The sequence below is a fragment of the Asticcacaulis sp. P2_C5 genome (assembly GCF_056404555.1).
In genome coordinates, this window is sequence record NZ_JBFUDU010000002.1 from 230687 (window position 1) to 287808 (window position 57122).

50 protein-coding genes (2 of these 50 running past the window's edge) are annotated in these 57122 nt (G+C 59.7%); 21 read left to right on the forward strand and 29 right to left on the reverse strand.

Annotation, left to right across the window (positions count from 1 at the left end):
* On the reverse strand, positions 1–140 hold the 5' end (the start) of the coding sequence (locus AC1DXO_RS04700; RefSeq protein ID WP_476977224.1) for a Tim44/TimA family putative adaptor protein. Its footprint begins 574 nt before the window's first position; the window shows 140 of its 714 coding nt (coding positions 1–140); the start codon lies at positions 138–140; its stop codon lies beyond the left edge, outside the window.
* A 188-nt stretch (positions 141–328) separates the two neighbouring features.
* On the opposite strand from AC1DXO_RS04700, the gene secB reads away from it, so the two are divergent.
* On the forward strand, positions 329–814 hold the full coding sequence (gene secB / locus AC1DXO_RS04705; protein ID WP_476976938.1) for a protein-export chaperone SecB: 486 nt from the start codon (positions 329–331) through the stop codon (positions 812–814).
* A 150-nt stretch (positions 815–964) separates the two neighbouring features.
* Here the strand turns inward: secB and dnaQ are convergent, their stop codons facing one another.
* The 4 genes from dnaQ to AC1DXO_RS04725 form a co-directional block, all read right to left on the reverse strand.
* Complete coding sequence (gene dnaQ / locus AC1DXO_RS04710) at positions 965–1654, reverse strand: DNA polymerase III subunit epsilon (protein WP_476976939.1); 690 nt, start codon at positions 1652–1654, stop codon at positions 965–967.
* Between the two features lie 338 nt (positions 1655–1992).
* Positions 1993–2565 (reverse strand): dephospho-CoA kinase, encoded by a 573-nt coding sequence (gene coaE, locus AC1DXO_RS04715; RefSeq protein ID WP_476976940.1) that lies wholly within the window; start codon positions 2563–2565, stop codon positions 1993–1995.
* On the reverse strand, positions 2562–3410 hold the full coding sequence (locus AC1DXO_RS04720) for a shikimate dehydrogenase family protein (RefSeq protein WP_476976941.1): 849 nt from the start codon (positions 3408–3410) through the stop codon (positions 2562–2564). The genes coaE and AC1DXO_RS04720 overlap by 4 nt, the downstream gene beginning before the upstream one ends.
* Positions 3407–4000 carry a Maf family protein gene (locus tag AC1DXO_RS04725; protein ID WP_476976942.1) on the reverse strand — a complete coding sequence of 198 codons (594 nt, stop codon included), beginning with the start codon at positions 3998–4000 and terminating at the stop codon, positions 3407–3409. Before AC1DXO_RS04725 ends, AC1DXO_RS04720 begins: the two co-directional genes overlap by 4 nt.
* Here AC1DXO_RS04725 and AC1DXO_RS04730 point away from each other — a divergent pair.
* Complete coding sequence (locus tag AC1DXO_RS04730) at positions 3999–4250, forward strand: hypothetical protein (protein ID WP_476976943.1); 252 nt, start codon at positions 3999–4001, stop codon at positions 4248–4250. The genes AC1DXO_RS04725 and AC1DXO_RS04730 overlap by 2 nt on opposite strands.
* 259 nt (positions 4251–4509) lie before the next feature.
* Positions 4510–6018, forward strand: coding sequence for a calcium-binding protein (locus tag AC1DXO_RS04735; protein ID WP_476976944.1), 1509 nt, complete (start codon positions 4510–4512; stop codon positions 6016–6018).
* Between the two features lie 47 nt (positions 6019–6065).
* Here the strand turns inward: AC1DXO_RS04735 and AC1DXO_RS04740 are convergent, their stop codons facing one another.
* Positions 6066–6920 carry a pyruvate, water dikinase regulatory protein gene (locus tag AC1DXO_RS04740; RefSeq protein WP_476976945.1) on the reverse strand — a complete coding sequence of 285 codons (855 nt, stop codon included), beginning with the start codon at positions 6918–6920 and terminating at the stop codon, positions 6066–6068.
* A gap of 582 nt (positions 6921–7502) precedes the next feature.
* On the opposite strand from AC1DXO_RS04740, the gene hemE reads away from it, so the two are divergent.
* The 10 genes from hemE to AC1DXO_RS04790 all read left to right on the forward strand — a co-directional run bounded on the left by hemE (position 7503) and on the right by AC1DXO_RS04790 (position 18047).
* Complete coding sequence (hemE, locus tag AC1DXO_RS04745; RefSeq protein WP_476976946.1) at positions 7503–8531, forward strand: uroporphyrinogen decarboxylase; 1029 nt, start codon at positions 7503–7505, stop codon at positions 8529–8531.
* Positions 8531–9619: a ferrochelatase gene (hemH, locus tag AC1DXO_RS04750; protein WP_476976947.1), complete on the forward strand. Its 1089-nt coding sequence runs from the start codon at positions 8531–8533 to the stop codon at positions 9617–9619. The genes hemE and hemH overlap by 1 nt, the downstream gene beginning before the upstream one ends.
* On the forward strand, positions 9616–10086 hold the full coding sequence (locus tag AC1DXO_RS04755; RefSeq protein WP_476976948.1) for a CopD family protein: 471 nt from the start codon (positions 9616–9618) through the stop codon (positions 10084–10086). The genes hemH and AC1DXO_RS04755 overlap by 4 nt, the downstream gene beginning before the upstream one ends.
* Before the next feature lie 358 nt (positions 10087–10444).
* Positions 10445–11830: a transcription termination factor Rho gene (rho, locus tag AC1DXO_RS04760; RefSeq protein WP_476976949.1), complete on the forward strand. Its 1386-nt coding sequence runs from the start codon at positions 10445–10447 to the stop codon at positions 11828–11830.
* Positions 11831–11965: 135 nt separating this feature from the next.
* Positions 11966–12226, forward strand: a complete 261-nt coding sequence (locus AC1DXO_RS04765; RefSeq protein WP_476976950.1) for a DUF6489 family protein — start codon at positions 11966–11968, stop codon at positions 12224–12226.
* A gap of 139 nt (positions 12227–12365) precedes the next feature.
* Complete coding sequence (gene mnmE, locus AC1DXO_RS04770) at positions 12366–13709, forward strand: tRNA uridine-5-carboxymethylaminomethyl(34) synthesis GTPase MnmE (RefSeq protein ID WP_476976951.1); 1344 nt, start codon at positions 12366–12368, stop codon at positions 13707–13709.
* Between the two features lie 106 nt (positions 13710–13815).
* Positions 13816–15690: a tRNA uridine-5-carboxymethylaminomethyl(34) synthesis enzyme MnmG gene (gene mnmG / locus AC1DXO_RS04775; protein WP_476976952.1), complete on the forward strand. Its 1875-nt coding sequence runs from the start codon at positions 13816–13818 to the stop codon at positions 15688–15690.
* Between the two features lie 8 nt (positions 15691–15698).
* Positions 15699–16325 carry a 16S rRNA (guanine(527)-N(7))-methyltransferase RsmG gene (gene rsmG, locus AC1DXO_RS04780; RefSeq protein ID WP_476977225.1) on the forward strand — a complete coding sequence of 209 codons (627 nt, stop codon included), beginning with the start codon at positions 15699–15701 and terminating at the stop codon, positions 16323–16325.
* Positions 16326–16350: 25 nt separating this feature from the next.
* Positions 16351–17139 (forward strand): ParA family protein, encoded by a 789-nt coding sequence (locus AC1DXO_RS04785; RefSeq protein WP_476977226.1) that lies wholly within the window; start codon positions 16351–16353, stop codon positions 17137–17139.
* Between the two features lie 11 nt (positions 17140–17150).
* Positions 17151–18047: a ParB/RepB/Spo0J family partition protein gene (locus AC1DXO_RS04790; RefSeq protein WP_476976953.1), complete on the forward strand. Its 897-nt coding sequence runs from the start codon at positions 17151–17153 to the stop codon at positions 18045–18047.
* A gap of 374 nt (positions 18048–18421) precedes the next feature.
* On the opposite strand, the gene holA is transcribed toward AC1DXO_RS04790, so the two are convergent.
* The 4 genes from holA to AC1DXO_RS04810 form a co-directional block, all read right to left on the reverse strand.
* Complete coding sequence (gene holA, locus AC1DXO_RS04795; RefSeq protein ID WP_476976954.1) at positions 18422–19474, reverse strand: DNA polymerase III subunit delta; 1053 nt, start codon at positions 19472–19474, stop codon at positions 18422–18424.
* A gap of 184 nt (positions 19475–19658) precedes the next feature.
* The gene (locus AC1DXO_RS04800) at positions 19659–20168 is read right to left on the reverse strand and encodes a hypothetical protein (RefSeq protein WP_476976955.1); all 510 of its coding nucleotides are present in this window, start codon (positions 20166–20168) and stop codon (positions 19659–19661) included.
* Positions 20169–20171: 3 nt separating this feature from the next.
* Positions 20172–22742 (reverse strand): leucine--tRNA ligase, encoded by a 2571-nt coding sequence (leuS, locus tag AC1DXO_RS04805; RefSeq protein WP_476976956.1) that lies wholly within the window; start codon positions 22740–22742, stop codon positions 20172–20174.
* A 118-nt stretch (positions 22743–22860) separates the two neighbouring features.
* Entirely contained in the window at positions 22861–23385 is a 525-nt protein-coding gene (locus AC1DXO_RS04810; protein ID WP_476976957.1) for a DUF3576 domain-containing protein, read from the reverse strand.
* Between the two features lie 494 nt (positions 23386–23879).
* Here AC1DXO_RS04810 and AC1DXO_RS04815 point away from each other — a divergent pair, with 494 nt between their 5' ends.
* The gene (locus AC1DXO_RS04815; protein ID WP_476976958.1) at positions 23880–24332 is read left to right on the forward strand and encodes an NtrZ family periplasmic regulatory protein; all 453 of its coding nucleotides are present in this window, start codon (positions 23880–23882) and stop codon (positions 24330–24332) included.
* 67 nt (positions 24333–24399) lie between these two features.
* On the opposite strand, the gene AC1DXO_RS04820 is transcribed toward AC1DXO_RS04815, so the two are convergent.
* Positions 24400–25047 (reverse strand): thiamine phosphate synthase, encoded by a 648-nt coding sequence (locus AC1DXO_RS04820; protein WP_476976959.1) that lies wholly within the window; start codon positions 25045–25047, stop codon positions 24400–24402.
* On the opposite strand from AC1DXO_RS04820, the gene AC1DXO_RS04825 reads away from it, so the two are divergent.
* The gene (locus AC1DXO_RS04825; protein WP_476976960.1) at positions 25041–25730 is read left to right on the forward strand and encodes a YggS family pyridoxal phosphate-dependent enzyme; all 690 of its coding nucleotides are present in this window, start codon (positions 25041–25043) and stop codon (positions 25728–25730) included. The two genes, AC1DXO_RS04820 and AC1DXO_RS04825, sit on opposite strands and share 7 nt — an antisense overlap.
* A 2-nt stretch (positions 25731–25732) precedes the next feature.
* Here AC1DXO_RS04825 and AC1DXO_RS04830 read toward each other — a convergent pair whose 3' ends face one another.
* Complete coding sequence (locus AC1DXO_RS04830; RefSeq protein WP_476976961.1) at positions 25733–26215, reverse strand: L,D-transpeptidase family protein; 483 nt, start codon at positions 26213–26215, stop codon at positions 25733–25735.
* Positions 26216–26309: 94 nt separating this feature from the next.
* On the opposite strand from AC1DXO_RS04830, the gene AC1DXO_RS04835 reads away from it, so the two are divergent.
* The gene (locus AC1DXO_RS04835) at positions 26310–26996 is read left to right on the forward strand and encodes a response regulator transcription factor (protein WP_476976962.1); all 687 of its coding nucleotides are present in this window, start codon (positions 26310–26312) and stop codon (positions 26994–26996) included.
* A gap of 383 nt (positions 26997–27379) precedes the next feature.
* On the opposite strand, the gene AC1DXO_RS04840 is transcribed toward AC1DXO_RS04835, so the two are convergent.
* The 4 genes from AC1DXO_RS04840 to AC1DXO_RS04855 all read right to left on the reverse strand — a co-directional run bounded on the left by AC1DXO_RS04840 (position 27380) and on the right by AC1DXO_RS04855 (position 29889).
* The gene (locus tag AC1DXO_RS04840) at positions 27380–27826 is read right to left on the reverse strand and encodes an SRPBCC family protein (RefSeq protein WP_476976963.1); all 447 of its coding nucleotides are present in this window, start codon (positions 27824–27826) and stop codon (positions 27380–27382) included.
* A complete protein-coding gene (locus tag AC1DXO_RS04845; protein WP_476976964.1) occupies positions 27810–28112 on the reverse strand; it encodes an ArsR/SmtB family transcription factor in 303 nt (100 codons plus the stop codon). Before AC1DXO_RS04845 ends, AC1DXO_RS04840 begins: the two co-directional genes overlap by 17 nt.
* 87 nt (positions 28113–28199) lie before the next feature.
* On the reverse strand, positions 28200–29015 hold the full coding sequence (gene xth / locus AC1DXO_RS04850) for an exodeoxyribonuclease III (RefSeq protein WP_476976965.1): 816 nt from the start codon (positions 29013–29015) through the stop codon (positions 28200–28202).
* A 202-nt stretch (positions 29016–29217) separates the two neighbouring features.
* Positions 29218–29889 carry a LolA family protein gene (locus tag AC1DXO_RS04855; RefSeq protein WP_476976966.1) on the reverse strand — a complete coding sequence of 224 codons (672 nt, stop codon included), beginning with the start codon at positions 29887–29889 and terminating at the stop codon, positions 29218–29220.
* Between the two features lie 411 nt (positions 29890–30300).
* Between AC1DXO_RS04855 and AC1DXO_RS04860 the strand changes: the two genes are divergently transcribed.
* Positions 30301–31680: a cytochrome P450 gene (locus AC1DXO_RS04860; protein WP_476976967.1), complete on the forward strand. Its 1380-nt coding sequence runs from the start codon at positions 30301–30303 to the stop codon at positions 31678–31680.
* A gap of 14 nt (positions 31681–31694) precedes the next feature.
* On the opposite strand, the gene AC1DXO_RS04865 is transcribed toward AC1DXO_RS04860, so the two are convergent.
* Positions 31695–32657 (reverse strand): AraC family transcriptional regulator, encoded by a 963-nt coding sequence (locus tag AC1DXO_RS04865; RefSeq protein WP_476976968.1) that lies wholly within the window; start codon positions 32655–32657, stop codon positions 31695–31697.
* A 603-nt stretch (positions 32658–33260) separates the two neighbouring features.
* Entirely contained in the window at positions 33261–34655 is a 1395-nt protein-coding gene (locus AC1DXO_RS04870; protein ID WP_476976969.1) for a hypothetical protein, read from the reverse strand.
* A 215-nt stretch (positions 34656–34870) separates the two neighbouring features.
* On the opposite strand from AC1DXO_RS04870, the gene AC1DXO_RS04875 reads away from it, so the two are divergent.
* Together AC1DXO_RS04875 and AC1DXO_RS04880 are read left to right on the forward strand one after the other, a co-directional pair.
* Entirely contained in the window at positions 34871–37912 is a 3042-nt protein-coding gene (locus AC1DXO_RS04875; protein ID WP_476976970.1) for a type ISP restriction/modification enzyme, read from the forward strand.
* Positions 37909–38277: a hypothetical protein gene (locus tag AC1DXO_RS04880; RefSeq protein WP_476976971.1), complete on the forward strand. Its 369-nt coding sequence runs from the start codon at positions 37909–37911 to the stop codon at positions 38275–38277. The genes AC1DXO_RS04875 and AC1DXO_RS04880 overlap by 4 nt, the downstream gene beginning before the upstream one ends.
* Positions 38278–38603: 326 nt before the next feature.
* Here the strand turns inward: AC1DXO_RS04880 and AC1DXO_RS04885 are convergent, their stop codons facing one another.
* From AC1DXO_RS04885 to AC1DXO_RS04910, 6 genes are all read right to left on the reverse strand, one after another.
* On the reverse strand, positions 38604–38738 hold the full coding sequence (locus AC1DXO_RS04885) for a hypothetical protein (RefSeq protein ID WP_476976972.1): 135 nt from the start codon (positions 38736–38738) through the stop codon (positions 38604–38606).
* A gap of 269 nt (positions 38739–39007) precedes the next feature.
* Positions 39008–43318, reverse strand: coding sequence for a hypothetical protein (locus tag AC1DXO_RS04890; RefSeq protein WP_476976973.1), 4311 nt, complete (start codon positions 43316–43318; stop codon positions 39008–39010).
* A 26-nt stretch (positions 43319–43344) separates the two neighbouring features.
* Positions 43345–47022 (reverse strand): hypothetical protein, encoded by a 3678-nt coding sequence (locus AC1DXO_RS04895; RefSeq protein WP_476976974.1) that lies wholly within the window; start codon positions 47020–47022, stop codon positions 43345–43347.
* Between the two features lie 555 nt (positions 47023–47577).
* Complete coding sequence (locus tag AC1DXO_RS04900; protein WP_476976975.1) at positions 47578–50037, reverse strand: DNA translocase FtsK; 2460 nt, start codon at positions 50035–50037, stop codon at positions 47578–47580.
* A 171-nt stretch (positions 50038–50208) separates the two neighbouring features.
* Positions 50209–51432, reverse strand: a complete 1224-nt coding sequence (locus tag AC1DXO_RS04905) for an RNA polymerase sigma factor (RefSeq protein ID WP_476976976.1) — start codon at positions 51430–51432, stop codon at positions 50209–50211.
* Positions 51429–51794, reverse strand: coding sequence for a YciI family protein (locus tag AC1DXO_RS04910; protein ID WP_476976977.1), 366 nt, complete (start codon positions 51792–51794; stop codon positions 51429–51431). Before AC1DXO_RS04910 ends, AC1DXO_RS04905 begins: the two co-directional genes overlap by 4 nt.
* A gap of 127 nt (positions 51795–51921) precedes the next feature.
* On the opposite strand from AC1DXO_RS04910, the gene AC1DXO_RS04915 reads away from it, so the two are divergent.
* Entirely contained in the window at positions 51922–53190 is a 1269-nt protein-coding gene (locus tag AC1DXO_RS04915; RefSeq protein ID WP_476976978.1) for a UbiH/UbiF/VisC/COQ6 family ubiquinone biosynthesis hydroxylase, read from the forward strand.
* Between the two features lie 44 nt (positions 53191–53234).
* Here AC1DXO_RS04915 and AC1DXO_RS04920 read toward each other — a convergent pair whose 3' ends face one another.
* From AC1DXO_RS04920 to AC1DXO_RS04930, 3 genes are all read right to left on the reverse strand, one after another.
* Entirely contained in the window at positions 53235–53450 is a 216-nt protein-coding gene (locus AC1DXO_RS04920) for a Trm112 family protein (protein WP_476976979.1), read from the reverse strand.
* A gap of 118 nt (positions 53451–53568) precedes the next feature.
* Positions 53569–54441 carry a thioredoxin gene (gene trxA, locus AC1DXO_RS04925; RefSeq protein ID WP_476976980.1) on the reverse strand — a complete coding sequence of 291 codons (873 nt, stop codon included), beginning with the start codon at positions 54439–54441 and terminating at the stop codon, positions 53569–53571.
* Between the two features lie 60 nt (positions 54442–54501).
* Entirely contained in the window at positions 54502–55017 is a 516-nt protein-coding gene (locus AC1DXO_RS04930; RefSeq protein WP_476976981.1) for a prolyl-tRNA synthetase associated domain-containing protein, read from the reverse strand.
* Between the two features lie 59 nt (positions 55018–55076).
* Between AC1DXO_RS04930 and AC1DXO_RS04935 the strand changes: the two genes are divergently transcribed.
* Complete coding sequence (locus AC1DXO_RS04935) at positions 55077–55841, forward strand: DUF6065 family protein (protein WP_476976982.1); 765 nt, start codon at positions 55077–55079, stop codon at positions 55839–55841.
* 3 nt (positions 55842–55844) lie between these two features.
* Here the strand turns inward: AC1DXO_RS04935 and AC1DXO_RS04940 are convergent, their stop codons facing one another.
* On the reverse strand, positions 55845–56402 hold the full coding sequence (locus AC1DXO_RS04940) for a CC0125/CC1285 family lipoprotein (RefSeq protein ID WP_476976983.1): 558 nt from the start codon (positions 56400–56402) through the stop codon (positions 55845–55847).
* A 252-nt stretch (positions 56403–56654) separates the two neighbouring features.
* A protein-coding gene (locus tag AC1DXO_RS04945) for a LysE family translocator (RefSeq protein ID WP_476976984.1) crosses the window boundary here: on the reverse strand, positions 56655–57122 show its 3' portion. It continues 201 nt past the right edge of the window; 468 of the gene's 669 nt are visible here — the last part of the coding sequence; its start codon lies beyond the right edge, outside the window — the gene reads right to left on this strand; it ends in the stop codon at positions 56655–56657.

Consider the following 57122-nt stretch of genomic DNA (forward strand, 5'->3'; position numbering starts at 1 on the left):
TTGCTCATCAGATCGAATTCCTCACCCTTGGCGGTTACGGGCTTGTCTTCGGCGCGAAAGCCAACCTTACGGCCCAGCACGTTATAGAGCTGGAACAGGATAACGACAGCGACGATGGCAAAAATGACAAGGGCAACCATATTCACGACAGGATCTCTTCTTTCTACCGACAGGATAAGCCCATTGATCCCTTCTATATAGGATAAGTTTGGCCGATGGGAACTCTTCGTTTGATTGCTTAAAATTTTCTTATCTGTTAGCAGCGTGTCCACACGCGCGGCGCCACCTGTGGAGGGCGGGCCGCAACCCCACCGGAGCCTTGAGTTAGATGACCGATACCCCCGCGACGACCGCACCGTCTGATGCCCCCGCCATGCCGAACATGCAGGTTCTGGCGCAATTTATCCGCGATTTCTCGTTCGAGAATCCGCGCGCACCGAACAGCCTGCGGACGGATTCGCGTCCTGAAGTCGATCTGGGCGTCGAAATGAGCGCCAAGGGCCGCACGGACGGTCTGTTCGAGGTCGACCTGAAGCTGACGGTCAAGGCGGCGACGCCGGAAGGCCCGATGTTCGCCATCGAGCTGGTCTATGGCGGCCTGTTCCAACTGGGCAATATCCCCGAAAACATGGTCGAGCCGACCCTGCTGATCGAATGCCCGCGCTATCTGTTCCCGTTCGCCCGCCGTATCATCGCCGATGTATCGTCGGATGGTGGTTTCGTGCCGCCGTTCTTCCTGGAGCCGATCGATTTCGGCACGCTGTATCTGCAGCAAAAGGCGAACATCAATGCGCAGGTCGCCGGCCAAGCCTGACGATTTCACGAAAAAGTCCTTCGGCTTCGCCTCAATGTACTTTTTCGTGGGCCAACATTGAAAAATCCAGGCGCGGGGCGGCCCGACGCCTGGATTTTGCTTTTTAGTGAACCCAGCCCTTGGCTGGGCTGTAGCTGCTTATCCCTTCCGCTACTTCCACAAACTCTTGTCTTTCAGGTATTTGGCGACAAAGGCTTCGTGGGCGGCGGCTTCGGCGGGTGAAATGCGCGAGGCCAGCGGGCGAGGGCGGGCGCCGTAGCTGATCGGATTGGCGACCTGGACGGCTTCGATACGCGCCGAGGCCATTTCGAGATCGAGGCCGCGTTCCTTGCCACCCAGCAATTCGAGATAGACTGAGGCCAACAGACGGGCGTCGATCAGCGCGCCGTGCAGGTCACGTTCAGCCAGGGAGACGTTGAACCGCCGGCACAGGGCGTCGAGCGAATTGGCCATGCCCGGGAATTTCAGGCGGGCGATTTCCAGCGTATCGATCCACTGGTCGACCGGCGGGGTGGGGCGATTCTGCTTTTCCAGCTCCATATTGATGAAGCCGCGGTCGAAGGCGGCGTTATGGGCGATAATCTTGCGATCGCCGATAAACTCCATCATCTCTTCGCAGATATGGGCAAACTTCGGCTTGCCGCGCACCTTTTCGTTGGTGATGCCGTGGACGCGAATGGCATCGGGCTCGATCTCGCGTTCCGGATCGATATAGTGGTGGAAGGTGCGGCCGGTCGGCAGCAGATCCTCGATTTCGATACAGCCGACTTCGATCAGGCGATGACCCTTTTTGTGGTCAATGCCGGTGGTTTCGGTGTCGAGTACGATTTCGGTAGCCATGGGCTAATATTCGGTTGATCCGGACCGGAGATCAAGAGTCGCTCTGAGAATAATCTGTTAACCGGAGCGAGAAGCAGGTTCGCGCAACGCGGTGTATGAGCGTCTTCGATAGTGGAATTTTGGATCACGAAAAGCACTAAAAGCAGAAAAGCACGAATGGTGGACCGCATTGAAAATCGCGCGCAGCGCCTTAATTCGGGTATGCCGCATCATGATTGATTGCCCTTCGGGCGAGGAAAATTCAGCGCGCTTCCTTCGTGCTTTTCTGCTTTTAGTGCTTTTCGTGATCCAAGATTCCACAGCCGGGGACGTGCGGTCACTACGTTGCGCTGATAGGCTTACTCACCCAGTTGCTGGATAATATCGCGGACTCGCGCCCGGCAGGCGTCCAGGCTTTGAGATGTGTCGATCACGAAATCGGCGCGCAAGCGTTTATCCTGGTCCGGCATTTGGCGCGACAGGATGGCAGCGAATTTTTCCTCGGTCATGCCCGGACGCGCCATGACCCTTTGCTTTTGGATATCCGCCGGACAGCTGACGACCAGAACCCGGTCCAGCGTCAGATCCGCGCCAGTCTCATACAGCAAGGGAATATCGGCAACGACCAGGGGCGCGTCGGGATGGGCTGCCAAAAACGCATTGCGGTCATCGACGGTCGCCGGATGGACCAGGGCATTCAGCGTATCGAACTTCCCCTTCGCCGCAGCCAGAAGCTTGACGCGGTCGACCACGCCATCGGTGATGACGTCACCAAAAGCTTCGCTCAACTGGGTTTTAAGCGACCCGGATTGGGCATAGAGGCGATGAACCGCCTCATCGGCATCCCACACCGGCACGCCTTCATCGGCAAACATGGCGGCTATGGTCGATTTGCCCATGCCGATCGAACCGGTGAGGCCCAGCGTAATCACGCCGCCTCGCCTAAAAACTGCAGGGCCAGGGCGCGGATATCGAAGCCGGGCCACGGTTCGGCCCCGTAGAAGGCGACAAAAGATGGCCGCGCCTGTTCGATCAGCATGCCCAATCCGTCGACAATGCTCAGGCCGCGCGCTTCGGCCGCCATAAGCCAGGCGGTTTTCAGCGGCCGGTAGGTCATGTCCATGACGGCAGCCGAAGCATCCAGGGTCTCAAACAGCGGATGCGGGCCACCGGAGGCAGCGTTGATAATGGCGACAGACCCGGTAAAGGCCCGCTCGACCTGGGTCATGTCGAAGGCGGTAACGCCGGTCTTGAAGGCGAAGACCAGCTCTTCGGCGCGGGCCAGGGTGCGGTTGATGACGCGCACCTCCGGACAGCCCTTGTCGAGCAGGGCAGCCACCACCGCACGGGCCGCACCGCCGGCGCCCATGATGGCGACCGGGCCAGCCGTCAAGTCGCAGTTGGGCGCCTGCAGTTCGAAGGCACGGATCAGGCCATGGCCATCGGTTGAGTCCGCGTGGACATAGCCTTCGTCGTCGAAAGTCAGGAGATTGGCCGAGCCGGCGCGCTGCGCAGTGTCGGAGACGGTGTCGGCCAGGGCGAGGGCCTGGGCCTTGAAGGGTGCGGTGACATTGAGGCCCTTGATGCCATTGGATCGGCACGACAGGACGAGACGGTCAAAGCCGTGTTCGTCCTTGGGCCCGAAGGCGGCATAGATACCGTTCAGCTTCAGGTCGCGCAACCAGGCATTGTGCAGGAAGGGACTGAGCGAATGGTGCACCGGCTGGCCGACGACGGCGGCAAGCATGGCGGCGCCGGTGGGAAGTGTGTCGATCATGACGGGATAAACCTCATCTGGCGCAGCTGGGCGAGGAGCTGGAAGAGCGACAGGCCCAGAACGGTGAAATAATCCCCCCGAATGGCTTCAAAGAGATGAACGCCTTCGCCTTCGAGCTGATAACAGCCGACACTGCTCAGGATCTTGTCACCGTTTCGTGCGAGATAGTCGTCGATCCAGGCGTCACTGAGTTTTCGGGCATGCATTTCGGCGGTTTCGACATGCGACCAAATGATATGACCGTTTTCCGCCAGAGCGAGACCACCGTGCAGGTAGTGGGTCTTGCCGCTCATCCGGCGCAACAGGTCGCGGGCCTCGGCCAGGTTATTCGACTTGCTGATCAGATCCTTGTCGAGTTGCAGGACCTGGTCGCCGCCCAGTACCAGGCCGGAATGGCTTGCCGCGACATGGGCAGCCTTGGCCTCGGCCAGTTTCAACGCCACAGCCTTGGGGCTCATGCCGCGTGCCAGGCAATCGTCCTTGATGGCATCTTCATCGAGGTCGGCAGGGATCTTGTCGAACGCGATACCTGCGCCGGTGAGCAGGGCGGCGCGGGAGGCGGAACCGGAGGCGAGAATAAGCTTGGTCATGGCCAGCCTTCTTGGCGGTTTCATGGACTTTGTCCAGAGTTTCAGGAAGAATTTTGCCGCGAAAAGCGCCAAAAACGCGAAACAGGGAGGAAATATTTGGGCCCGAAGGGCAACAATTTGGCCAGCTCCTTACGTGGTTGGAAAGCTCTATGCACAAGATTTCCTTGAAACCTTTTTCGCGCTTTTGGCGCTTTTTGCGGTAAAAAGTCTTATCTGTTTCGAAACGCAGTCTGCTTCCGACTTTGCTTGAATATCCGTGTCGGCGCGTAGCGGCGATCCGTGTCATCCGTGGTTAAACCTTCTCTTTTTTGGAGTCAGTTGCCAAGCTGCATCCAATGAGACGTCGGACATGTGGTTATAAGATTTGGCCACAGATGACACGGATCGCCGCTACGCGTCGACCCGGATGGAGCCTGTTTGGAGTCTTGATTTGCTTTTTGTTGCAGTGCAGCTAATTCTTGATCGTGGTTAACCATTGCCTTCGATGGCCCCTTTGTTGAGGTATGATCATGACCACCTATAATGGCACGCCGGACCCGGATACCTTCAGCGGCACTACGGGCCGGGACACCTTTCTCAATATAGGCGTTGGCGATACCGTCGATGGCAAGGCCGGCGACGATACCATAGCCATCGACCTGTCGGCCGCCACCACCGCCGTGATCTACAATGCCGTTGCCGCCGCAACGGCTTTGGGCACAAACCTGTCGCAGGGGCTCAGCGTGCGCAATGTCGAATTCCTGCGCGCGCTGAAAACCGGGTCGGGCAATGATACCCTGATCGTCAGCGTGGCCCAGGGCCCGTTCAAATGGGACGGCAACGGCGGCACCGACACACTTAGGATCGATTTCAGTGCCGCCACCGAAGCCATGCGGTCGAACGTTACGGCGACCGGCTTCAACTTTCGCGCCGGGCAGTGGGATACCGGCGATTACGCCACGGCGAACCATGTCGAGCTGCTGTATCTTGTCGGCAGTGCGTTCAACGACGCCATTGCCGGCGGTGCGGGGAATGACACGTTGCGCGGCGGAGCCGGTGACGACGTTCTTAATCCGGGCGGCGGCGCCGACTATGTCGATGGCGGCGACGGTTTCGACCGGATCGCCCTCAACTACGCGACCGCGACGCAAAATGTCATCTACGATGCGACCGTGTCGGCCTCAGCCGATGGCGGCAAATTGTTCAACGGCATGATCGTCAAGAATGTCGAAGGCATCGACGGCATCTTCACCGGGTCGGGCGACGACAAGCTGATCGTCGACGCCGGTACGCTTGGTTTCTACTGGAAGGCGGGGGCGGGCTTCGATCAGCTGGTCGCCAGCTACCTGACGGCCAGTCACGGCATCACGGTTAGCAATGTGGCGACCAGTGCCGGACCGCTGATCGTCATCACCGGCGGCGATATGGCCGTTGGCGACAGCGGTCAGGTTCTGGGCCTCGACAGGCTGTACATCACCGGTACCGCCTTTGCCGACACCCTGCAGGGCACGAAAGGGAGCGATCGACTGGACGGCGGCAAGGGCGTTGATACCCTGGCCGGTGGGCTGGGCAACGACACCTATATCGTCGACAGCAGCCACGACATCATCCTGGAAGACGCCGGCGGCGGCAAGGACATTGCCTATGCCAAGTCCAACTACAGTCTGGTCGGGACAGCGGTCGAGTATCTGACCCTGCTGGGCACCAAGGTGATCAATGCCACCGGCAATGAGCTGGACAATGTTATCAAGGGAAATACCGCTGATAACCGCATTACCGGTGGACTGGGAGATGATCGCATGACCGGTGGTGATGGGGCGGACACCTTCATCTTCACGGCCGGTAGCGGCTACGATATCATTGCCGACTTTAAGGCCTCACAAGGGGATATGCTGGATCTCAACGCCTATCACGCCCAGGCCACGGCGGTGATCAGCCAGCACGGCGCCACCACCCGGATCGATCTGGGCGGAGGGAATGTTGTCGAGTTGCATTATGTCACGGCAAATGCGGAGTTCCTGAGTCATATCGTTTGGTAAGACGCAGGGGCACAGCCCCTGCACCCGGAATCGCTGCAGCGTTGACCTCAGATTCCGCCCAGGCGGCCAGTGCGCTTTTCGTTGAGCAGGCTGATAATGTTGGCCGAGGTTTCCTCGATCGAGCGCCGTGTCACGTCGATCACAGGCCAGCCCTTCTTCTCGAACAGCCGGCGGGCGCGGATAATCTCCTCGCGCACAGCCTCCTGGTCGGTATAGGAGCTGGGTCGGTCGTCATTGTTCAGGGTCAGCAAACGGTTCTTGCGTATCTGGATCAGGCGCTCCGGTGAAGCGATCAAGCCGACGATCAGCGGTATATTGAGCGCGTCGAGCTCATCGGACGGATCGCGACCCGGCACCAGCGGGATATTGGCCGCCTTGATGCCGCGATGGGCCAGGTAGATACAGGTGGGAGTCTTGGAGGTACGGCTGACCCCCACCAGGACAACATCGGCCTGGCGCAGCTTGTCCGCCGCGGCGCCATCATCGTGGGCAATGGCGTAGTTGAGCGCCTCGATACGTTCAAAATATTCGTTGTCGAGATTGTGCTGGGCGCCGACGCGTTTGGAGACCGCGGCGCCGAGATGACGGGAAAAGGCCACCACCAGCGGATCCAGCACGCCGATCGACGGAATGTCGAGCTCGCGGCACCGTGCTTCCAGCATGTTACGCAGGTCGGCATCGATAATGGTATGCAGCACGATGCCGGGAAAGCTTTCGATCTCGACCAAGGCCCGCTCCATCTGCTTTTCGGAGCGGATCAGGACGTAGATATGCTCGATCGGCAATATGCCTTCGAAACGGGCTGCCGCCGCCTTCGCCAATGCGTTCAAGGTCTCTCCGGTCGAGTCGGAAACCAGGTGAACGTGGAAATAGGTACCGATCTTCAACGGAGGCAGGGACATGGGACCGTCCTGAGTGAGCTATTCCCAGCTCATACGCGGTTTTGCGGCAGCGTGTCACGGCAAGATTGGCGCTTATATAGCCTTTGAAAGAACACTGTCATAAAAAATATAACTGTGCAGCGTACTGTGGACGGATGGGAACGGATTGTGCGCTGTTTGCGTTCAAGCCCGCGAACCCGTCCGCGGCTGGGGACGGGGGTGCATAAGCCGTGATTTTATCCCAATTCCGCCCCATGTGTTAAGAATGTATTAACGCGAAGCGGCAGCCTGTGCATGTGTTAAGACTTTCTTAACCATTCAGATTCTATTCGCGCAGGATGTTAAGAAAAAATTAACCAAAATAAAGATTTGGTAAATTATCCGCGCCATCCACAGGCTGTGAACGGTCAATTATCAAGCCATGGCGAGATTGTGAAAAACCGGTGAGTCACGGGGAATCTGCGACACTTTTTCCATCTGTCCCCGGCACTATAACTTCTCCAATCTCTTTTCTTTTCTTTAGGTTTAAGTCATGACGGCGCCACACATTGTGCAAAGGCCAAGACTATGCGAAGGCCCCAGCCTGAGCGAAGGAAAGACTCCATGCCGGCAAAAGAGGCACCCATCATCGCGGTTATCAACGGCCAGACGGTGACGCCGCCACCGGTGTGGTTCATGCGTCAGGCGGGGCGGTATCTGCCGGAATATCGCGAACTGCGGGCAACGACCTCGGGCTTTGTCGATTTCTGCCTCAATCCGGAAAAGGCGGCCGAGGCGACCTTGCAGCCGATCCGGCGCTTCGGCTTTGACGCCGCTATCCTGTTTTCCGATATACTGATGATCCCCCTGGCCCTGGGTCAGGACCTGACCTTTGCCGCCGGCGAAGGCCCCGTGCTGGGCGAACTTCCGGATTTGGCAGCCATGCAGGATAAGGCGCATGCGGCGGGTGAGGCGTTGAAGAATGTCGGCGAGACACTCCAACGGGTCAAGGCCGAGCTGGGACCCCAGACCGCGCTGATCGGTTTTTGCGGTGGGCCTTGGACGGTCATGACCTATATGCTCAATGGACGAAAGGCGCATGATCGCAGCCTGATCCGCAGCTTCGTCTATGACGACCCGGCCAAGGTCATGGCGTTGATGGAGATCGTTATCGAGGCGTCAGCGCAGTATCTGCTGATGCAGGCCCAATCGGGGGCGCAGGTGTTGAAAATTTTTGAGAGCTGGGCGGAAGGGTTTCCTGACCCGTATTTCGATCAATTGGTCATTCAGCCGCATATCCGCCTGGTGAAGCGTGTACGAGAGCTGGGTGTGACCTTGCCGATCATTGGCTTTCCGCGCGGCGCCGAGGCCAGGTGCCAGGATTACATGGACGTGGTGCCGGTCGACGCCATGGCTCTGGGGACGGCGACGCCGTTGCGTCTGGGGGCGGCTTTACAGAAACAAAAGCCGATCCAGGGCGCTTTGGACCCGGTCGTGCTGCGATCCGGTGGGGCGGCTCTGGATGCGGCGATCGACGGTATTCTCGAAGCCTGGGGTCATGGCCCCTTGATCTTCAATCTGGGGCACGGCATCTTTCCCGATACGCCGATCGCTCACGTTGAGCAGGCGTTGAAACGGATCCGGAGCCAGTAATGCAGAAGACGACCGCGCGAAGCGTTCTTGGCTCCAAATCGCCCTCAAACAGCGGAGCGGTAGGGCAAAAAAAAAGAGTAGCGGTATTGCTGTTTAACCTGGGTGGGCCCGCCAAGCCTGCCGACGTGAAGGGTTTTCTGTACAACCTGTTTGCCGATCGGCGGATTATCGATCTGCCGTGGGGCGTGCGTCAGGGTGTGGCGTCGCTGATCTCGGGCCGGCGCGCGGCTTCGGCGCGGCAGAACTATGCCAAGATGGGGGGAGGGTCGCCGATCCTGGCCGAAACACGCGACCAGGCGGTGGCTTTGGAAACGCATCTCAACAAGATCGCTGGCATAGAGGCCAAGGTCTTTGTCGGCATGCGGTATTGGCATCCCTTTATCGAGGACGTGGCCAGGGACGTTGAAAAGTGGAAGCCGGACGAGGTGGTGGTCTTGCCGCTGTATCCGCAGTTTTCGAGCACGACGACCTTGTCGGGGTTTGAGGCCTTTAAGGGTGCGTTTCGCGGCAAGGCGCCGGTAAAATATGTCTGTTGCTATTCTGACAATGACCATTTCGTCCATGCTCATGCGCAGATGATTACCGAGTGGTTGAAGACCTCGGTGCCCGATCCGGCCAATTGCCGGGTTTTGTTTTCGGCCCATGGTTTGCCGGAGAAGATCATCAAGAAGGGCGATCCCTACCAGGCGCAGGTCGAGAGCTGTGTCGCGAAGATTGTCGGACAGATCGGGGCGCAGGATCATGTCGTTTGTTATCAGAGCCGGGTCGGACCGTTGAAATGGATCGGGCCATCGACGGAAGAGGCGATTGCCGCGGCCGGAAAGGCGGGGAAGGCGGTTTTGGTGGTGCCGATCGCTTTTGTATCCGAGCATATCGAGACCCTGGTCGAGCTGGATATCGACTATGCGCATTTCGCGGCTAAGAACGGTGTGTCGGTGTATCGCCGGGTGCCGGCCTTGCGGACCAACAAAGGGTTTGTGCAGGCCCTGGGCGCCGAGGTGATAAAGGCCTTGGGAACGAAGGATGTGGTGACGGGCGATCATGACTGTGCCGGCTGTCACAAGTTTTGTCCAAAGAGGGCGGCATGAGCTGGTTTGATGCGGTACCGTGGTACGATCTGGCGCGCGGGCTGCACATCGTGGCGGTGATCGCCTGGATGGCCGGGTTGTTGTATCTGCCGCGGTTGTTTGTCTATCACATCAAGCATGGCGACCAGACGCAGGTCACCGATGTGTTCAAGGTCATGGAGCGCAATCTGCTGCGTTTGATCATGAACCCGGCCATGATGATCGCGTGGGTCTTCGGGGGGTGCCTGCTGTATATCCGGCTGAAGGGGCAGGGCTGGGGGCTGTTGACGCAGCCGTGGCTGATTACGAAATTGACCGGTGTGGTGTTGCTGACAGGGTATCATCATTTCCTGGCAGCGCGCTTCAAGAAGCTGCAACGCGGGGAAGACATCGGGACCGAGAAGTTCTGGCGGATGATCAATGAGGTGCCGATTGTGCTGGCCTTGATCATGGTGTTGTCGGTGACGCTGGAGTGGGGATCGCACTAGAAACGAAGGGGGTTTGGGGCCTGAGGCCCCAAGTCTTCCCTTTTTCTTCCTTTGCCTCCTGCCCTTTAGGGGCGGAGCAAAGGAAGAAATAAGCAAGGTTTGTGGGGTCGCGGACCCCACGCCCCATTAGTATCTTGACGGATCGCCCTCCAGAGTGCACAACACCCCCGATTTGTTCCGTTGCCGTTTCGGCCGAACAAAACTCAACAGGCCCCACGTTCTGTGGAACAGCCTTTTCAAACGATTAAATTTTCCGCCTTTTCCAACACTTACGTCAAAAGGCTAGGGGACTCATCCGGATTCCAAGCGGTATAACCCCGCCGGTCTCCAAGTGTGCGCCCGCTGCAAGAAGAGACACATGAGCCAAGATAACGAGAACGACGTCCCCGAACTCGAAGCCGCAGACCTCGAAAACCCGGCCGAAGAGAACGACACCGATACCGAAGACCAGGACGAAGACGCCCCCGGTCCGTTGAGCGGACAGAAGATGTCGCTCCAGACCCTGAAGGACAAGTCGCCCACCGACCTGGTCACCTTTGCCGAAGGCATGGGGATCGAAAACGCCTCCAACCTGCGTAAACAAGACCTGATGTTCGCCGTCCTCAAGGCCCTGGCCGAAGACGGCGTCGAAATCACCGGTTCCGGCGTGGTCGAAGTGCTGCAGGACGGCTTCGGCTTCTTGCGCTCGCCCGAAGCCAACTACCTGCCCGGGCCCGACGACATCTATGTCTCGCCGCTGCAGATCCGCCGCCATGGCCTGCGCACCGGCGACACCGTCGAAGGCCCCATCCGCAGCCCGCGTGAAGGCGAACGCTATTTCGCCCTGCTCAAGATCCAGACGATCAATTTCGAAGACCCGGAAAACATCCGCCATAAGGTCCACTTCGATAACCTGACGCCGCTCTATCCCGACGAACGCCTGTGGATGGAGATCGACGATCCGACGCTGAAAGACCGCTCCGGCCGTATCATCGATATCGTTGCGCCTCTGGGTAAGGGCCAGCGCTGCCTGATCGTCGCCCCGCCGCGCGTCGGCAAGACCGTCATGCTGCAGAATATCGCCAAGTCGGTCGCCGCCAACCACCCCGACAGCTACCTGATCGTGCTGCTGATCGACGAACGCCCCGAAGAAGTGACCGACATGCAGCGCACCGTGCGCGGTGAAGTCATCTCCTCGACCTTCGACGAACCGGCCACCCGCCACGTCCAGGTCGCCGAAATGGTCATCGAAAAGGCCAAGCGCCTGGTCGAGCACAAACGCGACGTCGTCATCCTGCTCGACTCGATCACCCGTCTCGGCCGCGCCTATAACACCGTCGTGCCGTCCTCCGGCAAGGTCCTGACCGGTGGTGTCGACGCAAACGCCCTGCAACGCCCCAAGCGCTTCTTCGGCGCCGCGCGTAATATCGAAGAAGGCGGCTCGCTGACCATCATCGCCACCGCCCTGATCGATACCGGTTCGCGGATGGACGAAGTCATCTTCGAAGAGTTCAAGGGCACCGGCAACTCGGAAATCGTGCTCGACCGTAAGGTCGCGGACAAGCGCGTCTTCCCCGCCATGGACGTGCTTAAGTCCGGTACCCGCAAGGAAGAACTGCTCACCGACAAGTCGAACCTGCAAAAGACCTACGTCCTGCGCCGCATCCTCAACCCGATGGGCGCCCAGGACGCGATCGAATTCCTGATCGACAAGCTGCGTCAGACCAAGAACAATGCCGAGTTCTTCCAAAGCATGAACACATAAGTAGAGCTCTGACGCCGCCGCGCTTGCCAAATGCTTTGAATTTGGAGGCGTCTAAAACCGCTAAACTCTTGCCAACCCGATATGACAAGCTCATATCGGGTTGTTGCTTTTTTGCTATCTGCTTCGGAGATCCTCATGAAGGTCACGGTCAATGTCGAATGTTCGCCCCAGGAAGCGCGGACTTTTCTGGGGCTTCCCGACGTTGAACCGCTGAACGACTACATGATCGGCGCCATGAAGACGCGGATGGAACAGAATATCCACTCCATGCAGCCGGAAGAGATGCTCAAAAATTGGTCGAGCCTGGGCGTCACGGCACAGGATCAGTTTTTCAAGCTGATGCAATCGGCAGCGCAAGCCTCGATGAAATCCTTCGGCGGCAAGCCCGACAAGTAAGGTTGGCGCCGAATAGTGACCTATCTCTTTGGCAGATAGTCTTGACTTTTCTTTGCCCACCCCGTTTACGGGGAGGGTGGCGCGAAGCGCCGGGCGGGGCTCTTCTTCTGAGCGAATGCCTAAGTCTCCGGAATAAGCCGTGTTTCACGTGAATCAAACCATCTTTGCCCTGGCCAGCGCACAGGGCCGGGCAGGGGTGTCGATTATTCGCCTCTCCGGCCTGCAGGCCTTGGCAGCTTTGCGCCAACTGACGACGAAGGCAATTGAGCCGCGCCGGGCGGTGTTTACCCCCCTGACCTATCAAGGCGAACTGATCGACGAGGCGGTGGTGCTGTGGTTCAAGGCGCCGCACAGCTTTACCGGTGAGGACTGTGTCGAGCTACATGTCCATGGCGCTCGGGCGGTCCTGGATCGACTTTATCAAATCCTGCGAGAACTGGGTCTGCGGCTGGCCGAGGCAGGGGAGTTTTCTCGCCGGGCATTGGAAAACGGCAAGCTGGATCTGACCCAGGCTGAGGCGATTGCCGACCTGGTCGATGCCGAATCCGAGGCGCAAAGACGCCAGGCCCTGACCCAGATGGGCGGGGGGTTGAAGACACAATACGAAAGCTGGCATTCCGACCTGGTCGAGATACTGGCCCGGATCGAAGTCTATATCGATTTTCCCGACGAGGATCTGCCTGACGAATTGACCGACTCGATTCTGGAGCGGATTGCCGCGGTGGAGAACAGGCTGGCTGAAGCCCTGGCCCAATCCCAGCGCGGCCGCCAAATTCGGGAAGGCTACCGGATCGTCGTCCTGGGCGAACCCAATGCCGGCAAGTCGAGCCTGTTCAACGCGCTGCTGCAGGCGGAAGCGGCGATCGTGACGCCAATCGCCGGCACGACACGCGATGTCATTGAGGCACAGTTCCGCATCGGGCCCTATTCGGTGTTGTTGTACGACACGGCTGGACTACGCGAAACCGACGAAATCGTCGAGGCAGAGGGTATCCGCCGCGCCAGGGCCAAGGCTGAACAGGCTGATCTGCGGGTCTGGGTGATCGATGCCTCGGACAAGACGGCGCAGATACCAAACGGGATTCATCCGGGTGACCTCGTCGTCTTCAACAAATATGATCAGACGACGGACAATCTATACGAGTCTTTCGTTAATCGCCATGATTCACGTGAAACATCGGCCTTCAAGATCAGTGTGTCCAACGGACTGGGCATGGGCCAGCTCGTCAAAGCCCTGGAGGGGAGGGTGACTGAACAGCTATCTGTCCAGACCTTTCCGGCGGCAACGCGGCAACGCCACATCGATCGCCTGAAAGAGGCGCTTGCCCAGTTGATAGCGGGGCGTGAAGGCCGGTTACGTGTACCAGAGTTGACGGCAGAACATATCCGGTCTGCGATCAATGCGTTCGAATCCCTGTTCGGACGCTACGATGTCGAAGGCGTGCTGGATGTTGTGTTCTCGACCTTCTGCATCGGCAAATAAAACGCCACTGTTTCACGTGAAACACTTCATTAGCAATTCGACATTTAGCGATTCGACTGGGGCAGCCTTATCTGCTATAGCCCCGGCTAACTTTCCGGACATCAAAATGCCTACAGAATTCCAATCCCTTTGGGACGTCATTGTCGTTGGCGGCGGTCATGCCGGCTGTGAAGCCGCGACCGCGTCAGCCCGTATGGGCGCCAAGACCCTGCTGCTCACCCACCGTAAAGACACTCTAGGCGAAATGTCGTGCAACCCCGCCATTGGCGGTTTGGGCAAGGGCCATCTCGTGCGCGAGATCGACGCCCTGGATGGCATTATGGGCCGGATGGCCGATCAGGGTGGGATGCAGTTCAAGGTCCTTAATCGCTCGAAGGGCCCGGCGGTCCGTGGCCCACGCGCCCAGATTGACCGCAAGCTCTATCGCGAGGCTGTACAGCGTGAACTGTTTGCCACGGAAAGCCTGACAATTATCGACGCGGCAGTTGAAGACCTGGTGTTGGATAACGGCCAGATCGGTGGTGTTATCGACGCCAATGGCGTCACCTATCTGGCCAAGGCTGTGGTCCTGACCACCGGTACCTTCCTGCGCGGCGTCATCCATATCGGCGAAAAACGTACACCTGCCGGGCGTTGGGGTGAGGGGCCGGCCAATGGCCTGGGTCAGCGCCTGTATGATCTGAAGCTCAATATGGGTCGGCTGAAGACCGGCACGCCGGCACGCCTCGATGGCAAGACGATCCATTGGGACCGCCTGGAACAACAGTTGGGCGACGATCCGATCCAGCCGTTTTCCTATCTCACCGAGCGCATCGACCGCGAGCAGATCGCCTGCGGCATCACCTATACCAACGAAAAGACCCACGCCATTATTGCAGAACGGTTGAATGAATCGGCCGTTTACGGCGGACACCTGTCCGGCCGCGGGCCGCGCTATTGCCCATCGATCGAGGATAAGGTCGTTAAATTCGCCGACAAGACGTCGCACCAGATCTTCCTGGAGCCGGAAGGTTATGATGACGACACGGTCTATCCGAATGGCGTCTCGACCTCTGTCTCGGAAGCAACCCAGGAAGCCTTTCTAAAGACGATCGTCGGGCTGGAAGACGTCGTCATCAAGCGTTTCGGCTATGCGATCGAATACGACTATGTCGATCCACGTGAATTGCTACCGACCCTCGAATTGAAACCACTGCCGGGACTTTTTCTGGCGGGACAGATCAATGGCACCACGGGCTACGAAGAAGCCGGTGCACAGGGTCTCATGGCCGGCGTTAATGCCGCGGCCAAGGCCGGTGGCTACAGCCCGGTGATCCTTGGGCGTGACGAAGCCTATATTGGGGTCATGATCGACGATCTGGTGACGAGGGGTGTCACCGAGCCCTATCGCATGTTTACCAGCCGGGCGGAATTCCGCCTGTCGCTGCGTGCCGACAATGCCGATCAGCGCCTGACCGACAAAGGTTTAGCGTTCGGCGTGGTGGGCGGTGTGCGCAAGACTCAATGGACGGCAAAGCGTGATGCGCTGGACACCATCCGGACCCGTGCGGCGGAACTGAACGCCACGCCCAAGGAAGCCCTGGCGCGCGATATTCAGGTCAATGGAGACGGTCAGCGACGCAATGTCATGCAGTTGATGGCCTATGATAGCTGTTCACGTGAAAAGCTCGAGGTGCTGTGGCCGGAAATCGCTGCGTGGCCTGAGGCCCTGTACGAGCAAATCGAGATCGACGCGCTCTATGCCGGTTATATGGGGCGGCAAAAGGCGGAGATCGACAACTTCCGCAAAGACGAGAATCTGGCTCTGCCGGACGATCTCGACTATCTGGCGATCGGTGGTCTGTCGAACGAAGCGCGCGAGAAGCTCAACCGTGTGCGGCCGCAAACCCTGGGACAGGCGGGACGGATTGAAGGCATGACGCAGGGGGCGCTAACGACCTTGCTGTTCTATGTTCGTAATCAAGCCAAGCGGTCCGCATGAGCAATATTATGACGGCGAGTGAAATGGCGGCCAAGCTGCTGTTTCACGTGAAACACGAGGCTATCGAAGACCTGGAGCGTTTTCGCACGTTTCTGACCGCTCAGAACGAGGTGATGAACCTGGTCGGTCCGGCGACTGTCCCGCACTATTGGTCGCGCCATGTCCTGGATAGCGCGCAATTGCTGAACCATCGCCCGGACGCCCGGACATGGGCCGACCTCGGGGCAGGGGCGGGCTTTCCGGGTGTGGTCCTGGCTATTCTGCTGAAACACAGTGACGAACCTAAGCCTTGTGTCTATTTGATCGACAGCCTGGCCAAGCGCTGTCGCTTCTTGCAAACCGTGGTGGACGATCTGGCTCTGCCGGCCAAGGTGATTAATGATCGCGCCGAGAATGTCGACCTCACCGTCGATGTGGTCACGGCGCGGGCCTGCGCCCCGATGAGCAAGCTTTTGGGTTTTGCTGAACGCTTTATCGTCAAAGGCGCCGACGCCTGGTTTTTAAAGGGGGAAAACGTCTCTGCGGAACTGATGGACGCTGGCAAGATATGGCGTTTTGAGGTAGAAGAGACTGAGTCCCTTTCTGATCCGCGCGGTCGCGTGATCCATATCCAGAGGCTGCGCCGTGCCCGATAATTCCCCGATTGCGTCTGAAAAGAAGATGCGCGTCCTGGCGATCGCCAACCAAAAAGGTGGCGTGGGCAAGACGACCACGGCCATCAATCTCGGCACCGCCCTGGCGGCGATCGGCAAGAAGGTCCTGCTGATCGATCTCGATCCGCAGGGCAATGCCTCGACGGGTCTGGGCGTGCCCAAGGCTGATCGTGAGAGCTCGCTGTATGACGTCATTGTCGACCAGCGCCCGATCGGTGATACGGCGATTAAAACCTCCGTACCCGGTCTGTCACTCTTGCCGTCCGATCCTGATCTGTCCGGCGTTGAAATCGAACTGGGCCAGGCCGAGCGCCGGTCCTATCGCCTGCGCGACGCCCTGGAAGGTCTGGGTGAAAAACCGGTCTATGACTATGTCCTGATCGACTGTCCGCCGTCGCTGAACCTGCTGACGGTTAATGCGATGAGCGCGGCTGACTCCGTTATGGTGCCGTTGCAGTGCGAATTCTTTGCCCTGGAGGGTCTCAGCCAGCTGATGCGCACCATCGATCTGGTGCGCGGGTCGCTAAACCCGCGCCTCAGCCTGCAGGGTATCGTCCTGACCATGTTCGACAAGCGTAACGCCCTGTCGGGTCACGTGGAAAAGGACGTGCGGCAGCACTTCGGACATCTGGTGTATGACACGGTCATACCGCGCAATGTCCGGGTGTCGGAAGCGCCGTCCTTCGGCAAGCCGGCCCTGATCTACGACGTTCGCTGCTCGGGCAGTCAAGCCTATATTCAACTGGCCAAGGAGCTGGTGGCGCGCGAACGGGCGCGCAAGCCGCAAGCGGCTTAAAAGGAAGCTAAATGTCTGAAAAACAACGAGGTTTAGGTCGCGGACTGTCGGCCTTGCTGGGCGAACAGTCGGTCGCCAGGCCAGCGAATGCGGCCGTCGACGTCGCGGAAAAACCCGCTGAAGGCCAGCGCGGGCTGGAGCAACCGATCGAACTGCTGGTGCGCAATCCGGATCAGCCGCGCCGTGTCTTCAACGAAGGCGATGTCGACGAACTGGCCAATTCTATCCGTGAAAAGGGCGTTTTGCAGCCGATTCTGGTCCGGTCTGCCCCCGGTCAGCCCGGGCACTACCAGATCATCGCTGGGGAGCGCCGTTGGCGGGCTGCCCAGAAGGCCGGTCTCCATACCGTGCCGGTCATCATCCGTGAACTGGATGACCTGGAAGTGCTGGAAGTCGGCATTATCGAAAATGTTCAGCGTGCGGATCTGAATCCGATCGAAGAGTCGCGCGCCTACAAGGTTTTGATGGAGCGCTTCGGCCGCACCCAGGATGCCCTGGCCCAGGTGGTCGGTAAATCCCGCAGTCATATCGCCAATACCCTGCGTTTGCTGGCCCTGCCCGAGACGGTTCAGGATCTGGTTCTGCAGGGCCATCTCAGTGCCGGTCATGCCCGTGCGCTGATTACCGCGGAAGACCCCAAGGCTCTGGCGGCTGAAATCGTCAGCAAGGGTCTGTCCGTGCGTCAGACCGAAGTCCTGGTGCGCGACGAGGGTAAGACCGGCAGTTCGTCGGCGCCGAAAACGAAACCGGTGGCCAATGCCGACATCCAGGCGCTCGAACAGAATTTGCAGGAGGCTCTGGGGCTTCAGGTCAAGCTGAACGACGCCGGTGGTAAGGGTGAATTGAAACTGAGCTACAAAACCCTCGAACAGCTGGATGAGCTGTGTCGTAAGCTGATGAAATCATAGATTATTTTCTGAGAACGGCGTCCCTGGCGAATTTGAGCCGGAACGTCGGCCTCTGGCGGGTTAAATCGTCCGTATAGCGACGTGATTTCGCTAGAAGGCTCATCACCCTCCTCCCTGTCAAGCGAAGCGACGATGGGGAGGTGGCGGCGAAGCCGACGGAGGGGACTTTTTGTCGACCTAACGCTTCAATTGAAACATGCCTATCAGATGTGTTTATACGTCCACCGTCGTACCTGAGTCACCCAAGCTGACCCCTCCGTCGGCTTCGCCGCCACCTCCCCATGCTTCGCACAGGGAGGAGGGTGATATCCGAGAAATGTGTGAACATAAGTGCCCGTAATTAGGTCGGGGCTTTTTCCGACAGGGCGCCGCCGCTACAAACCCGCCCGATTGGCCTTGCCGGCGATTTGCAGGAACAGGCGCTCGGCGATCAGTAGGTCCGGCATGCCCGTCGACTTGCACTGCTTGTCGGCCTCGATCAGGTCGCCGGCCAGATTGTCGAGCACCTCGAAATTCCACGCCTTGGCCTGGCGCAACATATCGTCCTCGTCCTTCCAGAAGACGCCGGAGGCCTTGGCGGCCGTCTTACTATCCATCCCCTTGGCGATCATGCTCTTCAGCAGCTTGACCTTGCCGTAGTGGCCGCTGAGGGCGCGCATGGCGTCGGGTCCTGTCTCGCCCTCGGCAAAGGCGCGGCGCAAACCGCCCTGGGCCGCCTTCATACGGCCGCCGAACGCGTCCTGGGCGGCCTTGAACAGGGAGGCATCGGGTTCGACGCCGAGAAAGTCCTGCAGTTCCTTGTCATCGAGCGTCTTGTGGGATCCTGGGCCAATAAACAGGATGAGGCGTTCGATCTCCTGCTGGGCGACGCCGCGTTCCTTGGGCATGCGCTGAGCGAAGACGTCCATGGCGGCGGTCGACAGCGAGACGCCGTTCTGGGCGAAGGCTTCGCGCGCCATGCGGATGGTGTCGCCGGTTTCGTCATCATAGCAGGCGATGCTGACAAGGGCCTTGTCGGCGTCGGCGAGGCGGCGTAGCGCCGACTCCGAACCCAGACTACCCGCTTCGATGACAAGGAAGGCTTCACGGTTGTAGTCGCCGGCGGCGTGACTCTTGACGACAGCGGTGACGGCCTTGTCGAGGGCAGCCTTTTCGGTGAAGAATTTAAGGCGAACCAGGCGGCGGCCACCCATCATGGACAGGGATTGCAGCTCGCCTTCGAGACGTGCCGGATCGCTTTCGACGTCGGTATCGGTCAGCAGCGAGACATTGAACGGGTCGGTAATGTCGGGAACGACCTGTTTGGCCAGCAGGGTGGCGCGTTCGATGACCTGACTGCGGTCCTTGCCATAGATCAGCGCGCCCAGCACGTGCGCGGGCTGTGACCTGTAAAAGGCATCGATCTCGGGCTTTTTGACCAGCTTCATTGTCTTGGTTCGTAACTCCCAACTGGGTGTAAAATGGTTCGCGCAACGTGATGACGGCACGTCACTGCGTTGCACGACTTGCTCCATGTAACCGTCAGTACCACTTGGTCAAAGGTTTTCGCCCCACTTGGGAGTTATCTTGGTTCCGGATTAAGGGGCTGTGCCCCTTACCGCCGGAGGCCTTTTATTTGCCGTGGAAAAAGATAGCGAGGTCGGTCTGGATCTTTTGCGAGATTGCCGTCGCAATGCGTTCCTGCGCGTCCTGTTGCGAGACCACGCCGGTGAAGGGCGATTGCGAGGTATCGTAGGTCACCGTCTCCGAAAACTTGCCCTCGGTCATCTTCTTACCGGTGGCCAGGTTGGTCAGTTTGTAGTGCACGCCGGAGGTGATTTCGGACCGGGTCGAGGTATCGTCGATCTTGTAGCCGATGCTGTAGTGGCGTTCGGTCATGGTGACTTCGAGCTTGTACAGTTTGGGCGAGGCCTCGTCCGTGCCGAAACCGTTGCGCAGGTCCTGTTCCAGGAAATAGCCCGTGCGGGTTTGCGGTATCTCGAGACCGATCTGGGCCATGTTGACCGTGACGTTCTCGGCATAGAGCGGCACGAAGCCGGCGCAACCCTGCAGGGTCAAGGGGGCGACTGTGAGCATGCCCAGAAGCGCAAGCCTGATCAGGGAACGGTTTGGGGTGCGCATGACTTATCCCACCACGAAGTTGAGGATGCGGTTCGGCACGATAATGATCTTGCGGATCGCAGCGCCGTCAAGATGCCGTTTAACGCCTTCATCCGCAAGCGCCGTTTCGCGAATTTCGTCTTCGGAAGCGCCGACGGGGATCAAAATCTCGCCACGACGCTTGCCATTGACCTGGACGGGCATGACATAGGCGTCGTCCTGGGCCAGGGCGGGGTCGAATTTTGGCCAGTCGGCATCGGCGATCAGGCCAGGCTTGCCCAGCCGCGCCCAGCATTCTTCGGCCAGGTGCGGGGTGACGGGGGCGATCAGGCCAGCCAGCAGGGTCAGGGCCTCGATCCGCGCCTTAGAGCCTGTTTTGACGACGTCGGCGGTGCGGATGATGGTCACCAGTTCGTACAGCTTGGCGATGGCGGCGTTGAAGCGGAAGCCCTCGAAGCCCTCGGTAACCAACTTGACAGTCTTGTGCGCGGCCTTGAGCAGGGCGGCGGCAGCAGCTTCGTCCGTGCACGGACTCTCGTCCGGAGACAGACCGTCAAACAGATCCCAGATGCGGTGCGTCAAACGCCAGGAACCCTCGACGCCGGAGGTTGACCATTGCACATCGCGTTCGGGTGGCGAATCGGACAGAACAAAAAGGCGTGCCGAATCAACGCCGTAGGTGTCGAATATGTCGCCGGGGGCGACCGTGTTCTTCTTCGACTTGGACATTTTCTCGATGTCGCCGATGTCCAGGGCTTCGCCGGTCGAGACACGGACGGCTTTTCGGGTTCCGCCTTCGGTCGTGACCTCGACATCGGCCGGTTCGACCCAGGCGCCGTTGCTGTCGGAATAGGTTTCGTGGGTCAGCATGCCCTGGGTGAACAGGCCGGCGAAGGGCTCCTTGACGTCGAGATAACCGCAATGGTTCAGCGCCCGGGTGATGAAACGGGCATACAGCAGGTGCAGGACAGCGTGCTCGATGCCGCCGATATACTGGTCGACCGGCAGCCAGTGATCCGCGGCGGCCTTATTGACCGGAGTCGGTGATGTCGGGTCGGTGAAGCGGGCGAAGTACCACGACGAATCGACGAAGGTATCCAGCGTGTCGGTTTCGCGACGCGCGGCTGCACCGCAGTGCGGGCAGTTGACGTGTTTCCAGGTCGGGTGGCGTTCCAGCGGGTTGCCGGGAACGTCGAAGGTGACGTCTTCGGGCAGGACGACCGGCAGCTGGTCGTCGGGCACCGGCACGACGCCGCAGGCTTCGCAGTGGATGACCGGGATCGGGCAGCCCCAGTAGCGCTGGCGCGAGACACCCCAGTCGCGCAGCCGAAAGACCGTGGCGCCGGTTCCCAGGCCCATGTCTTCGATTTTCGCGATGGCGGCGTCCTTGGCGGCTTCGATCTCCAGGCCGTCGAGGAAGTCCGAATGAAACAAGGTGCCCGGGCCGACATAGGGTTCATTGCCGACGTACCAGGTATTCGGGTCTTCACCGGTCGGCAGGACGACTTCGGTAACCGGCAGATGGTATTTGCGAGCGAAATCGAGGTCGCGCTGGTCGTGGGCGGGGCAGCCGAAAATGGCGCCGGTGCCATAGTCCATCAGGACGAAGTTGGCGACCCAGACCGGCAGGGTGGCGCCCGGCTTGAACGGATGGTCGACCTTCAGGCCGGTGTCGAAACCCAGCTTTTCGGCGGTATCGATATCGGCCTGGGAGACTCCGCCGCGGTTCAGCGACTTGATAAAGGCGGCCAGTTTTTCATTGTCGGCCGCGGCGGCCTGGGCCAGCGGATGGTCGGCGGCAATGGCGATGAAGGCCGCGCCGAACAGGGTGTCCGGGCGCGTGGTATAGATTTCGACGCCGTCTTCAAAGCCCGGGACCGGCTTGCCGTGCATGGGGAAGCGCATCTGCAGGCCGCGCGACTTGCCGATCCAGTTGGCCTGCATCAGGCGCACCTTGTCGGGCCAGCGGTCCAGGGTGGACAGGCCGTCCAGCAGGTCTTCGGCAAAGCGCGTGATGCGCATGAACCACTGGGTCAGTTTCTTCTTTTCAACCACGGCGCCGGAGCGCCAGCCACGTCCGTCGATGACCTGCTCGTTGGCCAGGACCGTCATGTCGACCGGATCCCAGTTGACCTGGCTTTCGCGGCGATAGACCAGGTCGTGCTTCAGCAGGTCGAGGAACCAGCGCTGCTGCTGACCGTAATATTCCGGGGCACAGGTGGCGAATTCGCGCGTCCAGTCGATGCTGAGGCCCAGGCGCTTCAGCTCGCTGCGCATATTGGCGATATTGTCGTAGGTCCAGCCCTTGGGGTGGACCTTGCGTTCCATGGCGGCGTTTTCAGCCGGCATGCCGAAGGCGTCCCAGCCCATGGGATGGAGAACATTGAAGCCGCGGGCGCGCTTGAACCGCGCCACCAGGTCGCCCATGGCGTAGTTGCGGACGTGACCCATATGGATGCGTCCGGACGGGTAGGGGAACATCTCCAGCACGTAGTATTTCGGCCGGACGGGATCGTCGCGCGTCAGAAAGGTCTGGGCGTCGTCCCAACGCTGGCGCTGGCGGGGTTCGGTCTCTTTCGGATTGTAGCGGGCCATGAACTATATGTCTGGAAAAGGGAAGGTGGGTTATAGGGTGCGTTGTGGGCGACGGCAAACGCAAATGGCCGCCGAAGCTGTCTTCGGCGGCCATTAAAGCATGAAGATACAGCTCGTCTTATTTCTTGACGTCCGAAAGGCGTAGTTCGCGTGCACGCGACAGGATGGCGTTTTCGATGTCGAGCTGGGTCTGTTGCGAGACCTCGGCGTCGATCCACTGGCCGCCCTGTTGCACCTGCTTGTAGACCGACACGTTCAGGGCGTCGGCGCGCAGGCGGGCATCGAGGATGTAGATGGTCGTCTTGAAACGCTCATCCGGCTTTTGCGGATTGGCGTACCAATCGGAAATGATCACGCCGCCCCACGGATCGGCCGAGTTCAGGGGCATGAAGGAAATGGTGTCGAGCGAGGCGCGCCACAGATAGGCGTTGACGCCGATGCCGGCCTGCTGGTCGTAAGCCGCTTGCTTGGCCTGCTTGTTGCCGCCGCCGAACAGGTGGGAGATCGAAATCTTGTCGTTTGCAGGGTCCGGCGTCGTATAGGCCGTAGAGTCGGCTTTCTTGCCCATGCTGGAGCAGCCGCTTAAGCACAGGGCAGCGCCCAATGCAGCCAAGGCCAGGGCTGTCGTCCGCTTGATCGTCATCTAATGATCACTCCGCATCTGTTGTGAACCCGTGGTCCCAAGGCCCGGATTCCCCGTTTTATTGTTGCCGCTGTCTGGCTCCGCCGCTTCTATAGCATGGCGCAACGGGGGTATGACAAGAGGGCCCCTTCTAACTTTATCAACAGAACGGCAAATTCAAGGCGTGTCATGGGGTGTGAGTCGTTTTTTGCCGCGACTTGGCGTCAGGTGTGAAATATAAGCGATCAATAAGAAAAATAGCTGTAACCACGTTATGTGGAAGCCGAATCCGTGACCGATTCAACACATCAATTGCGGGAATGTAATCCGGGGTGCTATTTTCGGATTTATGAAATTGACCGGGGTAGCGATTGGCCTTAATCCGGAATTGACATATCTATGCCTAAATAGGTGTGTAGAACACAGATTGCGTCCGGGGCTGGATGTAAGGGGGACCTCAAAAGGGTAACCTTTTCAGACGGGTTCGGGGCACAGGCCCTTTGAAGATCAAAACGATGAAACCCTTTGTGTCGATGCTTATGCCCGTGATGGTCCTGGCGATTGCCGGTTCCGCCACCATGGCGCACGCCGTCACAACCGGTCAGTCCAAGGTCGCAAAGCCGCAGGTTCAAAGCGAAGTCCCTGGATTTGCCACCCTGCCGTCGCAAACCAATGGCAGCTATATCAGTGAGCAGACCCCAGGTTTTCCAAAAAACCAGTCCAAGGTCTATCAATTCAATCTGAAGGGCAAGTGGGGCGTCAAGTTCGACGTCAACCAGCCCGATACGGCGCCGTCCGGTCTTAACGACGTCGATGCCGGCGCTTTCTACAAGGTGACCCCGCAACTGCGCGTTGGTGGCACCCTGGGCTTCGGTGAAAAATCCGACCCGCTGAAGCCTGAGCCCAAGCAGGGCAAGAACGACAAGACGCAACCGCGCGTCCGCCTCGAAACGACCTTCAAGTTTTAATCAGCCAAAATTTCTGTCTGAATACGCCTGCGTGAAGAGATTCGCGCTGAGTTGAACGAATTTTTGTCTAATCAGCCAGGTGAAACGCGTCGACGGCACCGATCCCTGACAATCCACAATCGTGCAGATCGGCGACGTTGTCGCAGGTGATACCGCCCAATCCGTAAATCGGCAGACCCGTGATAGCGGTAAAGTCGCGAACACCCTTGGCGCCCAAAGAGGGCACGCCCTGGGCCGACGGGCTGCGGCTGGGGAAGACCGGAGAAACGAACAGTGCCTGTACGGGCAGATCGTCAGGCAGGGCGCGCAGGGTTGCCATATCATGACACGCGGCGCTGAGTTTCAGCTGCGGATGCCGGGCATGCAGGTCGGCTGCGCGCGACAGGCCGGTCTGGGGCAGATGCAGGCCATCGGCACCGGAGTCCAAAGCCAGGTCTTCATCGGCACCGATCAGCAGGATCAGCCCGTGATCGTCAGCAATACGGCGCAGCAGACGGGCGCGGGTAAGAGCATGGGAGTCACCGAAATGGCGGTAGATGATGCCGCAGCCGGCCGGTAACTGGGCGGCAATATCTTCGGGATGGGGTGTGCGCGCCGGATCGGTAATGAAAAAAAGCGGCGGCAGACGTGTCGCGGAGGGCTTTGTCACCGCCGCGTCATGGGTTATGTCGATGGCCTTGTCGAGCAGATACTGAAAGCGAGTCCTGTATGTCATCGGTCGATACCCATACCGCGCCGTTCGACTCGGCGTCCGCTTATCTTAGGCTCATGGCCAGGATGCACAAGGCCTTGAAAGCCGCCGGTCGTTCGGCTGAGAGCGCCTACCTGACGGCCGTGTCGAAGAACCAGCCATGGGAGGTCATCGCGCCGGTGCTGGAGGCCGGACAGCGCCGGTTCGGCGAGAACAGGGTCCAGGAGGCCAAGACACGCTGGGAGCCCGTGCGTGGGGATTACGACGCCCTGGAGTTGCGGCTGATCGGACCGTTACAAAGCAATAAGGCCGCCGAGGCCGTGGCCTTCTTCGACGTCATCGAAAGCGTCGATCGCGACAAGATCGCGCGCGCCCTTGCCGACGAGATCCAGAACCAGGGCCGGCATCCAAAACTGTATGTCCAGGTCAATATCGGAGAGGAAGAGCAGAAGGCCGGCGTCCTGCCGCATGAGGCCGACGCGTTTCTAAAGGCCTGCACGACAGACTATGGATTAGGCGTTGCCGGACTGATGTGTATTCCGCCGATCGAGGGGCCGCGCGGTCCCTATTTCGCCCTGTTGCGCAAAATCGCCGAGCGTAACGGCATTACCCATCTCAGCATGGGGATGAGCGACGATTACGAAACGGCGCTGGCCTTCGGATCCAACGAAATCCGCATCGGATCAGCCATATTCGGTCATCGCTGAGATTAGGCATTGATGGCGATGACATCCCCCGGTTCGGCCTTCTTCAGCAAGTCGAGCATGTCGGCCAGTGCCACAGCGACGCAACCTTCGGTGCCGGAATAGTCGTCGCGCGCCAGGTGCAGAAATATGGCTGACCCCATTCCGGGCACAGGGGGGTCATCATTATGACCCAATACCACGATCAGATCGTAGACATGATCATCGCGCCACAGCTTTTCATGGCTCGCCGCAAAGGGAAGTTTGACATGACGATTATAGTCGGGCGAGGCCGGATCGTCGCACCAGCCATCATCCGGCGACAGGGCGACGCGCGGCAGGCGGCTATCGGGTACCGCAACCCTGTCGGGCCGGTAAAAGACATAGCGGATCGGCCAGCTGCCCGCCGGAGATTTGCCGTCACCTTCCCTTTTCTGGGCCGCAAGCGTAACGCCCCCTTTCCCCAGGGCGCAACGCACACTATGTTCATCAAGGGAAAGTGAAGGCATTGCGGCCGTATTGTCCGCAGCTTGGGCGGTAAAAACCTTGACCATTGGGTGACAATTTCGTCTAAGCTAACAAGAAAACACAAGATACAGGATCATGGTGCAACAAAAAACCCTCCTAATAGTCGATGATGATGATGAACTGCGCGAAGCCCTGGCCGAGCAGCTGGAACTTCATGAGGAATTCAAGGTTATTCAGGCCGCCAACGGCTCAGAAGGCCTGCGTCTCGGCAAGAGCGTCAATGCCGATCTGATCCTGCTGGATGTCGATCTGCCGGATATGGACGGCCGCGAAGCCTGCCGCCTGCTGCGCAAGGGCGGATTGACCACACCGGTCATCATGCTGACGGGTCAGACCTCGGATTCGGATACGATCCTGGGCCTCGACGCCGGCGCCAATGACTATGTCACCAAGCCGTTTCGTTTTGCCGTCCTGCTGGCGCGAATCCGTGCTCAGGTGCGCTCGCACGAGACCTCGGAAGACGCCACCTTCCGCATCGGGCCGTATGAGTTCAAGCCGGCTTTGAAGGTCCTGGTCGATCAGACGCAGAAAAAGACGCGGCTGACCGAGAAGGAAACCAATATTCTCAAATATCTCTATCGCGCCGGCGGAAAGCCGATCTCACGCGAAGAGCTGCTGACCGAGGTCTGGGGCTATAATGCCGGGGTGACCACCCATACGCTGGAAACCCATGTCTACCGGCTGCGGCAGAAGATCGAACCCGATCCCGCCAATGCACGGCTATTGATGACCGATGCCGGTGGCTACAGGTTGCAGTTTTAAGATCAAACCGGAGTCGCAAGGCTCCGGTTTTTTCTTGGCAGATCCGCGACTCAGTGAAGGGTTATGCAGTAGCTGCTGCCAATCGTGTAAGTTCGCTCAACTTAGTGGATGCGCGTCTTTGGATGTGGAATCTTGGATCACGAAAAGCACCAAAAGCAGAAAAGCACGAATATTTAGGGTGTTACGATCTCCCGCGCGAAGCGCCTTCTTTCTGCGCCCACGGCTAGGAGCTGGATTGAATGCCCTTCGGGCTAAGCAGGGCTTCTTAGTCCCTTTCGTGCTTTTCTGCTTTTCGTGATCCAAGATTCCACTGTAGACGACGTGCATACACGCTTAAGCACGATAGAAATGCACCCGCATTCTCGTCACAGCAGGTGGAAAACCTAGGTCGCCTTGGCCAGACGTACCAGGCCAGGCAGGACCATCGAGCCCCAGCCATTGGCCAGGCCATCGCGGATGGCGCGGACCATGTCCGCCGGAAACTGATCCCAGCCGTCATGAATGAGGTCCAGCTGCGTGCGAGTCGCATCCAAAGCTGTCAGGCGCAGTGACACGTGGGTCTTGGGCGTTCCGGGCATATACCAGCTGAAGGCAAAATGATCCGGCGCATCGAGCGCCTCGACATCGCAGAAGGTGGCGCCGTTGAGATCATTGGCGGCGCGCTTGGCCGGATCGGGCTGCATGTGGAAGGTATGGCCGACCCGCGCCGAATAGTTCAGGCAGCCGAGCCACTGGGCGACCGTTTCCGGTTCGGTCATCACACGCCACAAGTGGGCCATGGGCACATCGACCGTCAGGCTATGCCGGATCGGTTCAAGCTTCTCTGTCATGCCAGCTTCCTTCCGCGAGGGTTTTGAGATCAAGAAGACGCGTCTGCCAGAACTGGCGCAGCCAGGCTTCGACCAGACGCAGACGTTCGGTTTCGAGCACGTAGATGTTTTCCGTGCCCTGCTTTTGCAGGCTGACCAGGCCGGCTTCGCGCAGCACCTTCAGATGTTTGGAAATGGCAGGCCGGCTGATGCGGAACATGTCCGACAGATCGTGCACCGCCGCCGGCCGGCGTACCAGAAGTGTGAGGATATTCCGGCGGTTCGCATCGCCCAGGGCGGCGAACACGGCGTCATCATCTTCCCGAAGTTTTATTTTCGTAACCATTGAGTTACGGTTATAGTGTAACCACGCGGTTACGGTCAAGCCGCCTCGTCAGATTTCGAACACCACCTGGGCCGGCACGTGGTCGCTGGGCTGGGTCCAGCCGCGGACATCGTCATGAATCCTGGCGGTAATGTCGCCGTGCAACCGCGCCATCAGGGCCGGGTTGAACAGGATATGATCCAGGCGCAGGCCGCGATTGGAGGCGCGATAATCGGCGGCCCGGTAACTCCACCAGGTGAAGATCTTCTCCGGATCGGGATAGGCGACGCGGAACGGATCGTGGAAGTCTCCCGAGGCGATGAAGGTCTCGAAGGTTTCGATCTCGATGGGGGTATGGCTGACCACCTTGAGCATCTGGCGGTGGCTCCACACATCGAATTCGCCCGGAGCAATGTTCAGGTCACCGCAGATCAGCAACGGATGGTCGTGATTGCGCTGTTTCAGGTGCCCGCTCATGCGCTCGTAAAATTCGAGCTTGTGATCGAACTTGTCGTTTGCCGTCCGTTCGGGCAGGTCGCCGCCGGCCGGAATGTAGAAGTTCCAGATATCGACTGGATGATCGGCGGCGCCTTTTATCTGAATCGCCTGGGCGCGGGCCTCGCCACGCCGGCAGAAGGGCGGATTATCCATGACCTCGAACGGCACTTTCGACGCCAGGGCGACGCCGTGCCAGCCTTTTTGACCGGCCACGTGAATGTGCGGAAAACCCAGCTCGTGAAAGGCCTCATAGGGGAATTCGTGCGTCTGGCACTTGATCTCCTGCAGGCAAATGACGTCAACGCCTGTCTGGGCGAGAAATTGACGGATTTGCGGCATGCGCAGGCGAACGGAATTGACATTCCAGGTGACGAGCGAAAGTCGCATATGTAGATTGATTTCCTGACAGCTAAGTGTCGGTAAAATAACAAAAAACCCGATCCGTGGTAGCGGACCGGGCAAGATTTTGGCACATAACACGAAGAGAAAAAAGGGAAAAACGCACGCTCGGAAACAGACCGCCGTCCAATTCCATGTGTGAAAAATAGCACGCTTGAAAAAATTCGCAAGCGAAATCTTCAGAACGGAATTATTTTTTTACCTGCGGCTTGTTGAGCACAAACAGGTCCGGCTTCAGACTGACACCGGCGGCAAAACTGGTCAGGTGAACGCGCGTGCCGCGGTTCTGGGCGTCGGTCACCGTCCATTCACGCAGGGTTACGGCGCCATTGGCCGCCTGATCGAACACGAGGACGACAGAGCCCTCGACCTGCTTGCGCCGGTCGCGTGCTTTCAGCGTAAAGCCCGTGGCATTGGACGACACCTGGGTGATGACCACGCCCTGGTCGAAGCGAATCTGCTTCGACAGAAACAAGGACAGCGGGGTCTCGCTCAGCGGATATTGGTCGAAGGATTTCAGGCGCGGATCCCACATCTTGACCTTGTTGCCGTCGGAGACGATCAGCACCGAATAGGGCGCATCGTATTCGAAACGGATCTTGCCAGGGCGCTGCAGGAACCAGTTGCCCTTGGTGATGCGGCCGCGGAAATCCGTTTGTTCAAAACGGCCCTGGCCGGTGCCCAGCGCCTGGAGATAGGCCGTCGCCTTCTGAATCCGCGCCTTGTCCGCGGGATTAAAGTTGGGCGGCGAGATCAGGCTGTCGAACTGGTTTTTACCACCCTGGGCCATAGCCGGCGCGGCGCTGAGCAGCGCTGCAGTCAGCGATCCGGAAAGGAGAAAACGGCGGGTCAGGTCTGTCATGGTGTTACCTTAATTTATCTTGTGTCTTAGACCGTAAAGGGGCGTCGCGGCAATTCAAGGGCGCGAAAAAGTCACGACACCGCCGCTTTGTGGCCATGGAATGAAGCCGGGGTGAACAGACGGTTCAGAGTGACGCGTCGCGCGAAATTTCGTTAAAATGGGTGAAAAACACGCTTTCAGACGCGAAAAATCGTCAATAGTTGATGGAAATTCCTTAATCAAAATGATTAACGAAAGGTAAATTCGCAATAATTGATTTTGAGCGCAAACAACTGAATATCAAGTGATTCGCCGTTTTGATCAAGTTTGTGGTCTTTTTTGAATTTGAAGGCCAGATTCACGTGAATAAGCGCCCAGGGTGCAGCCTTTTGCCGCCTTGCTTGCCCCCATTACCCCGCCCATAGTGGCACCATGGAAGCTGTCACGCCCCCGATCGTTCCGCCGGCCCATAAGGTCCATGCCAGACCGCTGCCGAAATGGCGGTGGTTGCCGCAGTTTTTCATCAATCCGCTGAGTGTCTATTCTGAGGAGGCATTCGAGCGTACCTTCGGGCGGGCGAAGGCGTTCGGTATCGATACGGTAGCCGTGGCCGATCCGACGGCCATCCATCACGTCATGAAGACGAATATGGACAATTACGTCCGGCCGGTCATTCAGGCGCGATTGTTTCGCCCGGTGATGGGCGAAGGTGTCTTTCTGTCGGAGGGCGACGGCTGGCGGCGGCAAAGGCGGATGCTGGCGCCGGTCTTCAGTCCGGCGGCGATCGGCGATCTGTTGCCGCACTTTCAGTCGGCGGCCAGGGATATGATCGGGCGTCTGGAAGGGGCGACACGGACGCGGTTGACCGAGGTGTTTCACCGGACGGCCCTGGATGCCGTGCTGAAGGCGTTGTTTTCTCTGCCGGCAGACGAAGGCCGGGCGGGGATAACGCGGCTGGCGCGCAATTACCTGGAAGGGGCGGGGCGGCCGACGGTGCTGGATGCGATTGCCGCGACAGAGGATCAATATGGCTGGGCCTTCGGCGCGCGGCGGACTTTCCAGCGCAAGTGGCGGGCTTTGGTCGACGAGGTGATCTCAGCACGACGCGTGTCGGGCGCGGATGAGGGGCGCAAACGGGGCGACCTGCTGGACCTGTTGCTTGCAGCGCGTGATGCACAGACCGGCGCGCCGATCGATGACGGGGAGATCCGCGACCAGTGCGCGACCCTGCTGGCGGCCGGGTTCGAGACGACGTCACGGCTGCTGTTCTGGGCTTCGTACCTGTTGGGGTTGGATCAGGCCGAGCAGGCGCGGGTGCGCGCGGAGGTGCGGGCGTTTCCGGTCGAGAAGGTAACGGAGATGGCGGACCTGAGCCACTGGCCGCGGCTGCGCAATGTGCTTCTGGAAGCGCTCAGGCTCTATCCGCCGGTGGCCTATGTGGTGCGCAAGGCCATGGCCGATGATGTGATCATGGGTCAGGCGATCACCGCTGGCACAGAGGTGTGGATGAGCCCGTTCGTTATCCATCGCCATCGCAAATACTGGGACATGCCGACGGCCTTCATGCCGGATCGCTTTGCGGGGATTCCTTCGCCATGGACCAGTATGGACAGCTATCTGCCGTTCGGGGTCGGGCCGCGCATCTGTATCGGTGGCGGGTTTGCCGTGGTCGAGGCTCAGATGGTGCTGGCCAGCCTGCTGGGGCGGTACCGGTTGGTGCCGGAAGACGACCGGCCTGTGCTGCCGGTGTTCCGATTGGCAACGGTGCCAGATCGCGATCCGTGGTTCAGGCTGGAGGCGATCGAGACCTGACGGGTTGTGGATTGTCAGGGGCGCAGATCCGAGGGCGCAGCGCCGCTGTGGCGCCGGAAGGCCCTGAAGAAGTGGGAGTAGTCGGCGTAGCCGCAGGCCAGGGCCAGATCCGGCAGGCGCGTGTTCGCATAGGCCGGATCCGCCAGCATGACCGCGGCGCGGGTACAGCGCAGGCGGTTCAGCAGAACCGAAAAGCTGGTGCCCGATACAGTCAGGACGTGCTGCACCATGCGCGATGACAGGCCCATCTGCCGTGCCACACTGGCGATGTCCAGCTGCGGGTCGGCGGATTGGCGACGCATCAACCGGCGGATGGCCGTAAAGCGCGCCGACAGCGAAGCGTCTTCGGACGACGTCCGGCCTGCGTCGCCGGCGCCCAGCCATTGCCCCAGCAGATCGACAACGTGACGGCGCATCATCTCGCCCTGTTCCGGTGACAAGACCTCCCCGTCATCGGCCAGCAACTGGCAATAGGTGCGCATCATGCGGAAGACCGGCGATGTGTAGTCGTGACGGTGCCCGGCCAGGTCATGGGCCTCGCGACGCCAATGATCAATAGCTTCACGCGGCAGGATCAGTCCCAGGGCGGCGCCGGATTTCGAAGCGTCGAAAGCTTGCGGATTTTCCTGGGTCAGCAGGACGGCTTCGCCCGGCGCCAGGTCGGTGCTGCGGCCAAGATGCAGCGTATTGACCTTAACGGTACCGGCATTGAAGAAAATCATCACGCGGTCGTCGAGATCGCGAGCGATGTGGGCGGGTTCACGGCGAACGATCAGGCTGCTGGAGGCGCAGCGGCAGATCATGGAAGGGCCGGATAACCGCACATCGGTGACGCCGTAAAAGCCGTCGTCCGTCTCCGGTATGATGGGATGCCCATTGTAGCCACCGGCCATCAGGCTTTCGGACCAGGCGCGCGCCCGATGTTGCGCGGTCAGACGCGGGTCCAGGTCGTGCGAGGAGAAAACGAGTCTGGCCACGGAATTACGCTCCGGCGAGCGTCATCTGTATCAGTTTACCTCGCGGAAACGCAAGGCGATTGCGCGCCTGGCAATCGACGCACGGCGTCTGTGCGCCCAAAATGGTCCGATCCATGCGTGACGGTGACATGCCCCAGCTTGCCCAGTCATTATCATTTGCCATTCTATTCGCGAAAACGGTTCAGGCTCGCCGCCCCGCGCCGCCTGTTGGCCCCCTTCTCCTCTCAGTCGAGGAGAAGGGACAAGCCCCCGATATGGTATGATCAGTCGTGACTCCCAAGTGGGTGTAAAATGATCCGCGCAACGCGGTGACGGCACGTCTTCCACAGTGGAATTTTTCGGCACGAAAAGCACGAACGAAGTCGAAAAACACCAAAATTCAGGGCTTTACTATCTTCCGCGCGAAGCGCTTTGTGTTCACACAATTTTCCGCATGCCTAATCATTGCCCTTCGGGCGAAGAGCATTTCGGTTCGCTTTGCATTCGTGCTTTTCTGATTTTCGTGCTTTTCGTGCCGAAAAATTCCACTGTGGAAGACGTGCCGTCACCGCGTTGCGCGACATCACTTGGCCAAAGGATTCTCGCCCCACCTGGGAGTTTCGATCAGTTTGTGATTTCGCCGAGGTCATAGAGACCACCCGGGCCACCCTTCAGCGGCAGTTGCATGGTTCGGCCGCCTTGGTCGATGACCTGCAGGATGAGGTGCGACGCCGCGCTTGGTGATTGCGGCAGGCACAGCTGGCTTGCGGCCGTGTCGCCGGGAAGCAGGGACGGCAGAGTGGCGTTATATACGGCCTTATCGAGTCGCAACTGCACGGTCCATGGCTCGTAGAGCGGCGTAACGCCATCATTGCGCCAGGCGATCTCGACCTGTAACGGGCAGGATGTGTCGCTCTTGCGGTAGTGGATCGAGACCGGGACATAGTGATAGCCGGTACGGCCGGCGGCGCGAACCAGAGCGGCCTGTTCGTCGGGGTTCAGTTCCGTCCACGCCTGGACATTGAAGCCATTATTGCCGATGGCGGCGATGTGGTAGTCCTCGACCTGACGTGTGATGCCGTCGTAACCAGCTTCGAAGACCAGTTTCCAGCCGTAGGATTCGACGATGAGGGGCGCCGTCTTCCAGCGTTCGCGGATCAGCGACTTTTCGGCGTCAGCTAGATCGTCAGGAATGAAGCCTGACTCGAACCATTTGGCGCCCCAGCTGTCGCGACGCATACCGATGGGGATGGATGTATTCAGCCGCAACAGATGGGTCAGTACGGGTTTGTCGTCGGTCATGGCCAACAGGCGCGTGTGCGGCAGGGCGTCGACGATCGCCATGGACAGGGCGGTTCGCGTTTCCAGCGTGCCTGGCTCCGCGCCCTTGAGATTGACGGTGGGATCGCCGTACGGGATCTGCGACCAGGTGTAGACGGAGCTGCCGGCCATGTGGCCTTCGCCCCAGTTGCCGTAGGCGCGTATATCGACCCAGGCAATGCGCGGATCGCCGTCGTAGCGTTTACCGATCTCAGCCCACAGGGCGCGCCAGCGGGCGATATAGACCGGGTCGTTCCAGTCGGGCACGAAGACGCGGTCGATGGGCTGCCAGCTACGCGGATCGGCCTTGACCCAGAAGCCTTTGGACGAGCGGTCGATCAGGTCGCGCGGGATATCCACGCCGGTGCGGCTACAGCAGGTATCGAGCGGCATCAGCCCGAAGGCGATCCGTTCGCCGGGTTTCAGTTTGGTTAGCTGTTGTTCGATGGTGGAAAAATCGTAAACGCCTTCCTGGGGTTCGAGGACGGCCCAGGGCAGGCGGAAATAATGTTCGCTGGCCGGACGAGATACGGGCACGATGGCTTTGCCGTGCCATTCGATCAGTCCCTGTAGTGGGTTGGCGTCGATGACGGTGTCGTCGGTGGCTGGCGTTAGGTTGTGCCAGTCGTTATCGCTGGCCTGGACGGGGATCGCCGTTACAAATGCGGCCGCGAGCAAAGCCGTTATTTTTCCGTACATGCGCCCCTGCCTTGTTTGACTTTGTGACAGGCTACACGTTATGGCATGGTTGCGGAAGGACTGTCGCATAACGCCCAAATCATCAAGGCGTTCGGTAAAGATTGCGCGGCAATGAAGTTCCGCCGTTCTCCGCCTTGCCGCTAAAATTCCCGGGCTTATTGACCCTATCCGCAACTCGTGCCTGTATCGGGCACGTTTTTGGGTAGGGACACATAGTGAGCCAATTGCTGATTCATCAGTATCTTAACGAGCTGGACACGCTGAAGAAAATTTCTGGCAGCCTCACGGAAGGCGTCGTGTCCGAAGCGTTCAAGGACTTGCTTAAGGCGTGGTCAAAGCAGAGCAACCTGGTATTTGTCAGCCAGTACGGTTTCCAGTCGACGCAGAAAAACCTGATCCGCCCTGACGGTACCATCCTGCATGATCTGCGCGTGCCCTTGGGCTATTGGGAGGCCAAGGACACGGCCGACGATCTGGATGATGAAATCCGCAAGAAGCTGGCCAAGGGCTATCCGCAGGACAATATCATCTTCGAGAACTCGCATACTGCCGTGTTGATCCAGAACCGGCAGGAGGTGATGCGCGCATCGATGACGGATGTCGAGCATCTGGGGCGATTGGTCAGACTGTTCTTTGGCTATGAGCGGCAGGAAATTGCCGATTTCCGTAAGGCTGTTCGACAGTTCACGCAGGACCTGCCTGCAGTGCTGGAGGCCTTGCGGGCGCGGATTGCCACGGCCTATGCCAGCAACCAGCCTTTCAAAGACGCGGCGGCTGCATTTCTAATCCAGGCCAAATCGACCATCAATCCGTCGGTAACCGAGGCGGATATTTTCGAAATGCTGATCCAGCATATCCTGACTGAGGAAATCTTCACCCATGTTTTCAATGAAGGCGACTTTCACCGCGAGAACAATATTGCGCACGCACTTTATGAACTGGAAGCCAAGTTCTTTACCGGTGGCGTGAAGCGGGACACGCTAAAGGCTCTGGAACCTTACTACGCCGCCATCAGAGCCAATGCCGCCCAAATCACCAACCACGGCGAGAAGCAAACCTTCCTGAAGGTGATCTACGAGAATTTCTACAAGGTCTATAATCCGAAAGCCGCTGACCGTCTGGGTGTGGTCTATACGCCGAACGAGATCGTTCGTTTTATGATTGAAGGTGCCGACTGGCTGACCCAGAAGCATTTCGGCAAGCACCTGATCGATCGCGATGTGCAGATCCTCGATCCGGCGACGGGAACGGGTACCTTTATCTGCGAGCTGATCGAGCATTTCCGCGGCCAGCCCGAGAAGCTGGCCTACAAGTACAAGGAAGAACTGCACGCCAACGAAGTAGCCATTCTGCCTTACTATGTTGCCAACCTCAATATCGAAGCGACCTATGCCGCGATCACCGGTCAGTTCGCCGAATTTCCCAGCCTGTGCTTTGTCGACACGCTGGATAATGTGGCCGGGTTAGGTATCCGTAGCGGGCACCAGCACGATCTGTTCGGCGCCATGTCGGATGAAAACGTGGCGCGGATTAAACGCCAGAACGGCCGCAAGATCAGTGTCGTTATCGGCAATCCACCCTATAATGCCAATCAGCAGAATGAGAACGATAACAACAAAAACCGGACATATGAGCGGATCGACGCGCGTATTAAGGAAACCTATATCAAACAGTCGACGGCGCAGAAGACCAAGCTGTACGACATGTATGCACGTTTTTTTCGCTGGGCATCGGATCGGTTGCACGATGACGCAGTTCTGGCCTTTATCACCAACCGTTCGTTTATCGACAGCCGGACGTTCGACGGGTTTCGCAAGGTGGTGGCCGAGGAATTCAACGAAATCTACGTTGTAGATCTGGGAGGAGATGTGCGCGCCAATCCAAAGCTATCTGGTACCAAGCATAACGTTTTCGGTATCCAGACCGGCGTGGCCATTTCGTTTTTTGTGAAACGCCACAAACAAAAGGGTTGTAAGATTTTCTACACATGTCGGCCAGAGTTCGATACTGCGGAAGAAAAGCTTAGCTTTTTGTCGAACGCAAAACTATCAGGCACAAAATTTGAAAAAATAGAACCGGACAAGAAAAATAACTGGGTAAACCTAACAAATAACGATTGGGATGATTTAATTCCTATAGCTGACAAAAGAACTAAAGCGGCAAAAACTAAGGTACATGAGAGGGCAATATTCAAAGATTATGTTAGTGGTATTAAAACTAACCGTGACGAATGGGTGTATGATTTCGGTTCAGCCATATTGGCTGAAAAAGCGACCTATTTTACAGACCGCTTTTTAAGCCAAAAAGCCAACGAAGAATTTGATCTGTCTATAAAATGGAGTCGCGACTTAAAGGCAAAGCTTTCACGCAAACAAACATTAGATTTACAAAATGTAACTGTATGTTCTTTGTGGAGGCCATTTGTTAAAAAGCATTTTCTTTGGATAAAAACGTATAGCGACATATTCTATACTGATCATGAGGCCGCCTTCGGCAAGCGCGGAGAAAAGAAAACAGCTTATATATCGATATCCGGAACCTCATCCTCTAAGCCTTTTCAGGTTCTTTCGGGAAACGGTCCTCAAGATTATGAAGCCGTAGAAAAGTCAAATTTACTTGTCCGATATCGCTACACTTATGAAGGCGATCAAATTGAGAATATCACAGACTGGGGGCTGAAGCAGTTCCAAACACGTTTTGGCAAAGATGCGAAGGTCAGCAAAGACGATATTTTCGCCTATTGCTATGCTGTGCTGCACGACCCAATTTATCGCGAATCCTATGCGCAAAACCTGAAACGGGAGTTCCCGCGTGTTCCGCTTTATAACGATTTTGCGCGCTGGCGCGATTGGGGGAAAGCGCTGCTCGACTTGCATATCGGCTATGAGGCGGTAGAGCCATATGCTCTCGAGCAGGTGGATACCCCTGATGCCAAGGCGCGTGAGGCCGGGCTGACGCCAATGTCCAAGTTGAAATCCGACCATGATACAGGGGTCATCACGCTCGACAGCGAAACCAAGCTGACCGGTGTTCCGCCGCAGGCGTGGAACTACCGGCTGGGCAATCGCAGTGCCATTGATTGGGTCTTGGACCAGTACAAGGAGAAGACACCGAAGGACAAAACGATCCGAGAGAAGTTCAACACGTACCGGTTTGCCGACTACAAGGAACAGGTCATAGACTTGTTGCGACGCGTAACGACGGTCAGCGTGCGGACGGCGGCGATTACGGATGCCATGCGAGACCTGAAGCGATGAGTGCGCGTCGTGAAGCCGAAAGGGCTTTGTCGGCGGCCCTGGCCGGAATGGCGGACCAGACAGGTGAACCGCTTCAGCAAATTTATGATCTGGAATCGGCCTTGCCGCTCGATCCTGGCAATGCCGCGCTGATCGACCGAATTGCGCGATTAAAAGCCCGAGTCGAGAGCGGGCCTGTCTACGTAGCGGTGGAACGGGTGGTTGTGCTTGGCAGGGCGACACGAAGTTATGAGGGGCAAATATATGTTGAGTTGCCCGACGGCACCTTGAAGCCGATCAATGGACAAGACTTGGTCGAACTTCATGATCGGTTCCCGGATTTCATCAAGCGATGGAAGCCTGGCACTGATGAAGCCATGGGATAGATTGTCAGACAGACTACAAGACCACGAGGCACATATGTCGAGGAACGAGATTCGAAACAGGGTGATGCGACTGCTTGAGGTCCCGCCTGAGCCTTTGTGCGATAACTGCATCGAACAGGTGCTGGGTTATCCTGAAAAAACGGTCAATCCCATCAACAATCGCCTTATGGCTGAGGGCTGGCTGGATCGCGGGCGAGGCTATTGCAATGTGTGCAAAAAGACGACCAATCTGGTAAATCTTTGGCGATCTGGTTCCTGAACGGCCTGTAAAACTCCGAGTCTGGCGCTGGTCGACCGCGTCTAACTGGCGAAAATGAGAAGTCAGTTCAGCGGTATTCACCGGTCTTCTCAGCATGAGCTAAATCGGCGACCAATCTGGCGCGCAGCTCTGCTTCCTCGGCTTCGGGATGAAGTTCCAAGTAGAGATCGATGGCATCGTCGAAGCCAAAGTCGCCGACCATTCGGCCGCCAATTATATACAGCTTAAGAATTGACCAGGTTTGTCGAAAGTCAGATGTCATTCGAAGGCGCGATTATTTGGCGTGATTGGTTCAGAGTATTAAGTAAGCAAGAAACCCCACCCCCACATCTCACGCCTCATTGGCTTTCGCCAACTCGCGCTCGTGCGGGCCCCCTCCCCGTCGCTCCGCGCCGGGGATGTATAAGTAAGGTCAGGCAAGCCCAAGGCAAAGTCGCTGCGCTGTCGAGTTACGGTTCTAGGGGCTTGCCCCTAGAATTCGATGCCTTCGGCGTAGACGATGCGTTCGCCGAAGGGTGGATCTTCCTCGTGATTGAGCGGCGGCGCGATGGGATAGCGCTCGGTTTCGGTGATCAGGACACGGCGCCGCGTCGAGGACGGAATATGCGGTGCGATGATGACGCCGTGGCTCAGCAGGGTCGGTACCGGCCAGATAGGCTGGGGCCCGGTCGTGGTGAACTGCTGGTCGGGCAGCGCGACCTGGCCGAATTGACCCGCCTTGCCGCCGGTCGATTTCGGCTCGGGTAGTTTGATTTTGGCGGCTGCCAACTGACCGGCGATCTGATTGGCCTTCGCGGTCGAGGCCGGATCGGTGGAGGGGTCGTAGTTATAGGTCACATCGACGGCCACGAGCTTCTCACCGTCGCCGATATAGTAGTCACGCCAGCCCATGACCTCATCGAGACCCTTGTCGAGGACCTGACACTGGAACGTGATCTCGCCGACCTTGGAATGCACGATACCCTCGACGAGCGGCTCCTTGGGTTGGTCGCCATAAACGAAGGCATGGAACAGCTTGCCATCGGTACCGATCGGTACGACCACGGCGATACGGTCGGCGCTCAGTTGCATGAAATCGCAGGTGACCGAAGACGACAGGTGGGCGCCGGGGATCGAGGTCGGCTGGTAACGTGACACGGCCAGGCGGACAAAGGGGAAGTAGCTGCCCTTCGGCATGGCGATGGCGATATCGGCGTACCAGAGCTGGCGGTCCGTGTCGAAACCCACCTGGTGCGGAGCGACGGTATAGAGGCCGTCCTGGCCCGGTACGGTGAGTCCGTTCAAAGTTTCCGGTGCGAAGACGCCGGGCGCCAGGTCGCTGCCTTCGACTGTCGGGAAATCGGTGCCCGGAGCGGGAATCGGACCCTTGGTGCGCGCCAGGGTGAAGGCCGCGGCAGGCGGGCTGTTGGTCGGAATATCGGCCGACAGGCGGATCGGGTCGCGACCCCATTGGGTAACGAAGGGCTTGTTGCGCGCGTCGTCGCTGCTGGCCTCGGCCGAACCGGCATTGGGCAGCAGGACGGCCAGCATTTCGTTGTAGCCCGTCGCCATCCAGGGACGGTTGAGATAGATGCGGATGCCGCCGGTGCGCTTGGAGGCCGTCTTGCCCTCGGGCCGCAGCCAGCCGAAGGTCGGTATGGCGTAAAGAATGTCAGGCGCAGGGGGCGGGGCCGTGTTGTAGATCCAGCGTACGGCGTGCTTGGCGTCCGTGACCTTTGTCTTGTCCTCGCTGTTACGGATCTCGGGCTCGAAGAACTCCTTGAAGCGCGATACGGCGTCCATGGCGTAGGTGACGCGGCGATATCGCGTGTCGGTGAACCTGTGGATGATGCCCTGCAGCGTGTAATGACCGCCCAGACTTTCGGTCCGGGCAATGGTCTGCTGATGAACGTGCATGGCGTGGTCGCGAACGATCGGGAAGTTTTTGGCGGCGATTTCGATGGGGTTGTCTTCGGGTTCGCTCCAGCTGGCATTGATGTCGAGGCGAGTCGTCGATTTGCTGTCGAGCGGTGTCGCCAGGACAGGTGCTATAGCGTCGAGCTGGCCGAGCGTTCCCCTGGCCGGCGCGAAGGTTTCGAAAGCCGGCGCAATGAGCGGCTTTTGGGTGGCGTGGACGAATTCGATCTCGCGCCACGGGGTGAACATCCAGTGCTTCCCGGCGCGAATCCACTCGCGCACATGGCCCGGGTCCTGCTTCTTGTCCTGGGCCGTCTTCACGATCAGCGCCCACATAGCCATGCGGTCGATGGCGAATTCCGGGATCATGCAGCTGAGCCGGACCCTCTGGCGGCAGGCCAGTGGCATGGGTATCTGGATGACGCGGTTGGCAGCGTCCCATTTCAAGGCGGCGTAGGTAGCGCTGCCCTCGATCAGGACAGGCTCGGAATCGGGCCATTTCGGTGTATCGGTCTGTACGAAGTTCGGACCGTAGAAGGGCACCTTCAGGTCCTGCCATGTCTTGGCGCCCAGCACCTGCAAACGGACCATGATGCCCAGGGCATAGGGGTCAGGCAGGTAGGGCAGGCTGAACTTCTTTTCGGCGACGCTGTAACTGGTCGCCTTGTCGGACGGGACTTCGAGCGAGGGCAGGGCGACGGCCGGAAAAGCGACGTCACGCTGAGCCAGCATGGCGTAGGCGTCCTTGCTCATCTTGCCGGCCGTGTCGAGCACGCCGTGGGTTTCGGCGAAACGCTGGGTGACGCGGCCGGGCGCCAGGTTGCGGGCGATCTTTTGCGGATTGGGCGGATCGGCCGGCTTGATCGGATCGACATTGAAGGTGCGCACGGCCAGTCGGCCCATCGATTCGCCCTGTTTCGGCGCACCGATGACGACAGCGGGCGTGGTGGTCAGGTCGTGGCCGGCCTCCACCCCGTCGTTGCCGAGCAGGGTGAGGACGGGGGTCTCGACCGGTTCGTGACGCAGGTAGGTAATGCCCTTCGACACGCTGTTGGGATTGTTCTTGGCGGTAGCTGTATAGGGTACCGAATTGCCGCACAGGTCGACCGTGCGCAGGCGCGTCACATAGCGATGGCCGAAGCGCAGTTTCGGCAGGCTGCCCTTGGCGACACGGAACTCGGTTTGCAGCGGCAGACCGGGTGGTACTTCGGCAGAGGAGGGGCCGACCATGGCGCGGTGGCGGTCGGCCTCGGTCGGGCCGTCAGGCACGGCCGCATGGGCACGCAGGGACAGGCTGGGCTCCGGGGCGCACAGGCTCCAGCCACGCCAGGCGAACAGGCCTTCGTGCAGCTTGTAAACCTCGGGATTGGTGTTGTCGGGTGTGGAGGTGAGGGCCAGGCTGAGCACGCCTTCCTCGACTGGCGAGGGACCCGTTATGGTGCCGCCCTGTTCCGTCCAGCCATAGGGGCTGAAGTCGCCGGGCATGCCGCCGGGCTTCAGCAGGGTATAGATGACGTTGCGCTGGCACAGGGAATGCCACGGGCCCTGGGCGCCGCTGGGTGCGAGCTCGGCGATATCGACGCGGAAGCCACGAAGCAGGTCCTCGGTGTACAGGTCGGGAATAATGCCCGTACCGTTGGGCTTGGTCGGGTCGTTCAGCTGACCGGAGCGGTCGACGCTTTTCTGGACGTCATTCTTGCGGTCGGTTTTGGCCAGCATGATGCCGGCGGAGCGCAGGGCGGGTGCGCCAACCTCGGGCTGTGTTTGGTCGTAGAGATTGTCATCGTTTACCGCGAGCACGGAAATGTTGGGCAGGGAGCCCGCGACCTGCATTGTCTTGTGCGCCGCGCCGTCGACATCGAGCTGGATCAGGTCGAGGCCGCCGGACTGGAGGTTATAGAAGCGACCGTCATAGGTGGCGGGCGTCATGGCCTTGGGATCGAACACCTTGGCCACCGGGTCCAGGGTGCAGAGCGTGGTCGGGAAGGTGTCGATGGGCAGGGGGGCGGCCTGGCCCTTGCGCGTCACGGACAGCTGGATCTTGACCTGGCCGGCCACCAGCATCGGAGCCGTTACCAGGGTGCTGAGCGGTATGGTCAGGTCGACGACGAGGCCGCAGAGACGCGACAGCATCTCGTAATTGCTGACGGCGGCGGCGATACGGTGAAAGTCCGTCCGCTCGACCAGGCGGTCGGGACTGGGCATTTTTCGCGACTTGTAGCCGTCCCAGGTGGCGTATTCGCGCGGGTCGTCCGGGCCTTTCTTGTTGTAGGTCTTGCGTTCCGGCTCCATCAGGGGCGCGTGGTAGAACGAGAAGACGTCGTACATGCCGGGCGTACTGTTACTGCTGCTGACCGGTGGCTTGCCGGCAGCCGGAGGGTTCTTGAGAAAGTCCAGCATCTCCTTGGTGGAGCGCCTGCCCGGCATGCCGCGTGGCACGCCGGCATCGATAAGATCCTGCGGGGCCGGCATGGCGCCTTCCTTGGCGCTAAACCCGAGCTTGCCATAGACCTCTTCGAAATGGGCTGCCATCTGGGCGACGGGATAGCTAAGGAACAGCTTGTTGCGCAGATCGGTGAAGCTGAATGATTTTAGCGGGGTTTCGCCGGGAAAAAGCGAGGCCCAGGCGCTGCGGTTGGTGCGCGAAACACGGGTGATGTCGCCGTTCTTGACGGTCTTGGTGATGCCCCCCTGGGTCAGGGTGAGCTGAAAGGCCGCGGCATCGAGCACACTGGTCCAATGCAGCCAGTTACTGCTGGCCGACAAGGTGGCCTTGCCGTCGGCGGTGAGGCGCGGCGAGATGAATACACCTATCTTGAGCTGACCGTCTTCGACCCCATTGGGGCACAGCGTCCAGATGACTTTTTCGGTGATGGTGACGGGCATGTCTCAGGTTCTCCGGGTCAGGTGGATCAGGCGGCGAAGGCGTCGCAATAGTCGGCCCACACGCTTTCGGTTGGAACGAAATCGATGAAGGCCGGGTCGGCGTCGGAGCCGGAGAATTCACGTTCGACCGAGACATCCTGCGAGATGGAGAAGAACAGGATGTCGATCTCGACCGTCAGGGTCGCGGTGCCGAACAGCCGTGTATGGCCTTCGGTCTTTTCGTAGGTCAGGCCCAGATGGAAGACCAGGCTGACCGTGATCAGGCCCAGCACGCTGAGATGGCCGCCCATCTCGATATAGCCCTCGAAGGTCACGGACTTTGACGGCGATTCGACCCAGCGGAAATAGAAGCCGGCCTTGACATAGACGCCGCCCGAAGCGACGCCGAGGTCGATGGAAATCTGGGCGCCGAATTCGAGGCAAGCCTCCAGTTCCTTGACGCCGCCGGTATAGAGGGTGATGGCAAAGAAACCGCCGCCGCCGAACAGCGAAATCGTCAGGTTGAACGGGTTGTGGCGTTCGGCGAAGTTGAAGCGCGCGCTGGGGCCGTCGCCGGTAAACGGCAGGTCGAAACCGGCGCCCAGGCTAAGGTTCTGCAAGGTCATGGCGCCGACGCCGATATTGGGCAGGGCCAGGCTGTAGCTGGCCGTTATCCCGCCTGGCGTCACATCCAGTCCCGGCGGATCGGCAAACCCGCCCATGGGAATGATGTCGCGGAAGCTGTTGAGGAATTCCAGCGGTCCGCCGAACATGACGCCGTTCGTCCCGTCGAGCACCGGGTTGATGTCGGGCTTGGTGCCCGGCTTTATCGTCATGTTCAGTGACGTAAAGTTGAGGATGATAAAGCCGAACAGGTTGATCTTGAATTTCTTAAGCTCGGCCTCGACGCTCGACTGTGGCGTCTGGCCGGCCTTGGCCACCATGACGGTCGAGACGATGCTCAGTTCCGAACCCGATGGGGACGGGACGAACAGGGACTGGGCAGGGGCCTTCGGAAACGGCGTCGTGATGGTCTGTTTAAGGGTATAGGTCGAGGTGACCGACTCGCCGTTGGTGACGGTGGTCAATTGCGGCACGCCCGCCGCACTGCTGGCGATGCCGGTGACCTGATTGAGAATTTCGCCGAGCGGCACGAAACCCAGCAGCTTGGCGCCAGACAGGGCCGTGGCGGGGTTGAAGGTCCCGGCTTCGATAGTTGCCGTATTGGTGACGGCGCCCAGCTTGCGCGACAGGCCGTCGGGCGCCAGGTTGGGCGACAGAAGGCCGCCGTATTTGTCGGTCGGATTCGACGCGTTCTGGGCAACGCCCTGAGGCGCGAACTTGAACACCATCTGGGCCGGGTTGCTGGCGTCGTCGAAGCCGCCTTGCAGGAAGCGCTGATGGTATTTGACGACCGGCGTCTTGTTCGTGCCGAGCAGGTTTTTGACCGACGGGATTTCGATCGTTGCGTCTTCGACGCCGGGATAGAAGAGCGCGCTGCCGTCGGCGCCGGGGCCGGTGGCAACCGAGCTCAAGAACTTGATTTCGCTGGCGTGGTAGTCGCTTTCGCCCTCGGCCAGGGGCGCACCGCCGGCATCGGTATTGGGGCTGAAACGAATCAGGGCATTTTTGAGCGACGGATGGCGACGGCTGGCCTGGGCTGACTTGTTATAGTATTTGACCACATTTGCGAGGTCGGCGGTTTCGTTGCGCGAGCCGGCGACGAAGATCAGCGGCATGTCAAAGACGGTCTTGCGGCCCGCGGAATCGGTCGCCACCATGTGAAACTTGACTTCGGCCGTGCCGACAATCGGCTCGGGCCAGAAGGTCTGGTACCAGGTGTTGCTGCCGCCCGGATAGTAGCTGGCCATGTCAGGGTCGCTGATGGCGACCGGTGCCTTCAGGTCGGGGGTCTGCTGGGTGGTGATCTCGACGCTGACAAAAGGGAAATCGCGGCCCTTATACATCTGGTTGTCGGCGGGATAGTCGCGGACATGCTGGCGGACGACGATATAGTATTTCTGCATCAGCCCGGCGACGCGGCCGCCGCCGGCCTGTTGTGAAAACTTGCGTTCCGAGACCTTGATCAGGGCGGCGGCATGGCCGAGCGGGAACAGGAAGCCTTCATAGATGACACGGACATATTGGTCGCGGCCGATCGAGGTGATGTGTTTCCATTGCGAGATATCGGACTTGGTCGGACCCTTGAGATGGTCGGGCCAGATGCCTTCCGCTTCGAGCGAGGCGCCCAGCGCGGTCAGCCGCAGATGTTTGGCCATGGCCGGCCGCGATGTGAAGGGTCCGCCGAGAAATCCCTTGGGGGCCGACATCAGGCCGACCATGTCGGCGCGGTCCTTGTGGTTCAGCGCCCAGTCTTCGCCCTTGGGGTCCATCGACTCGTCATCGGCCCAGATGGCGCGCAGGGGTTCGGGATTGTTGCTGATGATCCACTCGCCGACGCGGGTACCCAGGCGCGTATGCCACAGTTCGGCGAACGGCGTGTCGTGGAACACCGTGCCGGTGGCGTGGCTGAAGCCGGCGGTCGCGAGCGGCGTCATGTGCAGGTGAAACGGCACTTCCAGGTCGGTAACATCGTCCGCGGGGGCGTGCGGGAAGGTCTCGAGTATCTTTATGTCGCCGAGGCCTGCCTCCAGTCCTGGAACATACTGCAGCACCAGGCCGCCATCGCTTCTCCGCGCTATTTTTTGAACGGCCTTGGCGCTGACATACAGATTCGCTGTGGCCTTCAGATCCGGCCGCGCCCATTTTTGAACGGGTTTGTACTTTGGGCTGGACTCAGGATCGAGACCAAGGGTCGCGTTAACCTCGTAGTTGATCATGGCGTCGATCGTCGCGTCGGTCAGTGCGTCGCCGCGCGCGGCGGCAGCGACAATGGCCTCGGCGACCAGGTCGGCGGCGCGTGTCAGCAGCGCTTCGGCGCCCGCGCCCAGGCCATGCAGGCCAGTGGATTGGGCCGTTGCGATCTTGGCCATGCGGTTTGCGATGCGGTCGAAGGCATGGGCCTCAGGCATGACGACCGGCGCCGGTGTGGCGCGTGCATCGAGGTTGAGCTTCCAGGTCGAGCAGGCATCGAGCACCTCCTTGACGTGGAAATCCATCGCGGAAAAACCGGATGGGGCGATACAGGCAATGCGCGACGGCCCGGACATATAGCTGTCGGCGACGGAGGTCTTGTTGATCTTGTAACCGTCACCGGCATCCTTGCCCGAGGCTTCGCCGTTGCGGTCGACCTTGGGCATGTCCTGGCCCAGGGTGTCGGGATAGGTTCGTTCGGCGATCGCCTGGGGTTGCAGACCGAAGACCATCAGGGCCGGGCCTGAACCAACCTTCTTGATCTTGCGTGCGGTCGCGGGCCCTGTCACCACCAGATTGTGCAGTGTGACGTGCAGGACCAGCAGGTCGTCGGGGCGCAATAGGGTGAACTCGGTCAGGTCTTCCTGGACGGCGGAATAGATGACCCGGCGCCGGTCGGGGTTGGTGGCGCGCTTCGTCAGCTCCGGTTTTTGCGTCGTCAGCACGGGCTTGGCGCGGGTCTGCGCGGCTGGCGCCTGGGCCAGGGCGGGCGTGGCGCCACCGGCGGCGAGAAGCCAGCCGACCATGAGGCGGCGCGTCAGGCGCACTTCCTCGGTCAGGGTCCTGACCGGTCCGGACGTTTTTGTCTTTGGCTTTGCCGGGGTTCCGTTGCCGCGCTTCTTCTCGGACATAGTGCCCCCTCATCGATCTTCGGATCAAATCGTGAAGGCAGCGGCCCTGAGGGGCTTTTGCGACCTCACGTGCGAATAGTTCGGAACGATCGCACGGGGACAGCCATTTTGGCCGGGCCGTACGTGTCAACACACTCGTTACAGGTCGAACGCACGGCTACTGAGGGGACGGTATCAAATAAAATGGGGTCTGGCCAGACGAATGAATCGTCGTCCCAAGGACTCGCTTGGTGCTCGTCTGTCGGAGATTTTCTGCTGTGCTGAATCCTAGGTGAGGCCCCCCTCCGTCAGCGCTAAGCCTCTTTAACGACCTGAAGGTCGTAGAGGCTTGCGCTGCCACCTCCCCCGCGTGGCGGTGGAGTATAAGATAGCTAAAACAATGGCTTATACCTCCCCGCGAAGTGGGGAGGGGGACCGCCCGAGGTCAAGCTAAACGAAGTGAAGCGCTGCCCGAAGGGTGGTGGTGGGGGCCTTACCGGCACTGCCAATCTACGCAAACAGCTGAATGTTATCGTCTTTTTGGAATGTGCGAATTGCCCAGTGGACTACTTGCCCCTAATGCCCCGGCGGCGGACCGACCAGAATGTCGCGCTTGCCAACGTGGTTGGCCGGACCGACAACGCCTTCGCGTTCCATCTTTTCCATCAGGGATGCAGCGCGGTTATAGCCGATCTGCAGCTTGCGCTGGATATACGAGGTCGAGGCCTTGCGATCGAAGGTGACGAAATAGACCGCCTTGTCATACAGGTCATCGCCGGACCCGGCACCGCCTTCACCCCCGCCCGTGTCGCCGCCGCTGTCTTCCTCGCCGCCATAGGTGACGTCGTCGAGATAGTTGGGCTGGCCCTGTTCGCGCAGGAACTGGGCCACGGCCTCGACTTCCTGGTCGGAGACGAAAGGACCGTGCAGGCGGGTGATACGGCCGCCGCCGGCCATGTAAAGCATGTCGCCCTGACCCAGCAGCTGTTCGGCGCCCTGTTCGCCGAGGATTGTGCGCGAGTCGATCTTCGACGTGACCTGGAAGGAAATACGGGTCGGGAAGTTGGCCTTGATGGTGCCGGTGATAACGTCGACCGATGGACGTTGGGTAGCCATGATCAGGTGGATGCCGGCGGCGCGGGCCATCTGCGCCAGACGCTGGACGGCGCCTTCGATGTCCTTGCCGGCGACCATCATCAGGTCGGCGACCTCGTCGACCACGACGACCAGGTACGGCATGGGCTCGGGCACCATTTCGTCGAATTCGTAGACGGGCTGGCCGGTCTCATCGAAACCGGTCTGGACCTTGCGGACGAAGTTCTTGCCTTCAGCCGCCGTGGCACGGGCGCGTTCATTGAAGCTGGCGATGTTGCGCACGCCGATCTTCGACATGCGGCGGTAGCGGTCCTCCATCTCCTTGACCGTCCATTTCAGCGCCACCACAGCCTTTTTGGGATCGGTGACGACCGGGGCCAGCAGGTGCGGGATACCGTCATAGACGCTGAGTTCCAGCATCTTGGGGTCGATCATGATGAACTTGCACTGTTCCGGATCGAGCCGGTACAGGATGGACAGGATCATGGCGTTGACGCCGACCGACTTGCCCGAACCGGTGGTGCCGGCGATCAAAAGGTGGGGCATCTTGGCCAGGTCGGTGATGTAGGGCTCGCCGCCGATGGTTTCGCCCAGCGCCATGGGCAGGGCGTGGCCGGCGCGCTCGAACTCGGCCGAGGCCAGCAGATCGCGCAGATAGACGGTTTCACGGACGTGGTTCGGCAGTTCGATGCCGATGGCGTTACGCCCCTGGACGACGCTGACGCGGCAGGAACGGGCCGACATGTTGCGGGCGATGTCGTCAGCCAGGGCGACGACGCGCGCGCCCTTCACGCCGGCGGCGGGCGCCAGTTCGTACAGGGTGACGACCGGACCCGGGCGGATCTGATCGATGACGCCGCGGACACCGAATTCGGCCAGGACGCTTTCCAGCATACGGGCGTTCTGGCGCAGGGATTCCTCGTCGACCGTGTGACTGCGTGGCTTGGGCTTGGCCAGGATCGACAGCTCGGGCAGGCGGAAATTGCCGGGGCGGAGGAAATCGAAAACCGGCTGCTTTTCGGCGGCTTCGCGGGCCGAGGGTTTAAGCGGCGCGACGTGGGGCTCCTCGATCATCGGGCGGATGACCGGTTCGGTCCGCTCAACCGGCCGCTCTGCCGGGGCCAGGTTGACGCGTGGCGTCGGGACGGGGTCGAGGTCATCGACCTCGTCGAAATCTTCTTCATCGACAAAGGTCGGAACAGGCTTGGCCTTGGGCAGGCGCGCCGGTTTCGGCTTGGTTGTGACGGTGGCGTCGCGTGTATTGTTGGCGCCCAGGCGGGCGACCAGACGCTCCAGACCCATGGCGTCGACCGCGCGTTGGGTGACGTCGCTGAGGCCGCGGCTGATATGGAGATAGTGGTTGAGCTTGAGGCTGAGCGCCTGGTTGAAGCCGTAGAAGGCCAGGCCGCCGAAGACCAGGCTGGCGAAGACGGCGCCGGCCGGCAAATGCATGAAATCGAACACCGATTTCAACAGGTTGTTGATCCCCGATCCCCAGAAACCGCCGATGCTTTGTTGCAGCACCGGGTCACCCGAGGTCATCAGCGGAGCTATGGCGGCGCTCAGGCCCAGCACGAACAGCGTCGCCCACAGGGCATGCAGGCGCAGTTTTCGCCGCGTCTGGTCCGGGTCATGCTGGAAGATGCGCTGCAGGCCGAACCAGATCATCAGGGCCGCTGCCGGCCAGGCGGCCAGGCCCAGCGACTGGACGCCGATATCGGACATGGTCGCGCCGAAACCGCCCAGCGCATTATGGACACGGCCATGGGTAACCGTGTTCAGACTGGGGTCGTCGGCACGGTAGGTCGCCAGCGCGACGAAGCCCGCTACGCCCGTCAGGGTCACAAAGGCGCCGCGCAGGCGGGCCATGACCGAAGATCGCCAAACAGCGCTCATGTGACTTTCAAATGCGTTCCAAACGGTAAGGGTCAGGCTGGACATGGTAGTCGTACTTCAGAAGGGCGGTTCTGCGCAGATCGCGGGTTCGACTCCCAGATGTCATGAAAAGGGTTAAGAGCGGTTTACTATGTTGGAAGAAAGTCGCAGGGCAGGGTCACGGACCCTGCACCCGATACTCGACGTGCCCGTTGTACTGCATAGGGGATTACCGACTCAAGACTTTGACAGGCGCTCCATCAGGAAGCGGCGCTCAGCCGGATGGTGGGAAAGCGACAAAGCGCGTCTGTAGGACGCCTCAAAGTCACCAGAACCCATCCGTCTTTGCAAATCAGCCTTGGCGGCGAAGGCCAGGGCATAGGTGTCGAGGTCGCCGCGCGCCATGACGGTTTCCAGCTCCGCCAGGCCGGCCGCCGGACCATCGCGCTGACCGATAGCGACAGCGCGGTTCAGCGCAATGACCGGTGAAGGGGTAATACGCAGCAGCACATCATACAGGCCGGTGATTTGCCCCCAGTCGGTATCGCTAAAACTGGCGGCGGCGGTGTGGAGTTCGACGATCGCCGCCTGCAGGATATAGGGACCGACGCGGCGCGCGGTCAGGGCGCGTTCGATCAAGCCCTGTGCCTCGGCGATCTGCGGCCGGTTCCATTGCGCGCGGTCCTGGTCTTCGAGCAGGACAATGTCGCCAGACGGGTCGAGGCGCGTCGATTGGCGGGCGTCGTGCAACAGCATCAGAGCCACCAGGCCCAAGGCTTCGGAATCGTCGAGCAGTTCGACAACCAGCCGGCCGAGGCGGATGGCTTCGGCGCACAGGTCGTGGCGGATAAAGTCGGGCCCGTCCACCGCGGCATAGCCGGCATTGAAGATCAGATAGATAACCTGAAGCACGCTGTCGAGGCGCTGCGGCAGTTCGGAGGCTTCCGGCACTTCATAGGGAATAGCGCTGTCACGGATTTTCGCCTTGGCGCGAACGATGCGCTGGGCGATCGTCGGGGCGGGCGTCAGATAGGCAGCCGCGATGGCTTCCGTCGTCAGGCCGGCGATCTCCCGCAAGGTCAGCGCGACGCGGCTATCAGGCGCCAGGTTGGGGTGACAACACATGAAGATGAGCCGCAACTGGTCGTCCATGTCGTCGGTGATGGCGATCTCGTCGTAAGCCGGCTTAAGCGCCGCCAGCTCAGGCAGGGCTTCATCGAGGAGCGATTGACGACGCCAACGGTCGATGACACGAAACCGGCCGGTCGAGACCAGCCAGGCATAGGGATTGGCGGGCAGTCCTGTTGCGGGCCAGGAGGCGGCCGCGGCGGCAAAGGCTTCGTGGACACCCTCTTCGGCGGCATCGAAACCGCCGAGCAGACGGATCAGGGTCGCGCGCACACGGCGGCTTTCGGTGCGATATAGCTCGTCCAGCGCCGTGTGCGTCGCGTCATCTGTCACAGTTTGGGCCGCGGTTTGGAATAGTCGATGGCCGGGCGGATCTCAACATGGCCCAGGCGTGCGTGCGGCATCTCGCCGACGATGCGGATGGCTTCGTTAAGATCACGCGCCTCGATAACGACGAGGCCGCCGAGCATTTCCTTGGTTTCCATGAAGGGCCCGTCGGTGGAAGACACCTTGCCGTCACGCGTCGTCACGGTGACGGCTTCGTACGGCATGTTAAGCGGATAAGCGGCGACGAAATGGCCGCTGGCCTTCAGCTGCTCGGTATGGGGGCCGATATCGGCCATGACGCCATGGGCCTCGGGTGTGTCGGCGAAGGCAACCTTGGGATCGAAATAGATCAGGCAATGGTACTGCATGGGGAAAAGTCCTCTTTTGGCGATGTTACCGTGACTGGTCGTCCGGGCTGCATCGATTTCGACATCGGGCGAAAAATAATTTGGCCGGGCGTGAAGACACCGCGTCAGGGAGCCGCATTGCAGTTTAATGCTGGGCGGCTATGATGGCGGCATGAAGATCTATGACGTTATCATTGTCGGCGCCGGCATGGCCGGTTTGACCCTGGCCCTCGCTCTCGAAAAGGGCGGCCTGCAGGTCGCACTTGTCGAAAAGCAGCCGTTCGACCAACAACATGATGTGTCGTTCGATGGACGGGCGTCAGCCATAGCCTATGCCTGTTTCCGCCAGTGGAAGGCCCTTGGCGTCGGCGACGAGTTGGAAAAATCGGCGTGCCGGATGGACGAAATCTTCGTCACCGACGGCCATCTGCCAGGAGCTGCATCGCCACGGCCCCTGCCTTTCTTCCTACATTTCGCCGCCGAGGAAATATCCGACCGGACGGGTAATGAGCCCCTGGGCTATATGGTCGAAAACCGGATCACGCGCAAAGTGCTGCATCAGGCCGTGACCGAACGCGGAATCGATCTGATCGTGCCGGCTGCGGTAACTGAATGGCGCGATGGTGCCAGTTTTGCCGAGGTCGACCTCGATACGGGTGAGACCCTGCGGGCGCCGGTGGTGGTGTCGGCCGAGGGACGGCGGTCATTCTTGCGCGACAAGGCCGGGATCGGTCATGTCGGCTGGGACTATGCCCAGAGCGCAGTGGTGGCCACCGTGCAAATGGAAAAGCCGCATAATCACGTCGCCTATGAGCACTTCCTGCCGTCGGGACCATTTGCCATCCTGCCCCTGACCGACAACCGGGCCTGCATCGTGTGGTCGGAGAGCCATGCCAAGGCGAAAGCCCTGATGGCGGCCAGCGACGGCTTTTTCTACGACCATCTGCTGGCGCGATTCGGCGAATTTCTCGGCGAGGTCACCCTGGTCGGTGAGCGGTTTATCTATCCGCTCGGCCTTGGGCTGGCCGAAGACATGTACAAGGGGCGGTTGGCGCTGTTGGGCGATGCGGCCCATGGCATCCATCCGATCGCCGGGCAGGGTTTGAACCTGGGGCTGAAGGACGTAGCGGCCCTGGCTGAAGTGCTGATCGAAGCTGTGCGTCTGGGTGAGGATATTGGGACGGAGATTGTGCTGGAACGCTATGCCAAATGGCGGCGGTTCGACAATGTTTCGACCTCGGTGGTGATGGACGGGTTTGTCCATCTGTTCTCAAACGGCAACCCGGTTTTGCGGGCCGTGCGTGACGTCGGAATGGGATTGTTCAACCGCGTCGGCCTGTTGCGGCGGTTTGTCATGGAAGACGCAGGTGCTGCGACAGGCAGCTTGCCGAAACTGCTGCGTGGGGAGCTGGTTTAATTCGCAAAAAAGTCCTTCGCTGACGCTCAGTGTACTTTTTCGCGTCAGGCCTTTTGCGGTTCGAACTTGCGCGCCTGGTCGACCAGCATGATGGGGACGCCCGAGCGTATCGGGAAGGCCAAGCCGACCGTCGGGGAGACCAGTTCCTGGGCCGACCGGTCATAGGTCAGCGGACGGCGCGTCACCGGGCAGACCAGGGCTTCGAGCAGGCGCGGGTCGACTTCGAGGATGGGCTTGGGAGCTTCGGACGTATCGTTCATGTGTGTCGCCTGTCGAAAGGAAGAAAGTGCTCCGCCCGGCGCTTCGCGCCACCCTCCCCAGCCTCGGCGGCAGCCAAAACGGGGTGGGCAAAAAAAATAGGCGAAGATGGGATCTGAACTAGCTGAACAGCATCGAGGCCAGGCGGCGGCGGCCGGCCTTGGCCAGGTCCGAACCGTTGCCGATGGCGGTAAAGATCTTGAACAGATATTGCCGGGCGGCCTGCTGGTTCCATTCCGGATCGTACTTGACGATTTCGAGCAGCTGGTTGATCGCTTCGACGGTTTCTCCCTGACCGGCCAGGGCGCGGCCCAGGTCGTACATGGCGTCGAAATCGCGCGGATCGGTCGCCAGGCGCGCCCTCAACCCGTTGATATCGGTCGGAGCGCCTTCCGCCAGTTCCAGCGCGGCGCGCAGGCCAAGGATATCGGCGTCCTTGGTGTCGGCCGGCACCATGTCGAGAAAGGCCTTGGCCTGATCCGGTTGCTGGACCTTGAGATACAGACGCGCCACGCCGGCAATGGCCTTGGTATTGGCGGGATCCTGCTCGAGCATAAAGCTGTAGGCTTCCAGCGCGCTGGTGATGTCGCCATCGTCAGCCGATTGTTGCGCCAGAGCCAGGGTTTCGTCGATGGTCGGGCCCGAGTCGCTGATCCCCAGCTTTTCGATGAAGGCGCGGACCTCGGTTTCCGACTTGGCGCCCATGAAACCGTCGACCGGGCGGCCGCCCTTGAAGGCATAGACGGTCGGAATCGACTGGACCCGCAACTGGGCGGCAATGGCCTGGTTCTGGTCGACGTCGATCTTGACCAGCTTGACCTTGCCCTTGGCTTCCTTGATCACTTTTTCAAGCGCCGGGGTCAGTTGGCGGCACGGCCCGCACCACGTCGCCCAGAAATCGACGATCACCGTCGTCTCCATCGAAGCCTCGATCACGTCGGCCATGAAGTTCTTTTCGCTGCCGTCGATGATGTTGGGGTCGGTGCCGGCCATGGGATACCCTCGATATTAAGGAATGTCAGGCCCGTGAAATGGGCTCGCCGCCATAAGGAGTCAAGCCGACAATTTCGTGAAATCGATGACGACAAGATCGCGGCCAAGCCAGTCAATGAATTTTCGAAAATCGCCTTGGGGCAAGGACGTCGTCGCCGTATTGGTCAGGGGATGGAAGTTGACGATATCGGCGTCGAACAGGGCCTGATCGAGGATAAATTTGACGTTTTTGTCCGGGTCGTTAACCAGGCCAAACGCCGTGACCGAACCAGGCCGCACCCCCAGCGCCTTGTACAGCCGCTCTTCGGAGCCGAAGCTGAGACGGCCGGAACCGATGATCTTCGGCAGGGTTTTCAGGTTGATCTGGGTCGATTGCTCGGCCGAGATCAGCCGCAACTGACCCTTGTCGTCCTTGAGGAACAGGTTCTTGGTGTGGGCGCCCGCCAGCTGCGACTTTATGTCGTCGCCCTCGCCGACACGGAAGACCGCCTCATGCCACAGTGTGCTTGTTTTCAGGCCCAAATCGGCTAAGGCTTCGAGCAGGCTTTCGGGTGTGTAATGCGGTTCGGTCGTCATGACCGCAAACTGGCCGCATTCGTCCGGAATATCAAGATTTTGCGTGACGGAAGATACCCATGGAACTCGAATGCTTTGTCATGACCACCTATCCCCCCGAAATCGTGCCGGGACGGCCCGATCGCGACTGGATGGATGATTTTCAGGCGCGCTTTCCCTATCGCTGCCTGCCGCTGGTCATGGCCAATACGACGGGCTGGGAGATCTTGGTGCCGGTCGATTTTACGGTAATCTGGAACGGTGGTCCGGGTAAGGACGACCTGGTCATATCCTGCGACCAGGACCCCGACTATAGCCTGGAACACGTCGTGACATCGCACTTTACCCATGGCGTGCTGACCTTCCATACCGGCTACATGTTCCGCACACCGCCGGGCTATGTCATATGGGCCGGTGGTGCGCCCAACTTCATCAAGGACGGTATCCAACCCCTGACCGGCCTTGTCGAGACCGATTGGCTGCCCTTCCCCTTCACCATGAACTGGCGGATGACGCGGCCGGGCATGGTCAGCTTCAAGAAGGGTGAGCCCTTCTGCTTCATCCAGGTGTTCGAGCACAAGAAGATGGACCAGATTCAACCGGTCATCAAAGGGCTGGATACGGACCCCGACCTGAAGAAGCAGTTTGATGCCTGGGCAACGACGCGCGACGCCTTCAACAAATCGCTGACCTCACGCGATCCGGAAGCGGTCAAGGCCGGCTGGCAGAAGTTCTACTTCAAGGGCGAGAAGCCGACGCCGCAGGGCGAGATGGTGCCCCACGACGGCGATCACATGAACCGCCGCCGGCTTAAGGCGCCCAAGGTTATCCGGACGAAGAAGTAGGACTCAGCGTCGATCGTCGGACCGCTCGACGGGGCGGACGATGCGCGATTCGAGATTGCCGCGGACCGAACGGGCGTCATAGGCATTGGCATTGCCGTCGGGCTTCGGGCCCTTGTGCATGATGATTTCGGCGCTGGCTTCGTAGCGGGTATATTCCTGCGTCATGAAGTCGTCGTCGAAACCCATGCCCCACGCCGTCCAGCGGCTGCGGCCGTAGTAGCGCCACGACAGTCCACCATAATAGGGGAAGGGATCGCTGCGCACGGTACGCTTCTTTTCGTCGGTGCCGCGGGTAACCACTTCGAACCAGTCATAGCCTTCGCTGGTCGTCAGTTCGGCGGCGCGATACAGCATGTAGTTTTCGACCGTGTCGCGCGACGTCATGTCATTGCCGGCGAAGGTCAGGCGGAAACGGCCTTCTTCGAGTTTGGTTTCGGAATAGCCCGGACGATAGCTCCTCTGCGACGTCATGTCAGCGGGCGCATAGGGCGTCGGCGTGGCGCAGGCAGACAGCAAGGCCAGGGCCGTACAGGCAGTTGCAGTCAGAAGAAGCTTTTTCATGGTATGTCGACCCACCTGGATTGGTTAATTTTGCCGGATATTCCTCCCTAATCTTGTATCCGTCAATGTGGTGAAATTAGGTCGCACGCGAATCGCCTTACGGCGATTGCCGTGCTGGTTTTTCTTTTAGCCTCAGTCGCCGGCGGCCACATCCGTGGCCTTAGGCTTACGCGCCAAACGTGGCGCGGGCGCTCAATGCGCCAGGCAAGACTGCGGTGGATGCGACACCGACAGAGATTTATCCGGACAGTCCTAGGCCCGCGTCAACTCCAGTGTACCATGAGCCAGGATCAGCAGGGCAATCAGCATCAGGACAATGCCGGCACCGATATCAAACCGCTGCTTGTTACGCGGTTCCTGCAGGACATGTGACAGGCTGACGGCCATCATGCCGTAGCTGGTCATGGACAGGATATCCATGCCGACGGCGGTGGCGGCGAAGACCGACATCTGCGCTGGCATCGGCCGCGCGATGTCGACAAACGGCGGCAGGACGGCGGTAAAAAACAGCAGGACCTTGGGATTCAGCATCTGGACGACAAAGCCGTCGACCAGGGTCTGCAGCAGGGTCCGGGTTTCAGCCGGGGACATGAAGCGCGGATCGATGACTTCGTCGCCGACCTTCAGCGCATGGCGAAAGGTCTGGAATCCCAGCCAGCCGAGATAGAGGCCGCCTAGGATCGTCATGACCCGGAAAACGAGTGGAAAGGTCGTCATCAG

Excerpts from the sequence above, each read along its gene's own strand:
- secB (WP_476976938.1), top strand. The coding sequence starts at position 329 with ATGACCGATACCCCCGCGACGACCGCACCGTCTGATGCCCCCGCCATG.
- dnaQ (WP_476976939.1), bottom strand. The coding sequence starts at position 1,654 with ATGGCTACCGAAATCGTACTCGACACCGAAACCACCGGCATTGACCAC.
- AC1DXO_RS04720 (WP_476976941.1), bottom strand. The coding sequence starts at position 3,410 with ATGATCGACACACTTCCCACCGGCGCCGCCATGCTTGCCGCCGTCGTC.
- AC1DXO_RS04730 (WP_476976943.1), top strand. The coding sequence starts at position 3,999 with ATGGCCAGCCTTCTTGGCGGTTTCATGGACTTTGTCCAGAGTTTCAGG.
- AC1DXO_RS04725 (WP_476976942.1), bottom strand. The coding sequence starts at position 4,000 with ATGACCAAGCTTATTCTCGCCTCCGGTTCCGCCTCCCGCGCCGCCCTG.
- AC1DXO_RS04735 (WP_476976944.1), top strand. The coding sequence starts at position 4,510 with ATGACCACCTATAATGGCACGCCGGACCCGGATACCTTCAGCGGCACT.
- AC1DXO_RS04740 (WP_476976945.1), bottom strand. The coding sequence starts at position 6,920 with ATGTCCCTGCCTCCGTTGAAGATCGGTACCTATTTCCACGTTCACCTG.
- hemE (WP_476976946.1), top strand. The coding sequence starts at position 7,503 with ATGCCGGCAAAAGAGGCACCCATCATCGCGGTTATCAACGGCCAGACG.
- hemH (WP_476976947.1), top strand. The coding sequence starts at position 8,531 with ATGCAGAAGACGACCGCGCGAAGCGTTCTTGGCTCCAAATCGCCCTCA.
- AC1DXO_RS04755 (WP_476976948.1), top strand. The coding sequence starts at position 9,616 with ATGAGCTGGTTTGATGCGGTACCGTGGTACGATCTGGCGCGCGGGCTG.
- rho (WP_476976949.1), top strand. The coding sequence starts at position 10,445 with ATGAGCCAAGATAACGAGAACGACGTCCCCGAACTCGAAGCCGCAGAC.
- AC1DXO_RS04765 (WP_476976950.1), top strand. The coding sequence starts at position 11,966 with ATGAAGGTCACGGTCAATGTCGAATGTTCGCCCCAGGAAGCGCGGACT.
- mnmG (WP_476976952.1), top strand. The coding sequence starts at position 13,816 with ATGCCTACAGAATTCCAATCCCTTTGGGACGTCATTGTCGTTGGCGGC.
- rsmG (WP_476977225.1), top strand. The coding sequence starts at position 15,699 with ATGACGGCGAGTGAAATGGCGGCCAAGCTGCTGTTTCACGTGAAACAC.
- AC1DXO_RS04785 (WP_476977226.1), top strand. The coding sequence starts at position 16,351 with ATGCGCGTCCTGGCGATCGCCAACCAAAAAGGTGGCGTGGGCAAGACG.
- AC1DXO_RS04790 (WP_476976953.1), top strand. The coding sequence starts at position 17,151 with ATGTCTGAAAAACAACGAGGTTTAGGTCGCGGACTGTCGGCCTTGCTG.
- holA (WP_476976954.1), bottom strand. The coding sequence starts at position 19,474 with ATGAAGCTGGTCAAAAAGCCCGAGATCGATGCCTTTTACAGGTCACAG.
- AC1DXO_RS04800 (WP_476976955.1), bottom strand. The coding sequence starts at position 20,168 with ATGCGCACCCCAAACCGTTCCCTGATCAGGCTTGCGCTTCTGGGCATG.
- leuS (WP_476976956.1), bottom strand. The coding sequence starts at position 22,742 with ATGGCCCGCTACAATCCGAAAGAGACCGAACCCCGCCAGCGCCAGCGT.
- AC1DXO_RS04810 (WP_476976957.1), bottom strand. The coding sequence starts at position 23,385 with ATGACGATCAAGCGGACGACAGCCCTGGCCTTGGCTGCATTGGGCGCT.
- AC1DXO_RS04815 (WP_476976958.1), top strand. The coding sequence starts at position 23,880 with ATGAAACCCTTTGTGTCGATGCTTATGCCCGTGATGGTCCTGGCGATT.
- AC1DXO_RS04825 (WP_476976960.1), top strand. The coding sequence starts at position 25,041 with ATGTCATCGGTCGATACCCATACCGCGCCGTTCGACTCGGCGTCCGCT.
- AC1DXO_RS04820 (WP_476976959.1), bottom strand. The coding sequence starts at position 25,047 with ATGACATACAGGACTCGCTTTCAGTATCTGCTCGACAAGGCCATCGAC.
- AC1DXO_RS04830 (WP_476976961.1), bottom strand. The coding sequence starts at position 26,215 with ATGCCTTCACTTTCCCTTGATGAACATAGTGTGCGTTGCGCCCTGGGG.
- AC1DXO_RS04835 (WP_476976962.1), top strand. The coding sequence starts at position 26,310 with ATGGTGCAACAAAAAACCCTCCTAATAGTCGATGATGATGATGAACTG.
- AC1DXO_RS04840 (WP_476976963.1), bottom strand. The coding sequence starts at position 27,826 with ATGACAGAGAAGCTTGAACCGATCCGGCATAGCCTGACGGTCGATGTG.
- xth (WP_476976965.1), bottom strand. The coding sequence starts at position 29,015 with ATGCGACTTTCGCTCGTCACCTGGAATGTCAATTCCGTTCGCCTGCGC.
- AC1DXO_RS04855 (WP_476976966.1), bottom strand. The coding sequence starts at position 29,889 with ATGACAGACCTGACCCGCCGTTTTCTCCTTTCCGGATCGCTGACTGCA.
- AC1DXO_RS04860 (WP_476976967.1), top strand. The coding sequence starts at position 30,301 with ATGGAAGCTGTCACGCCCCCGATCGTTCCGCCGGCCCATAAGGTCCAT.
- AC1DXO_RS04870 (WP_476976969.1), bottom strand. The coding sequence starts at position 34,655 with ATGTACGGAAAAATAACGGCTTTGCTCGCGGCCGCATTTGTAACGGCG.
- AC1DXO_RS04880 (WP_476976971.1), top strand. The coding sequence starts at position 37,909 with ATGAGTGCGCGTCGTGAAGCCGAAAGGGCTTTGTCGGCGGCCCTGGCC.
- AC1DXO_RS04885 (WP_476976972.1), bottom strand. The coding sequence starts at position 38,738 with ATGGTCGGCGACTTTGGCTTCGACGATGCCATCGATCTCTACTTGGAA.
- AC1DXO_RS04890 (WP_476976973.1), bottom strand. The coding sequence starts at position 43,318 with ATGCCCGTCACCATCACCGAAAAAGTCATCTGGACGCTGTGCCCCAAT.
- AC1DXO_RS04895 (WP_476976974.1), bottom strand. The coding sequence starts at position 47,022 with ATGTCCGAGAAGAAGCGCGGCAACGGAACCCCGGCAAAGCCAAAGACA.
- AC1DXO_RS04900 (WP_476976975.1), bottom strand. The coding sequence starts at position 50,037 with ATGTCCAGCCTGACCCTTACCGTTTGGAACGCATTTGAAAGTCACATG.
- AC1DXO_RS04910 (WP_476976977.1), bottom strand. The coding sequence starts at position 51,794 with ATGCAGTACCATTGCCTGATCTATTTCGATCCCAAGGTTGCCTTCGCC.
- AC1DXO_RS04915 (WP_476976978.1), top strand. The coding sequence starts at position 51,922 with ATGCTGGGCGGCTATGATGGCGGCATGAAGATCTATGACGTTATCATT.
- AC1DXO_RS04920 (WP_476976979.1), bottom strand. The coding sequence starts at position 53,450 with ATGAACGATACGTCCGAAGCTCCCAAGCCCATCCTCGAAGTCGACCCG.
- trxA (WP_476976980.1), bottom strand. The coding sequence starts at position 54,441 with ATGGCCGGCACCGACCCCAACATCATCGACGGCAGCGAAAAGAACTTC.
- AC1DXO_RS04930 (WP_476976981.1), bottom strand. The coding sequence starts at position 55,017 with ATGACGACCGAACCGCATTACACACCCGAAAGCCTGCTCGAAGCCTTA.
- AC1DXO_RS04935 (WP_476976982.1), top strand. The coding sequence starts at position 55,077 with ATGGAACTCGAATGCTTTGTCATGACCACCTATCCCCCCGAAATCGTG.
- AC1DXO_RS04940 (WP_476976983.1), bottom strand. The coding sequence starts at position 56,402 with ATGAAAAAGCTTCTTCTGACTGCAACTGCCTGTACGGCCCTGGCCTTG.